The 57,671-nt window shown below is 42.4% G+C and carries 46 protein-coding genes (2 of these 46 cut by a window edge); 18 read left to right on the forward strand and 28 right to left on the reverse strand.

The features are described from left to right. From AC2SLM_RS00485 to AC2SLM_RS00500, 4 genes are all read right to left on the reverse strand, one after another. Positions 1-833 carry the beginning of an ExeM/NucH family extracellular endonuclease gene (locus tag AC2SLM_RS00485; RefSeq protein WP_486551301.1) on the reverse strand. The gene continues 2,788 nt to the left of window position 1, outside the view, so 833 of the gene's 3,621 nt are visible here — the first part of the coding sequence; its start codon is at positions 831-833; its stop codon lies off the left edge, out of view. Between the two features lie 929 nt (positions 834-1,762). Then, complete coding sequence (locus AC2SLM_RS00490; RefSeq protein ID WP_486551302.1) at positions 1,763-2,266, reverse strand: Lcl C-terminal domain-containing protein; 504 nt, start codon at positions 2,264-2,266, stop codon at positions 1,763-1,765. Between the two features lie 227 nt (positions 2,267-2,493). Further along, positions 2,494-5,853: a membrane protein insertion efficiency factor YidD gene (yidD, locus tag AC2SLM_RS00495; RefSeq protein WP_486551304.1), complete on the reverse strand. Its 3,360-nt coding sequence runs from the start codon at positions 5,851-5,853 to the stop codon at positions 2,494-2,496. 50 nt (positions 5,854-5,903) lie between these two features. Next, entirely contained in the window at positions 5,904-6,728 is an 825-nt protein-coding gene (locus AC2SLM_RS00500; protein WP_486551305.1) for a TonB-dependent receptor, read from the reverse strand. Between the two features lie 641 nt (positions 6,729-7,369). Between AC2SLM_RS00500 and AC2SLM_RS00505 the strand changes: the two genes are divergently transcribed. Further along, on the forward strand, positions 7,370-8,416 hold the full coding sequence (locus AC2SLM_RS00505; RefSeq protein WP_486551306.1) for an NAD(P)H-dependent flavin oxidoreductase: 1,047 nt from the start codon (positions 7,370-7,372) through the stop codon (positions 8,414-8,416). 158 nt (positions 8,417-8,574) lie between these two features. Here AC2SLM_RS00505 and AC2SLM_RS00510 read toward each other — a convergent pair whose 3' ends face one another. Beyond that, complete coding sequence (locus tag AC2SLM_RS00510) at positions 8,575-9,564, reverse strand: alpha/beta fold hydrolase (protein WP_486551307.1); 990 nt, start codon at positions 9,562-9,564, stop codon at positions 8,575-8,577. Between the two features lie 565 nt (positions 9,565-10,129). Between AC2SLM_RS00510 and AC2SLM_RS00515 the strand changes: the two genes are divergently transcribed. Beyond that, positions 10,130-10,420, forward strand: coding sequence for a DUF2798 domain-containing protein (locus AC2SLM_RS00515; protein WP_486551308.1), 291 nt, complete (start codon positions 10,130-10,132; stop codon positions 10,418-10,420). 9 nt (positions 10,421-10,429) lie between these two features. On the opposite strand, the gene AC2SLM_RS00520 is transcribed toward AC2SLM_RS00515, so the two are convergent. The 9 genes from AC2SLM_RS00520 to AC2SLM_RS00560 all read right to left on the reverse strand — a co-directional run bounded on the left by AC2SLM_RS00520 (position 10,430) and on the right by AC2SLM_RS00560 (position 23,181). Then, complete coding sequence (locus AC2SLM_RS00520; RefSeq protein ID WP_486551309.1) at positions 10,430-11,965, reverse strand: alkaline phosphatase D family protein; 1,536 nt, start codon at positions 11,963-11,965, stop codon at positions 10,430-10,432. 288 nt (positions 11,966-12,253) lie between these two features. Beyond that, the gene (locus tag AC2SLM_RS00525; RefSeq protein ID WP_486551311.1) at positions 12,254-13,012 is read right to left on the reverse strand and encodes a YidX family protein; all 759 of its coding nucleotides are present in this window, start codon (positions 13,010-13,012) and stop codon (positions 12,254-12,256) included. A 110-nt stretch (positions 13,013-13,122) separates the two neighbouring features. After that, positions 13,123-14,163, reverse strand: coding sequence for a murein tripeptide/oligopeptide ABC transporter ATP binding protein OppF (gene oppF, locus AC2SLM_RS00530; protein ID WP_486551313.1), 1,041 nt, complete (start codon positions 14,161-14,163; stop codon positions 13,123-13,125). Positions 14,164-14,168: 5 nt separating this feature from the next. Beyond that, a complete protein-coding gene (gene oppD / locus AC2SLM_RS00535; RefSeq protein ID WP_486551315.1) occupies positions 14,169-15,239 on the reverse strand; it encodes an oligopeptide ABC transporter ATP-binding protein OppD in 1,071 nt (356 codons plus the stop codon). A 102-nt stretch (positions 15,240-15,341) separates the two neighbouring features. Beyond that, positions 15,342-16,247, reverse strand: a complete 906-nt coding sequence (gene oppC / locus AC2SLM_RS00540; protein ID WP_486551316.1) for an oligopeptide ABC transporter permease OppC — start codon at positions 16,245-16,247, stop codon at positions 15,342-15,344. Positions 16,248-16,410: 163 nt separating this feature from the next. After that, the gene (gene oppB, locus AC2SLM_RS00545; protein ID WP_486539815.1) at positions 16,411-17,331 is read right to left on the reverse strand and encodes an oligopeptide ABC transporter permease OppB; all 921 of its coding nucleotides are present in this window, start codon (positions 17,329-17,331) and stop codon (positions 16,411-16,413) included. A gap of 519 nt (positions 17,332-17,850) precedes the next feature. Further along, on the reverse strand, positions 17,851-19,530 hold the full coding sequence (locus AC2SLM_RS00550; RefSeq protein ID WP_486551317.1) for an ABC transporter substrate-binding protein: 1,680 nt from the start codon (positions 19,528-19,530) through the stop codon (positions 17,851-17,853). 114 nt (positions 19,531-19,644) lie between these two features. After that, positions 19,645-21,309, reverse strand: coding sequence for an ABC transporter substrate-binding protein (locus tag AC2SLM_RS00555; RefSeq protein ID WP_486551319.1), 1,665 nt, complete (start codon positions 21,307-21,309; stop codon positions 19,645-19,647). Between the two features lie 210 nt (positions 21,310-21,519). After that, the gene (locus AC2SLM_RS00560; RefSeq protein WP_486551320.1) at positions 21,520-23,181 is read right to left on the reverse strand and encodes an ABC transporter substrate-binding protein; all 1,662 of its coding nucleotides are present in this window, start codon (positions 23,179-23,181) and stop codon (positions 21,520-21,522) included. 468 nt (positions 23,182-23,649) lie between these two features. Between AC2SLM_RS00560 and AC2SLM_RS00565 the strand changes: the two genes are divergently transcribed. The 5 genes from AC2SLM_RS00565 (at position 23,650) to AC2SLM_RS00585 (ending at position 28,980) form a co-directional block, all read left to right on the forward strand. Continuing rightward, the gene (locus AC2SLM_RS00565; RefSeq protein WP_486551321.1) at positions 23,650-24,627 is read left to right on the forward strand and encodes a zinc-binding dehydrogenase; all 978 of its coding nucleotides are present in this window, start codon (positions 23,650-23,652) and stop codon (positions 24,625-24,627) included. A gap of 594 nt (positions 24,628-25,221) precedes the next feature. Next, on the forward strand, positions 25,222-27,591 hold the full coding sequence (locus AC2SLM_RS00570; protein WP_486551322.1) for a DUF4401 domain-containing protein: 2,370 nt from the start codon (positions 25,222-25,224) through the stop codon (positions 27,589-27,591). Further along, positions 27,591-28,250: a GDYXXLXY domain-containing protein gene (locus AC2SLM_RS00575; RefSeq protein WP_486551324.1), complete on the forward strand. Its 660-nt coding sequence runs from the start codon at positions 27,591-27,593 to the stop codon at positions 28,248-28,250. Before AC2SLM_RS00570 ends, AC2SLM_RS00575 begins: the two co-directional genes overlap by 1 nt. Before the next feature lie 70 nt (positions 28,251-28,320). Then, complete coding sequence (locus tag AC2SLM_RS00580; protein ID WP_486551325.1) at positions 28,321-28,668, forward strand: hypothetical protein; 348 nt, start codon at positions 28,321-28,323, stop codon at positions 28,666-28,668. A 27-nt stretch (positions 28,669-28,695) separates the two neighbouring features. Next, positions 28,696-28,980, forward strand: a complete 285-nt coding sequence (locus tag AC2SLM_RS00585; protein ID WP_486551326.1) for a tetratricopeptide repeat protein — start codon at positions 28,696-28,698, stop codon at positions 28,978-28,980. A 181-nt stretch (positions 28,981-29,161) separates the two neighbouring features. Here AC2SLM_RS00585 and guaA read toward each other — a convergent pair whose 3' ends face one another. After that, entirely contained in the window at positions 29,162-30,754 is a 1,593-nt protein-coding gene (guaA, locus tag AC2SLM_RS00590; protein ID WP_486551328.1) for a glutamine-hydrolyzing GMP synthase, read from the reverse strand. Positions 30,755-31,511: 757 nt separating this feature from the next. Here guaA and AC2SLM_RS00595 point away from each other — a divergent pair. After that, positions 31,512-33,419: a BCCT family transporter gene (locus AC2SLM_RS00595; RefSeq protein ID WP_486551329.1), complete on the forward strand. Its 1,908-nt coding sequence runs from the start codon at positions 31,512-31,514 to the stop codon at positions 33,417-33,419. A gap of 302 nt (positions 33,420-33,721) precedes the next feature. On the opposite strand, the gene AC2SLM_RS00600 is transcribed toward AC2SLM_RS00595, so the two are convergent. The 3 genes from AC2SLM_RS00600 to AC2SLM_RS00610 all read right to left on the reverse strand — a co-directional run bounded on the left by AC2SLM_RS00600 (position 33,722) and on the right by AC2SLM_RS00610 (position 36,390). After that, positions 33,722-34,876, reverse strand: a complete 1,155-nt coding sequence (locus tag AC2SLM_RS00600) for a MalY/PatB family protein (RefSeq protein ID WP_486551331.1) — start codon at positions 34,874-34,876, stop codon at positions 33,722-33,724. Between the two features lie 93 nt (positions 34,877-34,969). After that, on the reverse strand, positions 34,970-35,422 hold the full coding sequence (locus AC2SLM_RS00605) for a GNAT family N-acetyltransferase (protein WP_486551333.1): 453 nt from the start codon (positions 35,420-35,422) through the stop codon (positions 34,970-34,972). A gap of 65 nt (positions 35,423-35,487) precedes the next feature. Beyond that, positions 35,488-36,390: a LysR family transcriptional regulator gene (locus AC2SLM_RS00610; RefSeq protein WP_486551335.1), complete on the reverse strand. Its 903-nt coding sequence runs from the start codon at positions 36,388-36,390 to the stop codon at positions 35,488-35,490. 115 nt (positions 36,391-36,505) lie between these two features. Here AC2SLM_RS00610 and AC2SLM_RS00615 point away from each other — a divergent pair, with 115 nt between their 5' ends. Beyond that, entirely contained in the window at positions 36,506-37,114 is a 609-nt protein-coding gene (locus tag AC2SLM_RS00615) for a LysE family translocator (protein WP_486551337.1), read from the forward strand. A 397-nt stretch (positions 37,115-37,511) separates the two neighbouring features. Here AC2SLM_RS00615 and AC2SLM_RS00620 read toward each other — a convergent pair whose 3' ends face one another. From AC2SLM_RS00620 to AC2SLM_RS00640, 5 genes are all read right to left on the reverse strand, one after another. Then, positions 37,512-38,054: a hypothetical protein gene (locus tag AC2SLM_RS00620; protein WP_486551339.1), complete on the reverse strand. Its 543-nt coding sequence runs from the start codon at positions 38,052-38,054 to the stop codon at positions 37,512-37,514. Positions 38,055-38,064: 10 nt separating this feature from the next. After that, a complete protein-coding gene (locus AC2SLM_RS00625; RefSeq protein ID WP_486551341.1) occupies positions 38,065-38,607 on the reverse strand; it encodes a hypothetical protein in 543 nt (180 codons plus the stop codon). A gap of 58 nt (positions 38,608-38,665) precedes the next feature. Continuing rightward, positions 38,666-38,806: a hypothetical protein gene (locus tag AC2SLM_RS00630; protein WP_486551343.1), complete on the reverse strand. Its 141-nt coding sequence runs from the start codon at positions 38,804-38,806 to the stop codon at positions 38,666-38,668. After that, on the reverse strand, positions 38,807-39,133 hold the full coding sequence (locus AC2SLM_RS00635) for a hypothetical protein (protein ID WP_486551345.1): 327 nt from the start codon (positions 39,131-39,133) through the stop codon (positions 38,807-38,809). 96 nt (positions 39,134-39,229) lie between these two features. Then, positions 39,230-40,036 (reverse strand): crotonase/enoyl-CoA hydratase family protein, encoded by an 807-nt coding sequence (locus tag AC2SLM_RS00640; protein ID WP_486551347.1) that lies wholly within the window; start codon positions 40,034-40,036, stop codon positions 39,230-39,232. 722 nt (positions 40,037-40,758) lie between these two features. On the opposite strand from AC2SLM_RS00640, the gene rlmF reads away from it, so the two are divergent. After that, positions 40,759-41,778 carry a 23S rRNA (adenine(1618)-N(6))-methyltransferase RlmF gene (rlmF, locus tag AC2SLM_RS00645; protein ID WP_486551349.1) on the forward strand — a complete coding sequence of 340 codons (1,020 nt, stop codon included), beginning with the start codon at positions 40,759-40,761 and terminating at the stop codon, positions 41,776-41,778. 144 nt (positions 41,779-41,922) lie between these two features. Here rlmF and AC2SLM_RS00650 read toward each other — a convergent pair whose 3' ends face one another. From AC2SLM_RS00650 to dnaA, 5 genes are all read right to left on the reverse strand, one after another. Next, a complete protein-coding gene (locus tag AC2SLM_RS00650) occupies positions 41,923-42,567 on the reverse strand; it encodes a manganese efflux pump MntP (RefSeq protein ID WP_486551351.1) in 645 nt (214 codons plus the stop codon). 156 nt (positions 42,568-42,723) lie between these two features. After that, complete coding sequence (gene gyrB, locus AC2SLM_RS00655) at positions 42,724-45,363, reverse strand: DNA topoisomerase (ATP-hydrolyzing) subunit B (RefSeq protein ID WP_486539772.1); 2,640 nt, start codon at positions 45,361-45,363, stop codon at positions 42,724-42,726. 321 nt (positions 45,364-45,684) lie between these two features. Continuing rightward, the gene (gene recF / locus AC2SLM_RS00660) at positions 45,685-46,974 is read right to left on the reverse strand and encodes a DNA replication/repair protein RecF (protein WP_486551353.1); all 1,290 of its coding nucleotides are present in this window, start codon (positions 46,972-46,974) and stop codon (positions 45,685-45,687) included. 473 nt (positions 46,975-47,447) lie between these two features. Further along, positions 47,448-48,623: a DNA polymerase III subunit beta gene (gene dnaN / locus AC2SLM_RS00665; protein WP_486551355.1), complete on the reverse strand. Its 1,176-nt coding sequence runs from the start codon at positions 48,621-48,623 to the stop codon at positions 47,448-47,450. Positions 48,624-48,893: 270 nt separating this feature from the next. After that, complete coding sequence (gene dnaA, locus AC2SLM_RS00670; protein ID WP_486551357.1) at positions 48,894-50,297, reverse strand: chromosomal replication initiator protein DnaA; 1,404 nt, start codon at positions 50,295-50,297, stop codon at positions 48,894-48,896. 669 nt (positions 50,298-50,966) lie between these two features. Between dnaA and rpmH the strand changes: the two genes are divergently transcribed. The 8 genes from rpmH to AC2SLM_RS00710 form a co-directional block, all read left to right on the forward strand. Further along, positions 50,967-51,101 carry a 50S ribosomal protein L34 gene (gene rpmH / locus AC2SLM_RS00675; RefSeq protein WP_007394757.1) on the forward strand — a complete coding sequence of 45 codons (135 nt, stop codon included), beginning with the start codon at positions 50,967-50,969 and terminating at the stop codon, positions 51,099-51,101. A 118-nt stretch (positions 51,102-51,219) separates the two neighbouring features. Beyond that, positions 51,220-51,597: a ribonuclease P protein component gene (gene rnpA, locus AC2SLM_RS00680; RefSeq protein WP_486551359.1), complete on the forward strand. Its 378-nt coding sequence runs from the start codon at positions 51,220-51,222 to the stop codon at positions 51,595-51,597. Between the two features lie 71 nt (positions 51,598-51,668). Further along, positions 51,669-52,097 carry a membrane protein insertion efficiency factor YidD gene (gene yidD / locus AC2SLM_RS00685; RefSeq protein ID WP_486551361.1) on the forward strand — a complete coding sequence of 143 codons (429 nt, stop codon included), beginning with the start codon at positions 51,669-51,671 and terminating at the stop codon, positions 52,095-52,097. A gap of 200 nt (positions 52,098-52,297) precedes the next feature. Continuing rightward, positions 52,298-54,019 carry a membrane protein insertase YidC gene (yidC, locus tag AC2SLM_RS00690; protein WP_486551362.1) on the forward strand — a complete coding sequence of 574 codons (1,722 nt, stop codon included), beginning with the start codon at positions 52,298-52,300 and terminating at the stop codon, positions 54,017-54,019. 224 nt (positions 54,020-54,243) lie between these two features. After that, positions 54,244-55,620, forward strand: coding sequence for a tRNA uridine-5-carboxymethylaminomethyl(34) synthesis GTPase MnmE (gene mnmE / locus AC2SLM_RS00695; RefSeq protein WP_486551364.1), 1,377 nt, complete (start codon positions 54,244-54,246; stop codon positions 55,618-55,620). A 65-nt stretch (positions 55,621-55,685) separates the two neighbouring features. Further along, positions 55,686-56,156, forward strand: a complete 471-nt coding sequence (gene nrdR, locus AC2SLM_RS00700) for a transcriptional regulator NrdR (RefSeq protein ID WP_486539756.1) — start codon at positions 55,686-55,688, stop codon at positions 56,154-56,156. Between the two features lie 132 nt (positions 56,157-56,288). Beyond that, positions 56,289-57,296 carry a bifunctional diaminohydroxyphosphoribosylaminopyrimidine deaminase/5-amino-6-(5-phosphoribosylamino)uracil reductase RibD gene (gene ribD, locus AC2SLM_RS00705; protein ID WP_486551403.1) on the forward strand — a complete coding sequence of 336 codons (1,008 nt, stop codon included), beginning with the start codon at positions 56,289-56,291 and terminating at the stop codon, positions 57,294-57,296. A gap of 335 nt (positions 57,297-57,631) precedes the next feature. Next, positions 57,632-57,671, forward strand: partial view of a riboflavin synthase gene (locus AC2SLM_RS00710; RefSeq protein WP_486551366.1) — the start only. Its footprint extends 566 nt past the window's final position; the window shows 40 of its 606 coding nt (coding positions 1-40); its start codon is at positions 57,632-57,634; its stop codon lies off the right edge, out of view.

The following is a 57,671-nucleotide window of genomic DNA, read 5'->3' on the forward strand; positions in this document are numbered from 1 at the left end:
ACCTCAAGCTCATTAGTCGGATCAATGGTTAGCGTATTACCAGCCACGCTAATGCGATCACTTAGAGCAACATCAAAGATTTCAACAATAGTGCCGTTTGCGTCTTTAAGTGTGATATTGCCACTCCCCGTCTGGATAACCTCATCAAATGTCAGTGTAATATCATTATTTGTATCAAACGTCGCAGCGTCATCTACTGGATTGGCTTCAATCAATGTAGGTGCTGTGGTATCCGGCTGAGCATTCCCTAATGTAAAGCTTTCTGTAGGTTGAGCAAATCCTGCACTGTTATCACCTTGCCAGTTATCTGGATTGGCTATGGCGGTTAATAGCGCCTCTTTTGAGCCATGGGTTGTCCCTTGATAGACCGCATTATCCACCTCTTGAATAGCCACTGCCGTCTTTCCAGCCTCTAAGCCAGTCGGCAAGGCTGACGTGTTTGAGTTGGTGGCATCGTCCTGCCAATCTGAGCCTTCTAAATTCACCGCATATATAAAAGTAGGCGCTGTATCCTCACCTTGATACGCAATGACTTGGTCGCCACTTGACGCCAACGCCAAATTACCCTGTTTTACTACCGTACCTATCGAAGCAGAAACATCGCCATCATTACTCAATTTGATAACACTACCTGCGGCGATATTTTGGTCTGCTGTCCATAACCATGCGCCCTCATTTGCTCTAAAAGCACCTGTGCTGGTCACACCATTATCAGTAAATTTAATTTCAGTATCTTTATCTAAATCGGTTAATGCCACAAAGCTAATTTGATCAGGATTGTCTGAGTTAATACCAATAATAGCGATATCGCCTGCATTTAAAGAGGGTGTCATAACGTGCTCCGAATTGAGAAGTTATCAAAAAATAAGACATTACTGAGTAAGCTTACTCATGATAGGAGCCATAAATGACAAACCGGTGAAGTTTAAATAACACTTTGATGATAAAACGCATCAAAGAAGTCAAATAGACTCAATTGGTTAACGATAAGTGGATTTGGATTTGATATTGGATGAGTTGACTGAGTAGCCAATCTCGCCATTCGCTTGTATCTACTGATAGACTGTTATGGGTTTGATGATTTTATGGAGTTAGATAGTGATAAACAAAAAGTGTATAAGTTACTAAACAAAGCTGTGACCAAGCTTGAAGATGAACCCAAACAAATAGTTGAAAGATGGCTACAGGCTATCCAAAAGGTAGAGTATGAGTGATGGCTTTACTGAACGAGAGCAATCTCATATTCGGTTGATGTTAATGCAATCGAGAGCATACAAAAGAAAAAATCATTGGTTTTAAAAGGGGATACGGCATTGATGCTCGACTTCATTGAGTGTTCTATAATCCGTATTCAGGTTTTTAAGCTGCCTATGTGGTAAGCAAGTGGTAAGGGTAAAGAAGGTGGTGAGATAAAGCCAAAAAATGGCTATGAAGGTATTAATGAGGCAAAACAGGCTGTAAGTGCTTATATTTGGGATTATTATCAAAGTGTCAGACCGCATAGCTTTAATGATTATTTGACGCCAACAGCCAAAGAAAGACTTTATTTCAATAAACACCTCTTATGAGTTGTCCAATTTTAGTTGACCACTACACTAAAAGCCTATACCAAATTATAAAAGAATCATTCCTCCCCCTCAGGGGGAGGTTAGGTGGGGGAAAACCCTCCCTCAGGGAGGGGTCGGGGGAGGGCTCACCTCCTCCCCCCCTTTATTGAAATAAGGGAAGCTAGGTGGAGGTCACAAAACCCAAAAAAATAAAACTACTGACTGGCACGCACGCCACGCACATGTTTGATATGGTTATTATTATTGGTACCGTCGTCGTAGTAGTGTTTCACGTATCCGCCATCGAAGTCCACGTACCACGCACGGTAACTTACCGAGGCCGACCAATAATCACCACGTGCTGTATTTGGAAATTTGCTAGTGTTAATAGCAGGATTATGACAGGCGGTCTCTACCAAGCTTTGCAACTCTTTGATATTCGGCAGTCGGTAGCCATTACCTATGTTAAATGCTTGCTTAAGGGCATCTTGCCACATATGTATTGTTGCGGTGCCTGTACACGTACTACCATTCCAATGTTGTCCCACGCTACAGCGTTGCCATATTAGCCCAGTCACCGTGTCTTTAACCTCTGTGCCACCCGTCATTATCTCATAACGGCTATCAGGACGGGTAATTTCAATATTGGGATTGCACGTTTGCGCTGTTGCCGTGATGGCTATAGTGCTTAATACAGAGCCGATGATAAGGTTTTTCATATTTTGCTCCTTTTATAAAAATAGATAGGTTTCACCTCCCTCAGGGAGGGGTTGAGGGATGGAACGCCCCCACTCCTTTTAGCCAGCCAAGCACAGCTTGACTCTTGCGTCACTAAAACGGTCTCCCAGACTGTTTCTTAACTACTCTCCAGGGCTAGGGGGGGGTGGTTCTTCCTCCTTCGGGGGGTGGTTCACTTCCCTATCTCAGGGGGAAGCTAGGTGGGGGGCTACTGACTGGCACGCACGCCACGCACATGACCATTATTATACTTATAGCTCTTATCGAAGTGACCGGTGTAACCAGACCTGAAATAAACGTACCACGCATCGCCAATATAGTCGGAATACGGCGATGCCGACCAATATGCTTTAGGTCTTGTATTTGAAAATATCGGATTTATCGCAAGATTATAAGGCCCATAGTCGACAATGCTTACCAGCTCATCAAGAGTAGGCATACGCCAGTCGTTATAGCCACAATAGTTAGCGTTGTTTAGTGCCTGTATATACGCCTGTGTATCACAGTCAGAGCCTATGCAGGTGCCACCGTTTTGCTTGCCTGCATCACCGCCATTATTGCTGCTATCAGGGTTATACCATGTATAGGTGTTGTCTGTATCACGCAGTCCACCATCGTTGGTCTTTTGCTCCCAAATCAGCCCTGTGACGTTATCACGCACACATTCTGCACCGTTTTGATTGAGTGTGGTATAGCTTAATGCTCCACCCGCCTGCACCTCGCCATCTTGTTGTAAGCCATACAAGTCTGCGCCTAAGGCTGCTAGGGTGCAGTCGAGCATTTTTTCGTCAGCAGTAGCACAGAATTTGATGCCTGTGGCGGTGAGTTTTGAGGTTGTGGGTGTTATTGTCGCATCCTTCACCACTATCTTATGTCGCTGACTCACTGATTTGCCTTTATCATCTGTCCATCTACCTAATATAACGTAAGTGCCTGCGCTAATATAAGAATGCCCTGCTGGAAGAAAACTTAAGCATTTGCCTGCGTCAGCTTGCATAACCGTAGGTTGGCTGCCATCGCCCCAGTTATAGTTTGCTTTCACAATACAGGTATCATCATTTTTCGACTGATTGACATCAAGCACAAACTGCTTATTCACCTCAATAGTGTCTGCCAACTCAAAGCCCAGCCCAAATTTATTCTCAACCTTAAAGGTTTTATTAAATAACTGGCGTGAGCTATCTTGACTAAAGCCAATGATGCTATAGCTCGTACCGCTAATGTCAGGTTTACAATAATATTTTTGATAGCTACTGGTAGATTCGTCTTGAATCTTATAACCATTACAGCCCAAAATATTTAAATCATAGCGAAGAGGTAGGTTGCTACCTCGAACCTCTAACGTAAACGGCTGGTTAATAGTTAAGATTTCTGGTGTAGCTGTTACCGAGGTGACTTTAGTAATGAAATCATCAACAATAATGTCTTTAGCAGCAGAACTTTTTACGATACCAAACTGTTTTGACTTGTTATATAACACCATTCGATAAGGCTCTACCATAAATGGTAAATAAACGATATGTTCATCCCTTTTAGCATCATATTCAACTTCATATTCTTGTTGTGACATGCCATTTCTATCATATTCATCCAATGTGACATACCATTTATTTGATAAATAAGTATAGGCGCTATTACTAAAGGCATCAGATTCAATAATAAACTCAAACTTATCATCATCTACATCTACTAAGGCATTTTTGTTAAATCTAGCGGTAAAATCAATTTCGCCTGATGCCACACATTCTTTGTTAGATGTTTCATAAACTGTCCAAAATCTATCTTCACCTTTATTTTCTATAGTAAAGTCTTTATTGACATCATAAATATATAAATCAGCTTGCACCTTTCCTTTAATTCTATATTGCCAAGCATATTCTGCGCCTATCCAAGGGTTCATATATATACAGCCAGCACCCGTTAGCTTTTTGGTTGGATTAACTTGATAAACAACATTGCCTTTAAGTTCTTGCTTGTATTCTCCTCCAATAAATACATTACCTGCAATAGGACGAATACCGCCAACTAGCATATCAGCACCAATATTAAGTCCTAATTTTTGTGTCGCTTTGATATCCGCCTCAGCATAAAACTCAGTTATACCAGCGCCTGATGGGTTGTTTATTTTTTTCATTTTCATACCATATGGAACACCCTCTAAGGCATATCCAGTTTCAAAACCGTAATCTTTGAAGCGATACCCTGTTTTACCTTCAAGTGTTATATTGCCATTTATATCAAGATATACCCAAAGAATGGCTGTTGGAGGGCCTGAAGCTAGCGTAATGGCTGAATCAGGAATATTTTTAAATGTTGTTATCGACGCTGTGGGTATTACAACGATGACACCCCCTAGCGGAATCCTACCAACTTTATCTTCATCTTTTAAACCATCTATGCTGAATGCATCACCTAAACTCCATTTAAGGTTTTTCCATACATCCGTTTGAGAGACAGCCTGACCAATATTTATATCGGCATTTTTTGATGATAAACTGAAGTCAGCACCTGCCTTACCCTTGATTACTGAAGACATCTCTGTCCAACCGTTTGCTCCTAAAGCAAGCTCTTTTATGTCAAACTCACCCTTGGACTTGAAAACTAAATCTTTGATGTTGACATCAGCATTTAATGACACTTTTTGGTGAATTTTATCATCACATTTTTTTACTAAAGCTACTTTTTTAGTATTTTTATCAAAACAAAAATCATGAGACATTTTAATAGTGCCTGTTATCGTTGTTCCTTTAACTTTTAAGCTATCACTTATGGTCAGACCGCTTTGATGTTCGACAGGCTTTTCTTGCGTAAACTCAGTTTCAACATCTTGTGGCGCTATAACACCTACAATTTTTGCATCTACTCTTGATGTATCAATATCCCAACTTAACTCCTCATAGGCATCTTCTGCATGAGCAGGAATTAATTTTTTGATAGTTTTACCATTTTCAGTTACCGTTTGGACTTTTCCAACAAATCCGTAGGGTACAAGAGAATCCTTTTCCGAACTTGGCTCAATATATACAACATCACCATCTTGTAATGAGCTGCCATATTCATTATTAGTTGGTATGGCAAGCTGGTTATTTTCAGACTGTACGAATAAATTTGTATTAGTTTGCTCTGAAGCTCTAATAACTTTTACATCTTCCTTCATTACAGATTTGTAACTATTTGAGTCGGAAGGATTGGACTCGTAATCATTTTTACCCCCATCACAATCATCTCCAGAGCAACAACCAGTGACAAAGGAAAGTGTCACTACCGCCAACCCCGTCTTAAGATACAATTTTTGATAACTAAAACCCTTGTCATATGCCATAGACTGACATTCTTGTCGCCTTTTAAGAATATGACTGACGGCATCAGTAAACTGCTCATTTTTTAAAACATATAAAGCATGAGATGAACAAGACAAGCTACCTTTATGTTTACGATGGGCACATTCATATTTTTTATGTGGTGAGATATGCTTTTGGTAGAATCGAATAAAAAATATGAATATCGGAACAAACAATAGTTGCAATATTAAATTAATCCAACCCTTTTTATCTGATTTATTTATCATGACGCTGTCCTTACAACTATTTAACTAAAATATCGTATTGATGAAATCTACTAAAACCTATACCCCAAACCCAACTGCCAAAGTGTCTGTTCACTCTCACTATCTGGATACTGGTAACCGTTTTCGCTATCGCTTTGCTCGTACTTAAATGTTTGTCGACTAACACCAGCATTCATACTTAACTGCTTAGATAATGGATATTGCCCCACTATCCCTAATTGAGTGACGCCAGCGTTGCCAATATCTTGATTTAAACCCAACTTAGGCACATCAATATTACTATCGACTATCTTTCCTGCCTTTGCTTGCACTTTTAGGATGAGAGGTACTTGAAGACTGGGTTGCCAATCAATGTTTGCCCCAGCCAATATTGCTGTATGGCGAAAATCCTCGGTGTACTGAGTCAGCTCACGCATCCAACGTTGATGGCTAATAGATACTAATGGTGTAAAACTTAAGGATTGACTCACTTGATAGCCTAGCCCTAGGTCAAAATCTGCTTGGGTGACTTTATTGTCCGTATTGGTTTTATAGGGGGTAAGCGTATATCCTGCTTGCAAGTAGCCGTCGTAGTCAGTATCGCCACTAGCATAAAGCAATTGTAATTTTCCGTAGGGTGTCCATTGCCTATCTAATAGCATAATAGGGTCAAGAGTGTTGATAATGCCCAGCTCAAACACTTGAATTGTGCCTGTTTCGCTATTTAATACGCCATTAGTAGTTAATCCACTACTATCGGTCTCTTTATAATCTTGGTCTAACTGACCAACAGATACTTGCCACTCCCATTCGTCTGCCATAGCCAATTGACTGACATTAAATAACAGTAGCGCAATAATAATTTTAAAACTATGACAAAGGTTAAGGCTTTTCATGCAAAACCAACTATTTAGAAATTTTTAAAAAATAATGTTTCAATAATCACTATTTATATCACAAAAATTAACCTTTGAATGTCCGAAATCTCGGACAATTTAAAATTTTATTGGACTCCTTAGAGGTATATTTGAGTTGTGTTACAGCTAACTCTTTGAATTGAATAGATGAGATGGAAATTATTCTTTAACTATAACTATTGATGGTTTTAAAATATTTTGAATATTTATGATATAACCTTAAGTCGTTACGATAGGAATGCTCGAATTAATAAATGGAGAGGGTTTTTGGGGTTATTTAAGATTTTAACTTTAATAAGATATAAGCTAGCCTAATGGCTTTAGAATCTGGACTCTGAATTAGATCTACAAGGTGAAGTGATATCAATTCAATAGTAACGCTTCCGGCTATTATAGTCCGCACGCGATTGGCTACAGAGATACAAGCAAATTCAGCTACAAAACTCAGGACATTTAACACCAAAACCGTAGTCAACTTTTTTAACGACAACTCTGTAGCCAACTGACCCATTCACCAACTAAATACCCCCTATTCCTTATTCCTTTATCACAACCCTGCTACAGTAAGTCATAACGAAACCTAATCATTGCAATAGGAAACTCTTAAGTAGGAGACAACCATGACGTTAATGACTGACTTAAATTTAACCTACCCCATCGTGCAAGCGCCAATGGCAGGCGGAGCCACCACACCTGAGCTTATTACAGCTGTCAGTAACTTTGGCGGACTCGGTAGCCTTGGCGCAGGGATGACTGCCCCCGACACACTACATGAGCAAATCAATCAGATTAAAGCCTTAACTGACAAGCCTTTTGCGGTTAACCTAATGGTATTAAGCGAGTCAGAATCAAGTACTTTTGATAGCTCAATACCTGACTGGCTACAAGCCTATTACGATGAGCAAGGGATAGAGTTTGTGTTACCCGACACGCCAGCGCAGTCCTTTAGCGCACAATTACAAGTATTGCTAGACAACCCTGTCCCTGTGGCAAGTTTTACCTTTGGCATTATCAATCAAGATCAGATAGACGCCTTGCATCAGGTCGGTACAAAGGTTGTCGGAACGGCGAATCATCCACTAGAGGCCAAAGCTTGGGCAGATATTGGTGCAGATGCAGTATGCGTACAAGGTTATGAGGCAGGCGGACATCGAGGCGGTTGGCTTGATGCGAGCGAGCAAGACCCACTCGGTTTGTTGACCTTGATTAGTCAAACCAAAGCCGTCACTAACATTCCTCTGATTGCCGCAGGTGGCATCATGACTGGTCAAGATATCAAAGCGGTGCAAACTGCTGGTGCGCAGATGGCACAGTTGGGTACAGCATTTTTAACCACCCATGAGAGTGGTATTAACCCAACCTATAAAGCAGAACTATTAAAAGTGGCGCAAGCTAAAAGAGAAGGCATCACCCGTTTAACCCGTCTGTTTTCAGGTAAACCAGCACGAGGTTTAGTAAATGAGTATTTAACTCGTTATGCTGAATATGATAACGATAATGCTTTGCCACCCTATCCACAGTTAAATGCCATGACAAAGCCTATGCGAGCGGCAATGGCCAAAGCCAATAATCCAGAATATATGTCGCTATGGGCAGGACAAGGTGTGACTCAAGTACAGGCAGAATCAGTAAGTGAATTAATGCACCGATTAACTTCAGAGCTATAATCAGTAACGTGCTAAACAGTTAAGGTGTTAATGTTAGCTCTAACCTCACAAACCTATCATCAAAAAGAAACAGGCTAAGAGAAGCTCTCTTAGCCTGTTTCTTTTTAGCCGTTTTTTATTTTTAGAGCGCTATCCACACAGTATTTAAATAAATCTACCTATTGACTTGCTTTATTTGGCTGTTGATTTGGTTTTTGCTCTAACTGTTGTCGGAATGCTTTGTAATCATCAGCAGTTTGTTTAACCTTCTCAAGCATTGGCACATGACCGACTTTAGGCATCATAATAACTTTGGCTTGCGGAATAATAGTAGCGATATACTCGGCGGTTTCTGGCTTGATAATCTTGTCTTCCTCGCCCCAAACGACCAAGGTCGGAATGTTATTATCCGCGATAACCTTTGCTTTTTCCTCGACACTGTCACCGACGATTTGTACTAAGATTTTGGACTCTAACGATCTGTTGTTGATTCTATCCTGAGCCAATACCGCTTTTACCGACGTTGGGATATACGGCGGATCATACATCACCAAATCGCTTAGTTTTTCAAAGTCTTCATAGCTGCTAATCAGTAACGGATTGTTCTCAAGCGTTGCGCCCTCTAATGACTCTGGCACACCCACTGACCAGAATCCAGCACTGTCTAATAACCACAAGCTGCCTATCTCTTTGGGGTACAGCGCAGCATAGGCCACACTAATAGACCCACCCATTGAGTTGCCCGCAATATGCAGATTGGAGGTCATGCCCTTAGCCTGCATTAGCTCGTGCAAGCGTTTGGCCTGCGCATCAGCGCGATAGTTTTCATCCATGGGCTTATCAGAGTCACCAAATCCTAATAAATCCGGAATGATGACATGATAGTCCTTAAACTCTTCTGCAATGCGCATAAAGTTAATGATACTACCGCCAAAGCCATGAATCAATAACAAAGGCTTGCCCGATGTATTGTTGTTATCGGCATATATCAAGGTATGACCTGAAGATAATTTGAACGACTTTATCTCTAGGCCGGCTTTGTTACGCTCATGCTGCAACAGCTTTTGAGTGGTGGCAACCGTTACGGCATTGGGGGTTGTACAGCCGATGACAGATACGGCAAGCAACATGGCAAGCACTTTTGAAAAGTGTTTTTTGAACAGGGTCATTTAAGCCTCTCTTTTATAGAGTATGGTTATAGAGTACGGGTATCATGTATGAGCGATAGTGAAATGGGGTGTCCTAATTATGTGGGACATTTAGATAAGGTAAATCAGTTCAATCAATAATACACTTAAATTAACTATTCAACCAACCTAATTGAATGCAGTCAATAATGGCTAAAGTAATTATAGGGCGTGTTGAGCCATTTTAGCTATCAGCAGTGCTAATTTTCGAATACTCCAATACGCCCTAATTAGAGTGACCATAAAGAGGATGTCATATTCTGATATTTTTATGCAAAAATTTTACAGAGCTCATAAATAGCATTTGTTATGATAATCTAAATCAAGAAGTTAATTTTAAATAAACACAGATAGAATGATTACTTGTTGATAAACGCGCAAAGCGTGTAAAAAGCAAAAGCCTCTCCTAAATAAGAGAGGCTTTTTGAATGAAGGGTAAGAATTAATCTTTCCAAAAAACGAGCCAAAAACCGAGTTTGACCCAGGTGGGTTAATTCTTAGAAATGATAGTATATGATTAATACGCCTTATGGAGGCACATAAACCCATGACCGAATCTTCTCAAAACCAAAAGCCCTCACCTAAAATACGTATTCATCAAAAATATCATCGCCTGATATTTACAGGACTGATGGCCTCGTTGATGTCGGTAATTATTTCTGGCGCATTGATACTGATTAAAGAGGGCTATAGTGATGCTTATTTTGAGCATCTTATCAGTTCGTGGCTCTTAGCTTTTGCGTTTGCGTGGCCAAGCGCTTATGTGTGTGCGTATGTGATACAAACCCATATTTTAAGTCGTATCGATTTTTACACTGACCAAGACCAAAAAAGATAAATACTAAGCTTACACCAGTGGCTCAAGATTTTGAGTGTATAACGTACGACCATAAAGGTCTTTTAGCATCACCGTCATATTCTCCGTTTTACCATCAATAGCCACTTCCCCAAAGAACTGCATCCCCGCACTCGGTGGTAAGTTTGACTCACCCTCTTTCGGCGCTTTGACATACTTAAGCTCAGGGCCAAAGGTATTATCCAGCTCATTAGGGCCAAAAGTACCGGCATTCAGAGGTCCTGATACAAACTCCCAAAATCCGTTGAAGTCCTGAAACTGTGCTTTATCAGGGTTGTAATAATGAGCGGCGGTATAATGCACATCTGCGGTTAACCAGACGGTGTTATTGATACTATTGTGCTTAATAAATCGCAATAGATCGGCAATTTCATGTTCACGCCCTAATACTGGCCCATCCCCGTTTGACGAGTTTTCAAAGTTAGCACCGTCTTTGACCATCAGCCCGATAGGCATGTCTGAGGCAATCACTTTCCAAGTGGCTTTCGAGTCTTTCAATCCTTGCTTTAACCATGCGATTTGCTCGCGTCCCATATAAGCGGTGGCCTCACTAGGCTGAGCTTGGCGATTAGCAGAGTTATCGCCGCGGTAAGTGCGCATATCGATGACGAACACATCAAGTGATGGGCCATACGGGATTTTACGATAGATACGCTCTTTTTCATCCGCCGATAGTCGCATCGGCATATATTCCATAAAAGCTTTTTTTGAACGGGCTGATAACAGTGCCACACTCTTTTCGGTGTAGCGATCATCGTCCAAGATTTCATTCGGATACCAGTTGTTGACGGTTTCGTGGTCATCCCACTGCGAAATAATAGGCACTTCAGAGTTAAAGCGACGCACGTTTTTATCCATTAAGTTATAGACATAGTTACCACGATACTCATCTAACGTCTCAGCCACTTTACTCTTCACTTCGGTCACCACGTTGCGCCAAATACTGCCGTCAGCCAATTCTACTTGCGACTTAACTGGACCGTCGGCATAGATATTATCGCCACTATGAATAAAGAAATCTGGACGACTCTCGGCCATCGTATGATAAATTTTCATACCCCCAAAGTCTTCATTAATACCCCAGCCCTGACCAACGGTATCACCCGACCACTGAAAGCGGATGTCTCTCTTTTGATTGGGCGCAGTTTTAAAGTGCCCTAAAACGGGATGGCTTTGTGTTTTAGCCCGACCTAAATCGGCGTAACTGACCCGATAAAAGATATGTTGACCCGCAGGCAAGCCTTGCAAATCTACCGTGGTGGTAAAGTCATTTTCAGGGAGTGCTGCTGGTCCCATGACTCTGGTTACATTGTCAAACTTAGGCGTTGTCGCCCATTCAACAATCATACGCGCTGGGCGATTGGTACGACTCCATACCACACCGCGACCATTCATGATATCTCCAGATTGCACGCCGTAGGGGATAAGCGGACGGTCTGTACCAATAGCAAATACTGGTGTTGAACTCACTGCGGCGGCACTAGCGACAGTGGATAACTTCAAAAAATCTCGACGATTAACAGCCATGGGTACTCCTCAGTTATAGAATTATTTATCGGTTGATTAGAGTGCTTGCGCTTAGCGTTATATCTTTTGATTGTTGTCTATGCTCATTACCTATTCGACGAGCTTCCATGATGTTAGAGCACCCATATTAAAGTTTGATGTATTGTCAGCTTGTCACAAAATATTCATTATTTGGGTCAGCTTGAACCCTGCTATTTACCCGACCACAAACACAAAAAACCACTGCCATAAATGACAGTGGTTTTTATTAATAACGATTGATAGAGCTATTGAGCTAAACCTAATTAACTATTGGCTTGCCGCATCGAGTAGCTGAAATGGGAAGGTCACCACATCAAAGGCTAAGGCAAAAGGCAACAACACTAACTTACCTGCCGTGTTTGCGCCTCTGTGCTGAGTAGTAGTCGATTCGGTTTTGGTATAAATGGTCACCGGATAAGCCTTGCTAAGCGTGCTGTATTTTGACTGAATTAAGCTCAAATTACTGACCGCTGGATAGACACCACCCTGAATCGGCACTGTAAAGCAAAAACGCTGTGCTTGCATGCGCTCATCGCTAGAGCTACTGCACTCCTTACCGCCATTTTGTAAGAAGAAGTTGTAATCGCTACGCTGAAAATCGTCTTTTAATTTAGCGTATGACAGCTTCATTTGACCTTGGAAGTAGCCGTCATTTTTTGGCGAATAAAAGCGCATTTCGTTTTCAACGCGGATATTCTTAGGATGAAGGTTGGTTAACAAGTTAACCATTTCAGGCCCGCCTTGGCTCAACACATAGCTGTTTTTCTCACCGACAATAACCACGCTACTGGCTGGCATATTGGGCAGACGCGTGGCAGGACGACCAAAAGCGACCAATTCATCTTGTACCAATACTTGCTCAGTACTGGTGGTACTAGAGTAGCTGCCTGAGTCTAGTAGCTCAGAGGTGGCACAGCCTGATAGCCCGAAAGTAGTAACCGCCAAACTACCTAATAGCAGTATCTTGGCGTTAGATTTAACAAACCGTGATGATTTATGTTGTGACTGTTGTTGATTTAATTGCATTTCAATTCCCTATGATTATTAATGATTAAATATTACTGCATAGTCTATGTAGTAGCAATCTATTTTTATCAAACACGTTTTACTAGGCAGCCCTTTGGTCAGTAGCGCTATCAAGCCACCTCATTCAGACCAGCGACTTTGTTTTTGAGACAAGCGACTTGGTGCTCAGCCGTGCCCTCTAATACTGGCTTGGTTTGGGCACAGCCATCATCAGCAATGGGGCAACGCGTGCGAAACACGCACCCGGATGGGGGATTGATCGGGCTTGGTAAATCCCCTTCTAGCAGCTCAATGGTCTTATTACGTTCAATCTCTGGATCAGGAATCGGTACCGCTGACATCAGCGCCTTGGTATAAGGATGAGTCGGATTACTATAGACCGCTTTATCGACACCTAGCTCCACCGCATTGCCCAAATACATCACCAGCACTCGGTCAGATATGTGCTTGACCACAGACAAGTCATGCGCAATAAATATCAGCGCCAAGCCCATCTCTTTTTGCACGTCTTGCAATAGGTTAATCACCTGTGCCTGAATGGAGACGTCCAGTGCTGATACTGGCTCATCACAAATAATCAGCTTCGGCTTTAGAATAAGCGCACGTGCAATACCGATACGTTGACACTGACCGCCAGAGAACTCATGCGGATAACGGTTCACTTGGTTGGCGAGCAGACCCACCTTCTTCATCATGGCACGTACTTGCTCTTCAACTTCTGCCTTAGGCATTTTAGGATAATAAGTACGCAGCGGCTCAGCGATAATATCGCCCACGGTCATACGTGGATTTAATGAGGCGAGCGGATCTTGGAAAATCATCTGGATGTCTTTACGGGTTAAGCGCATCTGCTTTTTAGAAGCGCCCATAATTTCTTGACCATTAAATTTGATACTGCCTGAACGGGCTTTGACCAGTCCAATAATGGTGCGTGCCAAGGTGGATTTACCACAGCCCGATTCACCGACCACCCCCAAGGTCTCGCCAGCATATAGGTCAAACGACACGCCATTGACCGCCTTTAGGGTTGCAGGCTTCTGCCAAAAATAGTTGCCTTTTTGTTTGATATCAAAGCTTGTAACCACATCCCTTACTTGCAATAAAGGCGCATCATTGACCACATCGATTCGATTGTTTTTAGTCTTTGTCATGGCGATTATCCCTCCATCCCTGTGGCAATTTGTGCCTGCGCATCTTGTGGTTCGGTATTGGCGACATCCTCTGGTTTCCAGTAGCAAGCGCGTTGACGCTCATTGGGCAAAAACTCAAGCGGCGGCGGCACATCACGGCAGATATCCATTGCATAAGTGCAGCGGTCGTAGAATGGACAACCGGCTGGCAGATTAAGCAGGTTTGGCGGACTGCCCGGAATGGTTTCAAGCTTACCGCTGTTATTGTCTAGACGCGGAATCGCACGCAGTAGCCCTTTGGTATACGGATGGGTCGGGTTATAAAATATCTCTTCGGTTTCGCCATAGGCCATGGTACGTCCGGCATACATCACCAATACGCGATCACAGATACCAGCGACCACCCCCAAATCATGGGTAATCATAATAATCGTCGTACCAAAATCACGTTTAAGCTCATTCATCAGCGTCATAATCTGCGCTTGTACCGTCACATCGAGGGCAGTGGTCGGCTCATCAGCAATCAATAGCTTAGGGCGGCACAACAGCGCCATCGCAATCATCACCCGTTGACGCATACCACCAGAGAACTCATGCGGATACATACCGATACGCTTGCGTGCTTCAGGAATCTTGACCGCATCGAGCATCTTGATGGCCTCTTCCCAGGCGTCTTTTTTGCTCATACCTTTATGCAATATCAGCACTTCAGCAAGTTGATCGCCAATTTTCATATAGGGATTTAAAGAGGTCATCGGATCTTGGAAGATCATAGACACTTGTTCAGCACGCAGCTTATTCAGCTCTTTTTCTGACAATCCTAGTAGCTCACTTCCTTCAAATAATACCGATCCTTTGGCATGACCATTTTTAGCCAATAGCCCCATTATAGCGAATGCGGTCTGCGATTTACCCGAGCCTGACTCACCGACGATACCCAGAGTTTCACCCTGATGCAAATTAAAATTGAGGCCATTTACAGCGGTCACCAACCCGTCTTCGGTACTAAATTGCACCGATAGATCCTTTACTTGCAGTAGGTCTGCTGCATTACTGACCTCAATTTCTGGTTTTAGGTTGTCTTTTAATACTGTCATAACGGTGTTACCTGTATTGGCTATCAGATAATTTGTTTATACGGTTAAATATTGTCTAAGCAAGGGGCTATAGTGCATTCGTCTTACTATACTAGAGCCTAGTTAACGGTCTTTAGGGTCAAACGCATCACGTAAGCCATCACCGATAAAGTTAAAGCAGAACAAGGTTACTACCAAAAATACCGAGGGAATTAATATCTGCCACGGTGCAACCTGCATGGTCTGTGAGCCTTCTTGCAATAAGGCACCCCAACTGGTCATGGGCTCTTGCACCCCTAAGCCTAAGAAGCTTAAGAATGACTCAAATAAGATCATACTTGGTACCAACAGTGAGGCATAAACCACTACCACACCCAGTACGTTTGGCACAATATGACGCATAATAATATTAAAGCCAGAGACACCGCCGACATGCGCCGCTTCAATAAATTCTTTACTCTTCAAACTTAAGGTTTGACCACGCACGATACGTGCCACATCAAGCCATGACACCAAGCCAATGGCCACGAAAATTAGCATCAAGTTACGACCAAAAATGGTCACCAATAAAATCACGAAGAACATAAAGGGAAAGGCGTTTAAAATCTCCAAAAAGCGCATCATAACGGCATCAATTTTACCGCCCAAATAGCCAGAAGTCGCGCCGTAAACGGTACCGAAGATAACCGCCACCGTTGCACCGGCAATACCAACAAGCAGCGAGATACGCCCACCAATGGCAGTACGTACTAGCAAATCACGCCCGAGCGAATCAGTACCGAAGTAATGCTTATTATCAAAGGACGGTGCCCCCTGCATATAGCCCCAATCGGTTTCGGCATACCCAAAAGGCGCGAACATTGGTAAGAAAATTACAAATAACGTCACCAAAAATAAGATGACCAAACTGGCGATGGCGGCTTTGTTTTTATAAAAACGGCGCCACGCATCTTGCCATAAGCTACGTCCCTTTACAGTCGGGGCGGTAGGCGCTACTGAATCAATGGGCTTATCAGTGATTACACTCATAGTCATCCTTGTTACTTGTCTTTGAATAGCGTCAACGTTATTTAAACAGTAAGATTATCTGACTTATACCTGTTAAATCACGTCGACTATCGCTGGCTATAATGAATTATTAGGTATGTATTCATATGATTTTTGAGTCATAAACGCTCTAAATAACCACTACCTAATATTTAATTTGTGGGTCAATAACGGCATATAAAATATCGACAATGGCGTTAAAGGCAATGGTTAATACGCCCACCAAAATGGTTAAGCTAAGCACCATGCCATAGTCGCGGTTAAGCGCACCATTGACGAATAACTGACCGATACCGGGCAGACCAAAAATGGTCTCAATGACGATAGAGCCGGTAATAATACCCACAAACGCAGGGCCTAAATAAGAAATAACAGGCAGTAGCGCCGGACGCAGTGCGTGCTTGAGCACGATGCGCTTCATCGGCAAGCCTTTGGCGCGCGCAGTACGGATATATTGACTGTTCATCACCTCAATCATCGAGCCACGCATAATACGAGCGATACTGGCAACATAAGCCAAGGCCAGCGCAGTCACTGGAAGGATTAAATTCTGTACTGCCCCATCGTTCCAACCACCCCCTGGTAGCCACTTTAAGGTAATGGCAAAGATTAGCACCAATAACGGGGCTTTCACAAAGCTTGGAATCACCACACCAATGTTGGCAAATGCCATCACGATATAGTCAATCCAAGAGTTCTGCTTGAGCGCCGCCACAATACCAAATATCAGCCCAAGTACCACGGCTAAGATAAAGGCGTATAAACCCAGCTCAACCGAAACAGGCACGGCTTGCGCCAGCAGCTCATTAACGGTGTAATCTTTGTATTTAAAAGACGGACCGAAGTCGCCGACCGCAATTTGCTTTAGATAATTGACGTACTGTAGCCACATCGGATCGTTCAAATGGTATTTGGCTTCAATATTTGCCATGACCGCAGGTGAAAAACTGCGCTCACCACTAAACGGGCTGCCTGGGGCCAGCCGCATCATAAAAAACGACACGGTAATGAGGATAAACATGGTTGGGATGGCTTCTAATAGCCGCCGAAATATAAGCTTTAGCATAAACCCTCTGTTATCAGTAACGCTATGATCAAAGTGGCCTAATACAGTTACTCTCTATGGATAAAGCAACATGCCTGCCTTGATCATATCTAATGAGATTCGGTCAATAAGTAAAATCGATATTTAGGGCGTGTGGAACATTCGCAAATTAGCATTGCTGATAGCTAAAATTGTTTCAGACTAGGCGTAAACCGTAGTTAATGTCTAGACCTTGACTAGGTTTGCAACAACGTCTGGGGCGATTTTAGCATCAGCCTCACTCGAGCACAGCTCTCGCCTTGCGAACGGGCAAAGCAGTGCTTTGCTTAATCCGTTCTCAGGGGCGGGACTCTTTTTTACCAATATATTGCGAAATTGTCTAACTTAGAATGACTAAGCGTCAAAAATTTCACTGCATATTGACTAAAAAATAGTCGCCGCCAGTGCCATGGTCGAATGTTCCACACGCCCTAATAAAGTCGATTCAATAAAGCCAATAAGTACTGCCTGTTCTATATAAATGCTGCCGTTCAAATGTCTTTAATGCTTAGCAATCGCCAAGTCTTTGGCCTGCCACACATCTAATGGATCATTTTCTGGGAACCCAACCACATACGGCTTAACCAAACGTACGCCCACATAATGGAACATGTTTAGGTTTGGCATATCGGCATCGAGCTGAGCCTCTGCTTGCTGATATAAATTCGCACGCTCTTTAGCACTAACGCCATCAACCAAGGTTTGATTCATAATCTTATCAAACGCTGGGCTTGAGTATTTGCCGTGGTTGTTGGTGTTGTCTGTTTTGAGCGTATTTAGGAAAGAAGACGGCTCATTATAATCACCGCACCAGCTTGAACGGGCAATATCATAATTACCATTACGTCGGGTATCTAGATAAGTTTTCCACTCTTGATTGACCAAGGTGACATTCACTGTGTCCTCGCCTAGCGCTTGTTTCATTAATGAGCTAAACGCCACTGCAATCTTTTTGTGATTGTCACTGGTGTTATATAACAGCTCAAATTTGAGCGGATGAGTGGGATTGTAACCAGCCTCATCAAGTAGCTTTTTGGCCTCCTCGATACGCTGCTCTTTACTCCACTGTTGCCACTTCGGTGCAAAATTCTTCATGCCATTGGTGGTTAGCGGCGTCAATTGATATGCCGGCTGTTGCCCCTGCCCCATGATTTTGGTGGCGATAATATCACGGTCTAATGCCAAAGCTAGCGCACGGCGTACGCTGGCATCATCAAAGGGCGGTTTGACCGTATTGTATTTGTAATAATAAGTGCACAGTCTTGGCGCCACACGCAGCTCATCACCGAGCTCGTCTTTGAGCATATCAAATTGCTCAGGCGGCACCTCAGCGCTGACATCTACCTCGCCTGCACGATAACGTGCGACATCCGTGGTTGGAGACGACAACGGCAGCAGTGTTACTTTTTCGATATGGGTATTGATATCATCAAAATAACTTGAGTTGCGCGCGAGCACAATTTTGTCATTCACCAGCCACTCCCTTAAGGTGTACGGGCCATTGACCACGATGTGTTCAGGCGTGGTCCATTTATCACCAAATTCGTCGATGGCTTTTTGTGGTACTGGCTTGGTCGAGGTGTGAATCAGCATATCTGGGAAATAAGGCACCGCTTCGGTCAAGGTTATTTGCAGCGTCTTATCATCAAGCGCTTTAATACCCAATGTCTCCACAGCCGCATCACCAGCCATAATCGCTTCGGCACCGGCTACTTTAGCATCAACCAAATAACTGGCATAAGGCGCTGCTGTCTCAGGATTAATCAGACGTTGCCAGCTATACACAAAGTCTTCTGCGGTTACTGGATCGCCATTTGACCACTTGGCATCACGTAGCTTAAAGGTCCAAACCTTATTGTCATCACTCTCCCAACTCTCCGCCATGCCCGGCACGGTTTTGCCATCACGGTCGGTATCTACCAGACCAGTGAACAGTTGACGAATGATATTACCTTCGGGCACAGCGGAGACTTTGTGCGGATCGATAGATTCCGGTTCGGCGGTATTATTAATCACGATATCTTGCGCATCTGCCAATAGTGCCTTATCGATAGACTCGGTATTATCATTGGCTTGTTCAGTATTGGCATTGTTATCACAGCCCACAAGGCCAATGCACAACGCAGTCGCTACCGCTAATGGCAATCGGCCCATCCAGAGTGTACGCGCAAATTTACTCATAATGTCATCGCTTATATTAATACCCAATAAAGCGGTGACATTCACCGCTCTGTCCTTTTATGTAAACCAATCTAGCCACTTATGGCTAACCAAACCACCTATTTAGATGAAGACCTAGTGCTTGGCGATAGAAACATCTTTAATCTGCCAATTGCTTAACGGGTCTTGAATAGGGAAGTCAATCACGTAAGGCTTAACCATACTTAGCTTCACAATATGGAACACGTTAAGCTGCGGCATATCCTCATCGAGCTGAGCTTCGGCTTGACGATATAATTCCCCACGCTGCTGAGGGGTTACGCCTTCTTTAAGCGTTTGCTCCATGATGCTATCGAACTTGGGACTCGAATAACCGCCCCAATTATTACTATTGCCGGTCTTAGCAATGTTCAAGAAAGTCGATGGCTCATTATAATCGCCACACCAAGTGTAACGTGCCAGCTGATAATTACCATTGCGGAAAGTGTCCAAAAAGGTTTTCCACTCTTTGTTAATCAGATTGACATCCACAAAGCCGACCGCCTCTTTGAGTAGTGAGCTGGTCGCCACAGCCAGTTTTTTATTGCCCTCGTTGGTGTTGTATAGCAGCTCAAACTCAAGTGGTTTTGATTCACTATACCCTGCATCATTCAGCAGCTTCTTGGCCTCGGCAATGCGCTTCTCTTTACTCCAACCTTGCCACTCTGGTGTAAAAGGCGTCATGCCTTGAATAGAGGTCGGCGTGTATTGATATGCTGGCATTTGGCCCTGTCCCATCACCTTTTCAGTAATGGTGTCACGATCTAGCGCAAGCGCGAGTGCACGGCGCACACGCACGTCATCAAACGGCGGCTTATTGTTATTATATTGATAATAAAAACTACATAGGCTAGGAGACACTTGGATTTGATCACCTAGCTCCGCCTTTAGAGAGTCAAATTGCTCGGTCGGCATACCACCACCGATATCAATCTCACCGGCTTTATAACGGGCAACATTGGTAGTCTCTGACTCGATAGGCAATATAGTAACGGTATTGATGGTGGTGTTGGCATCATCGTAATACGACGGATTACGCTGCAATACGATTTTGTCATTCACTTGCCATTCGCTGATTTTATAAGGTCCATTAACCACGATATTGGCAGGGTCTGTCCATTTTGAGCCGAACTTCTCAACCGTCGCCGGATGTACTGGCGAGGTTGAGGTATGAATCAGCATATCGACAAAATAAGGGACTGGCTCGGTTAAGCGGACCTCAAGGGTTTTGTCGTCAATTGCGCTTACCCCAAGCATCTCAGGAGACTGCTCACCATTGATAATCGCCTCTGCCCCAACTACCTTGGCATCCGCTAAGTAACTGCCATAAGGTGAGGCTGTATTGGGATCAACCACACGGCGCAGACTATAGACAAAGTCTTCGGCAGTGACAGGGTCGCCATTGGACCATTTGGCATCACGTATTTTAAAAGTCCAAACCTTATTATCCGGACTATCCCAACTCTCCGCCATCGCCGGAATGGTTTTACCCTCGGCATCGGTTGTCACTAGCCCAACCAGCTGTTGGCGAATGATATTGGCCTCAGGAAGCCCTGAGATTTTATGTGGATCAAGTGATTCAGGCTCAGTGCCATTATTAATCACAATCTCTTGTTTTTCAGCCAACACACTGGGGTCAATATTGGCCGAATCATTGGCATTACCAGCAGACTTATCACCACATCCTGCCAGCATAAGCGCTGCAGTCAGTGCTGCTGCTAACGGCAATTTATTAAACGTCGTCGTTAAGGGTTTTAGCATGCCCATATCCTTATAAGCGATAAAATTGGACGTTCTTTGCAATGAGCCAAACGAGACTCTTTATGTCTCTACTTTTTAATTAACAAAAGGCCAGTCAAATAGAAATAGGTCAAGTATAAAGCAGGACGGATCAGATTGATTAGCATTGTACGATTCATCTGACCCTGCCTTGCTTTACACGCCTATCACGCCCCTCTTGCCAAGCACTATCTAATGTTTGGCAATTTTTAGATCTTTACCTTGCCAGTTATCTAAAGCGTCCTTAGTTGGGAAGCCGATAACGTATGGCTTGATAAGACGTGGGCTTACATAATGGTAAATATTGAGCAATGGCATATCTGCATCAAGCTGTTCTTCAGCTTGCTTGTACAGTTGAGCACGCTGCTCAGGACTGACGCCTGCTTTTAAGGTTTGGGTCATGATGCTATCAAACCTAGGGCTTGAGTATTTACCATGGTTATTACTGTTGCCAGATTTGACAATATTTAGGAAAGTGGAAGGCTCATTATAGTCGCCACACCAGCCCGCGCGCGATATATCATAGTTGCCATTGCGGCGAGTGTCCAAATAGGTTTTCCATTCTTTATTAACCAAGTTGACATCGACAAAGTCTAGCGACTGCTTCCACAGCGAGCTGGCAGCAACGGCAATCTTTTTATGGTTGTCATTGGTGTTATACAGTAGCTCAAACTTTAGAGGATTGTTTTGGTTATAGCCGGCTTCATTAAGCAGTTTTTTGGCTTCCTCAACCCGCTTTTCCTGACTCCAGCTTTGCCATTCTGGTTTATTATTTTCCATCGCATTAGTCGATACTGGCGTAAACTGATAGGCGGGTGTTTGACCTTGACCAATAACTTTATCGGTAATGGTGTCACGGTCTAGCGCCAAGGCTAGCGCACGACGGACACGAACATCATCAAACGGTGGTTTGACGGTATTAAACTCATAATAGTACGTACATAGCATGGGTGACACTTGTAGCTGATCGCCCAACTGCTCTTTTAATGAGGCGAACTGCTCAGGCGGGATTTCGTTATAAGTGACATCGATCTCACCTGACTGATAGCGTGCCACATCCGTGGTACTTGACGGAATGGCTAATAAGGTAATTTTATCTAGGGTCGTATTGGCATTGTCATAGTAGCTGTCGTTGCGCGTTAATACGATTTTGTCATTTACCTGCCATTCACTGATTTTATAAGGCCCATTGACCACAATATTGGCAGGGTCAGTCCACTTATCACCAAATTGTTGCACTGCTTTAGGATTGACGGGCTTAACAGAGGTGTGAATAAGGGTATCTGGGAAATAAGGCACAGGCTCTGATAACGTGATCTGTAGCGTTTTATCATCTATCGCTTTCACACCCAAAGTATCTGGCTTGGCGTTACCATCAATAATATCTTGTGCCCCCACTACCTTGGCATCTGCTAAGTAGCTGGCATAAGGTGAGGCGGTATTGGGATCTAGCACTCGGCGCATACTGTAAACAAAGTCTTCGGCCGTTACTGGATCGCCATTTGACCACTTAGCATCACGAATTTTAAAGGTCCAAACTTTATTATCAGGGCTATCCCATCTCTCCGCCATACCCGGAATGGTTTTACCCTCAGCATCTGTCGTGGTCAACCCTACCAACATCTGACGCAGAATATTGGCTTCGGGCACCCCTGATACTTTGTGCGGATCCAACGACTCTGGTTCAGCGCCGTTATTAATGACCATCTCTTGTTTGTCAGCCATCACATTGGGGTCAATATTAGCTGAGCCACTGGTACTAGCTGACTTATCACCACAACCAACCAGTGCCAATGCTAGCGCTAGAGTGGTGGGAACAAAAACGGCGTTAAATAGTGAGGTTGGTTTGTGCATGATGACATCCTTTTGGCTATGGCTAGAAAATAGTTCTCAGGAACTATCGTAATCAATTAACGATTTCAGCGTTACAGCAAATCCAATCAAGTAAACACAAGTAAACGAACACAGTCGTTACATTGAGTATTAAATTTGATATCGAGTTTACTATTTATTACAGGTGGTTAAAATAATAGTGACTATCTATTGTAGGCATATTAATAAAAAAAATATATAACGTTGTCAATAAATTTTAATAGTTTTATGTTATAGACAAAGCTTTTAACCTTCAGTACAGGCATTATAGTCATGGTCAGATAAATAAAAATTAGCTAAAGTTATACTGATAACGAGAATGATGCTCTGTTAGGATTAGTAGTGTGGTTTAAAAACCAAACAAACGCTTTGGTATAAATAGCCATAGCCACCTATTTGTGATAAACCCGTTCATGCTAAATCCCATTCATGCGAAATAAGGAACGTATCATGCGTAGTGCGTCTTATCATACTTTTGGCAAACCCTCCAAGGTTTTAACAGTCATCGATACACCGATGCCAGAACCTGGCCCAGATGAGATACGCGTCAAAACCATATTGGCTACTATTCATAATCATGATTTAGCCACTATCAAAGGTCAATATGGCGATAAGCCTACCTTACCGGCCATTGCAGGTAGTGAAGCATTAGGTGTGGTTGATGCGGTTGGTGAAAATGTAGAAGGATTTGCCGTCGGAGACCGAGTTGCTGCCGCCAGTGTTCATGGAACATGGGCTGAGTACTTTACCGCCCCAGCTAAGATGGTGTTTGCTATTCCGGAGAAGCTTGAAGATGAAATAGCCGCTCAGCTGATCGCTATGCCACTAAGTGCCTTGATGCTACTTGAGTTTATGCAGTTACAACCGGGTCAGTGGGCTATTTTAAATGCGGCCAACGGTGCTGTGGGTAAATCCTTTGCGATGCTGGCGGCGGCCCGTGGTATCCATACCATTAGCTTGGTGCGCCGTGCTGAAGCTGCGCGAGAGCTTAATGAACTAGGGATTAAGCATGCGATTGATACCTCAAATCCTAACTGGAAGGATCAAGTACGCAACATCGTAGGCGAGTCACAAATTAGTGCTGCAGCCGACTCTTTAGGGGGTAGTGCCAGTAATGAATTGTTATCCGTATTGGGTCATGGCGGCACGTTAGTCTCATTTGGGGTTATGGCAGGTGAGCCCATGATGATAGACCCAGGTCCATTTATCTTTAAACAAGCGGTTATTAAAGGGTTTTGGGGCAGTAAAACCAGTCGTGAAATGAATCTTGAAAATAAACGACGTTTAATAAACGAGCTGGTTGAGCGTGCCGAGAGCAACCAGCTCATTCTTCCTGTCGAAGCTATTTATGACTTAGAGGATGTTAAAGAAGCGGTGTCGGATGAGCTGCAAAATGGTAAAAACGGCAAAGTATTATTAAAACTCTAAACAGGTGCCGTCTGACAAAGCAGGCAAAGTACTGAGTAACGGGTTCAAGAGACTAATAAGGACGTTTACAACATGGATTTATTGGATAGAATTCGAGCCGATTACAGACAGAGTAAAGCGATATTTTGGTTAAAGTTTATCATCATCATAGTGATACTCTATTGTAGTTTTCAGCTGCTATTTATTATGATAGCGGACTTTAGTGGTAGTGAGTTCACTTCTACCGTCACTTTATATCCTTTCTTTATCGTCCTACTTACAGGCTTTATATATCTGATTCGGTTGTATCAAATATCGTTTGATACACAGAACCCAAGATTTAAACCCTTGCGAACAAGTGCCCTCGCTAACTTTGCTTTATCGGCACTACTGTTTTTAACTTACTTCATTTCCAACTCTTTTTAACCCCCTCGGCATAAGAATTAAAAAAGCACCCACTTGGGTGCTTTTTGGGTTTCAATGCAAGACAAGAAACTGCTCACACTCATATCGCTAGGCGTTGCATAGTCACCATGACTCATCCTAATAAATGCTATTATGCAACTTAAATTAAATTAGAAATAATAACAACTAATACGATAGGATGTGCCTACTATGCCCTCGAGAGTAACTTCTACTCACCCTTCTACCTCCTCTGCCGGCTCCCAGTCTACTCCGCAGCCTAGCCGTCAAACTTGGTTAGCATTTTTTGATAAATCACTGCTCATTATTGGCGCTATCGCCGTGATATTGGCCTTGGTGTTTTTTATTGCCTACAACTGGTCTGATATGGGCAAAATGGGTAAGTTTGCTTTGGTTGAAGTGGCATTAATTGCCAGTATCGTAGGCTATAGTTTCCTTGCTTACAAGCGCCGTTACAAGTTTGCGCAACAACTGTTGCTATTTATAGCCAGTGTTGCTACTGGCAGTTTATTGGCTTTATTTGGACAGGTTTATCAAACAGGGGCTGACACTTGGCAACTATTTTTTAATTGGGCACTGTTTATCACCCCTTGGGTACTTATTGCCCGTATGCCCTCGCTTTGGCTACTTTGGCTCGGTCTTCTCAACTTGGTTTTAATGTTATCAGCTAATACCGCTGGATTTTGGTTTGCCACGCATGGTTTTGTAGGTCTTGATATAGAGACGGTTTGGCTCATAATGTCTGCATTTTTAAACATGGCAGCGCTTGCTTTATGGCTCGCATTTATGCCCAATCGAGCTCAAGCTGACTCAATAAATGCTGAACACAGTGCATCGCACAATGCCGATCATAAAGCCGAGCAACCAGCGCTCAATCAATCTGTTCCTGAACATAAAGATATTGAGCAAGACATGCGACTTCATAATCGTCTACTCAATACAGAGTATCATTGGAGCACGTATGTTGTTGGCGCCGTTGCTACTTTTTATGCCACTCGTTTGGGCATGTTTATTGTCTTAGACTACGGTGATATTGTCTCAAACATCGTGACCCTATTACTTTGGGCAGGCTTTGTCAGATATATGTATTGGCGCTTTAGGGTTAAGCACATTGACATCTTAATGCTCACCTACTTATGTGGTTCAATCGTTAGTGTGGTCATGGTGTGGGCGTCAGACCTACTTTTGAGAGACTTCGATGCTTTTGGAATTATGTTATTAGCCATATTATTGACTGGTATTAGCGCCACAGCGGTAACTTGGCTTCGGTCAGTAATTAAAATAAAAAATAAATCATTAGAAAATTACCATTCACAACCGCCTTCTGATGCAGTGGCTACTGCTCCCACGACTTATACAGAGATAGACAACGATGATGCGACTCCCTGGTATCTGCATCTATTTTTAGGGCTTAGCGGTCTGATATCAGGCGGTTTAATCATTGGAGTAATCGTTTTATTATTTAATGATCTTCTAGATAGCCCTATCGCCCAAGCCATTATTGGCTTTGTGTTGTTGGCTATTGCTATCATTACATTCAAACAAAACCCTCAGTATCACAATCAACTAGAACGCCACACTCCAAACCAAGACCCTACTCAGCCCCACCATCAGTCAAGCAATCAGTCAAGCAAAACGTTTGTACAAAGCATCGCTTACTCTTTTAGCATAGCGGGTCAATTGTTTTTGGGCTACGCCATTTTTAATGCCTTGGACACCGAGCCTTTAAGAGCGGTTACGTTTTTAAGCTTACAGCTCCTGCTGTATGTCATCGTTCGCGACTTTTTACACCGTCTCTATAACTCGGTAAACGCACTGGGGTGTGTCATATGGCTACTTGCCTACTATAATGCCCCAGAAACTTCCGCAGCCCTTTTAGCACTCGTTTTGTGTGTCTTTAGCTTACAATCTACTGAATTTTTGCAGTTTGTTTCTCCCGCCAAACGTAGCCGAGCATTGGCATTATTAAAGCCTTTGGGTTACGCCAGTATGCTGTTATTGCTCGTCATTTCAGTGCTGTTTATTTCTGCTGAATACAGCCCTGATATTGTCAACACAGCCAATGGGTTTTATTACCACTACCCTCTAGCCCAAGGGCTGCTTATAGCTGTCAGCCTGTATGCCACCCATATTTTGTTGCGCCGTTATCACAGTGGTTTAAATTCTAGAACGGGCATCATTATTGCCAGTGCAGTCGTTGTATTAGGCATATTGTCGGTCTATGTTTCAGGACTACTGTCAACGTGCCTGGTGATTGTGATTGCTATGGCAAATCAGCAAAAACGAATCATGGCATTGGCACTAGTTGCCTTAGTGGGCTACGTCTTTTGGTATTACTACCAGCTGGATACCACACTGCTGGTCAAGTCTTTATCAATGCTAAGCGTTGGTATCGCGGTGCTGCTGATACGTTGGCTATTGGTTAGTAAATATTTTGCTAAACATACGGGTTTAACGCCTTCAATCATTCAAGATGCCAGTCAAGAAAGCAGTCAACAATCTAGCCAAGCAAATGACCAACTAACCACTCACACTCCGAGCAACGATAAGGAGCAGGGATAATGAATACGAGCTTATTAAACACCGTCTATCGCCTAGCTAAACAACAACTGTCTCCAATAATTAAAGTTGGTATCGCTCTGCTAACCTTGATAGCCATTTTAGTAATCATGAACGTTACGATTAAAAAATACGAAACGCATCTAACAACAGGCACTCCTATATTGCTAGAGATGGCTCCGGTTGACCCTAGAGGGCTGATGCAAGGCGATTATATGGCACTTCATTTTGCGCTTGCCGATGACATTACTGAGGCGTTAAAAGAAATACGAAAGAATCGTGATGATAATGAAAAGAGAGTCCGAACCTATTGGCGCAACAGTGATGGTGTTGCCATTGTCAAAATGGATGACAGTAACGTCGCCCATTTTGAACGCTTGGTACCCTTTGAATCAGTGAGCACCTTTGATAAGTCTCGCCTTGCATCTGATGAGATGGCTATCCACTTTCGAGTTCGCAGTGGCAACGTAAAACTTGCGACCAATGCTTTTTTCTTCCAAGAAGGTCATGCAAAAGACTACGAGTCTGCTGAATATGGTCTGTTTCGGATGAACGAGCAAGGTGAGCCGTTGTTAGCCGATATGGTCGATAGCGAGTTTGAAGTGATTGAGGGTGGTAAGTTCGAAAGTGATGAGGATAAAAGTAGTGACGGCAACTTGTAATATTAAATCTTGATTATGTATAAGAAAATAGTGCATAGTTAAAACTACTTCAAATAACAAGGAATAAGTTATGGGTGTTTCTATTTATTACACAGCAGAACGTGATACTAAGTTAACAGAAGATGAACAGTCTAAAATAGATGCCATCATCAATCAGTATAATAACGAATTTGAATATGCTGACGATACTGAAACCTTCGAGCCGTATGAATACGATATGGAAGAGCCTCACGAGATTTTATCCGGTTCAGTAAAAATATCTTTGCTTGATGATATTCACGCAATATTGTATTCCATTGACCACTGGCTTGCCTGCTTATCTGAAATACGTCATGTGATTAAGGATGCCACATGGCATGTCCACCTTGATGATAGTGACGCTATATGGGATGGTGAACGATGGCTGATGTCGGAATAATTTTGACACTGAGTAAGCTTTAAAAGTGTGCGTTTATTTCGCTACGATAGGTATTGTTATGTTAACCTTGGCCAAATGTATAGAAAAGGCCTAGGGTTCAGACAAGATTATACCAAGGCCGTTGCGTGGTATAGCAAAGCCGCTAACCAAGGTAATGCGGCTGCTCAAAATAATCTAGGTGTGATGTATGAAAATGGTCTAGGCCTACGACAAAGTTATAGTATGGCTAAAGAATGGTTTGGCAAGGCATGTGATAACAGCAGTCAAAAGGGTTGCGATAACTATAAACGCTTAAATACTAGCGGGTTTTAGACTATATATAGTGATTTTGAAAAAGTCTATTAAAATCAAAAAAGCACCCAAGTGGGTGCTTTGATATAAACTGTATAGGAAATCAAATAGGCGTCTAGTACAAGGAATACAAGCGCAGATTGCACATCAAGTGCATTAAGCGAGTCTGACGCAGTAATAGGCGTATATTTGGTTTACTAACCTACTCCCACTCAATCGTCGCCGGCGGCTTACTCGACACATCATAGGTCACACGCGATACTTCCGCAATTTCATTCATAATACGGTTACTTACGGTCTCAATCAGTTCATACGGCAGATGCGCAAAACGAGCTGTCATAAAGTCGATGGTTTCAACTGCTCTAAGCGCAATGACCCACGCATAGCGGCGACCATCACCGACCACGCCAACAGATTTCACTGGAGTGAATACCGCAAATGCTTGAGCGGTCTTCTCATACCAACCAGAGCGCTCAAGCTCTTGCATAAAGATGGCATCGGCTTGACGCAGGATATCGGCGTATTCCTTTTTGACTTCGCCCAAGATGCGCACGCCTAAACCTGGACCTGGGAACGGATGACGATAAATCATCTTGTGCGGTAAGCCCAAGGCATTACCCAACTTGCGTACTTCATCTTTGAACAAGTCACGTAATGGCTCAACCAATTCAAACTGTAAATCTTCTGGCAGACCGCCCACGTTATGGTGGCTCTTAATCACGTGTGCTTTGCCTTGGTGCGACTTGGCAGATTCGATGACATCTGGGTAAATCGTACCTTGTGCTAAGAATTCAACGGGCTTACCGTCGCTGCCCTGACTGATGTCACGCGCGGCATCAGAGAAGACATCGATGAAAGTTTTACCAATAATTTTACGTTTGACTTCAGGGTCTGCCTCGCCTGCTAGTGCGTCCAAGAAACGGTCTTCGGCATCAACACGTACCACTTTAACGCCCATGTTTTCAGCAAATACTTGCATCACTTGGTCGCCTTCGTGCAGACGTAATAGACCGTTATCGACGAACACACAGGTAAGCTGTTTGCCAATGGCTTTGTGTAATAATGCTGCAACCACTGAGCTGTCCACACCGCCTGATAAGCCTAATAAAACTTGCTTGTCTCCAATCTGTTCTTTGATCTGCTCAACACGCATATCGATGATGTTGTCTGGTGTCCAGTCGCCAGCGCAGCCGCACACTTGATGCACAAAGCGTGATAGCAACACATCTCCTTGCAAGGTATGGGTCACTTCGGGGTGGAACTGTAGACCGTAGTATTTTTTGTCCTCATTAACCATTACTGCGATTGGGCAGCTTGGCGTGCTGGCAATCACATCGAACCCTTTTGGGGCTTCAACCACTTTGTCGCCATGACTCATCCAAACGTCAAGGCGGCGCTCTTTTTCATCGGCAATGCCTTCAAGTAGCGCACTGGTGCCAGTCACATCAATGGTCGCTGCGCCAAATTCATGTACGTCACTGGCTTGAACTTTGCCACCAAAGTGATCGGCCATGGCCTGCATACCGTAGCAAATACCTAACATAGGCACTTCTAAATCAAATAGAGCCTGATTGATTCTTGGACTATTGGCATCGTGCACGCTTTCTGGGCCGCCCGATAAGATAACGCCTTTAGCACCAAATTCTTTGATACGGTCGGCATCGATGTCATAAGGATACATCTCACAAAACACCCCAGACTCACGCACACGACGGGCGATAAGCTGGCTGTACTGCGAGCCAAAATCGATAATTAAAATACGGTCTTGTTTGATAGCGGGTGTGGCTGTGGTCATAATGTCATCCGATTTTTGGGTGGGTGATGTCTTGAGTCGCTAGGGCATCATACGCCCTAATTATCTCTTGTTATCAGCAAAAATAATTTGGTGTCTATTTTAACAAGATTCTAGGTTATTATGGTGATTGTCTCAGCAACTTCACTAGCAAAATGCTAATTTATAGAGATTAATGTCTATTTTAGGACATATTGCACAGCGCTTATGCCCTGCTGCAGCCAATAATAAATAACACCTACATGCTTATAGGACCGTGGTTATGAAAATAAAAGCTATTTTAATATTCTTTGTTGTCGTCTTTATTATTAATTATTTATTAAATATGATTTTGTCATTGGGCCAAGATTTGCCTTATATTTTTATATTGAGTATTGTCACTACGATTTTATTCTCATTTTTGATGATTATGCGCGGCAGATGGTCAAAATAAAGCAGCAGCCATACTGATTTATTAGATTAAAACCAAAACGAGTAACATACTCTTATCCCCCTCTGGCCTTCTTTGCCAGTTATCGAAACAGTCATACTGTCTTATTAGTCTCATTGACCCATCTCTGGATAATAACTGGCAATATGGCTGGTTATTCGCCAGAGCACATAGCGCATCATATTATTAAATCAATTGCTAAATCCACATTGACTGTTAAACTGAGTTTAACTTTATTCTCTAAAAACAAGCAGACAAGCGGTTATCCACTGACTTGCTGCGATTAGCTATCGCTGGAAAATATTATTTGTTCAATTATAGGAGATATTAGTGACTACCCCTGATGATAAAAAGAAGGGTCAACGACCCGTGCAGAATTCGGTTAGGTATACCAAGGAAACGAAGGAATACCTGCCAGACTTTATCAAAACCACCAATGCGCATCGCAAACCGCCTCGTCTCGGCACTTTTAAGGCTGATATGGAGATATCACAGCGCAGACCCGGTCACGTCCCCGATACCCGTATCGATAAATTCACCTTCGGTATGGTACTGGCGATTCTGTTTGCCATCTGTATCCCGCTTATTTTTTATCCAGAACAGGGTAAAGAATGGGTTGGCATAGCACGTAACTTTGTGACCATCAACTTCGGTTTTGCCTATCTTGCCTTTGGCGTATTGGCGATGATGTTTGTGATTTACATCATTTTCTCTGATATCGGAAAAATCAAACTGGGCCGTCCAGAGGACTCGCCAGAGTTCGGTGATGCCTCTTGGGCTGCCATGCTGTTTTGTGGTGGTATTGGCGCCAGTATCTTGTATTGGGGCTTGATTGAGTGGGCCTATTATTACCAAGGCCCTCCGTTTAATCTTGATGCGGGTACACCTGATGCTATCCGTTGGGCGACCACTTACGGTATCTTCCACTGGGGTCCGGTAGCTTGGGCGATTTATCTCGTACCTGCGGTACCAATTGCCTACTTCTACTATGTGCGTCAAACGCCAGTGCTTAAAGTTAGCCAGACTTTAATGCCGTTATTGGGCGAAAAATTAGCCAACAGTAACTGGGCAAAAATGCTCGACGTTCTGTTTGTATTCGGTATGGTCGGCGGCGGTGCAACCACTTTAGGTCTGGCCTCGCCACTGATTAACGAAGGTTTGTACAACCTATTTGGCTTACCGCGTAATATCACCATGCAGTTGGCTGTGTTATTTATCACCACCCTGATTTTCGCTTATAGTGCTTATCAAGGCTTAAAAGGGGGTATTCAAAAGTTATCGAATATCAACTTCTACCTTGCTATCGCCCTATTATTGTTTATTCTAATTGCCGGCCCAACGGTCTTTATCTTAAACACAGGTCTTGAAGCAATCGGCCGCTCGATTACCGAAATGCCGCGCATGATGACCTATATCGAACCGTTTAAAGACTTTGGTAGCCTTGGCTTTGAGCACACCACTTTCCCGCAAGATTGGACCGTGTTTTACTGGGCATGGTGGTTAGTATTTGCACCAACCATTGGTCTGTTTATTGCTAAGATTTCGCGTGGTCGTACCATCCAAAATATGGTCGTCGGCTCAATGTTCTACGGCTCTATGGGCTGTGCCATGTTTATGATTATCCTAGGTAACTATGGTCTGTATTTACAGATGTCAGGTATCGTTGATGTGATTGGTATCTTAAACAATGAATCAGCGACAGCAGCCATTTTTGCTATCTTAAACAGCTTACCGCTGTCTTATCTCGTTGTTGCCGTCTTTACCTTCTTAGCGGTTATCTTTACGGCCACGACCTTTGACTCTATCTCGTATATCTTAGCGTCAGTGGTACAAAAAGAAGTCGATGACGAACCACACCGCTGGAACCGTTTGTTCTGGGCATTTACCTTGTGTCTATTGCCTGCAATTTTAATGTTCTTAGGCGACCTACAAACGCTACAAACGGCGTCCATTGTCGCCGGTGCACCGCTGATTATTATCTTGTCGATGATGATGCTGTCACTGATTAAAGCCGCACGTTATGATCTTCATTATCAGCCAGATTACAACCTCAAGACCATTCATATTGAAGAGCTTGCTGACAGCGCACCTTGGGAAGAGGGCGTTACTTCTGAAGCGCCTGAAGGCTCAGTTCTGGCTCAGCAAGAAGAGTGGGGAAATATGATTGAAGATGAAGATGCCAAGATTGCTGAAGAAGAAAGGCTTGACACCCTTAATAAGCAAAATTTGGATAAATAATCTAGGGCGTGTCCTCTTTTTTGAAAATGATAATAAAAATAAGATAAATCGCAGTCAGACAAGGAAAATAATGCTGTAAATATCGAGATATTTACCCATTATTTGAGGCAGTATGGCAAGATTTAGCTATTTTTAGCCCATTTAAGTGTAATCGTACGAATTGAGGACACGCCCTAATTAAGCGCTTTTAATAAATACCTATCGTTTGAATGCAAAAGGGCTGAATTAATCATTTAATCCAGCCCTTTTGCGTTTTCAATTAAGTCGCAGTCGATTAAGTAGCTATTTAATTGCTATCTAAATTAATGACCCACTAGCGCTTGCTTCATTCGAGCCAGCCCTTCCTGTAATATCGACTGTGGACACGCCGCATTGATACGTAGTTTTAAATGCCCTTCTTGTCCATATTGAATGCCTGAGTTGAGCTCTACTTTGGACTCTCTTAACTGGTCATACAAGGCTTTATCATCATCGCCATACGCTGAGCAATCAAGCCAAATCAGATATGACGCTTCTGGACGCATTACTTTAATATCAGGCAAATGAGTGGCGAGATAATCAATGGTGAAATCGATATTTTTCTCGATATACGCCAGCGCTTGCTCAAGCCATTCACCGCCCTGCTCATAGGCACTTTGCATGGCTGCATAAGCAAATAAATTAAGCTCATATTCATCATTGAGCTTTTGTTGCTTCTGAATTTGAATATGTAGCGCCTTGTCTTTGACAAAGATCATCGAGCCTTTGATACCGGCCACATTAAAGGTCTTGGTCATCGAGGTTAGGCTCACCACCATATGCTGATAGTCATCCGCTAAGCTCAAAAGTGGCGTAAACTGATGTCCGCTTAACGTCAAATCTTGGTGAATCTCATCACTGACAATCGCCACTTGATACTTTTTACACAGCTCAAGAATCGATTTTAACTCATCTTTGGTCCACACGCGCCCGCCTGGATTGTGCGGATTACACAGCAAAAACACCTTTACTTTGTGCTTTTTAATTTTGGCTTCGATATCCGCTAAATCAAACTCGTAACGCCCATTCACTTCTTTTAATGCCGAGTTGATGACCTTACAGCCATTGAGTTTGGTCTTAATGACAAACGGCGCATATATAGGATCATTGATTAATACCGCATCACCTACTTCGGTGAACAAGTTCAGCATCAGTGACATACTGGGTATCACGCCCGGTGAAAACAGGATATCTTCTTTGCTTAGCGTCAGACCATAACGACTCTTGTGCCAATTAATAATGGCGTCATACAGCGCGTCAGTCTGCTTGGTATAACCCAACACGCCATGCTTAACAACCTGGCTAATGCTATCCAAAATAGGCTGCGCTGCCTTAAAATCCATATCCGCTACCCACAATGGAATGGTGTCATCTTCATAATGCCATTTAATTGAGCCGGTATTGCGTCTATCGATAATGTCATCAAAGTTGTATTGCATGGTGTGGTTCTCGTCTAAGGTGATTTAGGTTCTTTTATTTGAATATCAAAATTTCAAAGTGGTTGTTTTAAGTGCCTGATTTAATTGGCTGTCTTATGTATCAATTCGTTCAAGCTCAATGACTGCCTTATTACGATAGTATAAGTCATCACGCACACCAAAGCCCAATCGCTCCCAAAATGCGTTGCCAATCTCATTACGCTGAAAAATAAACAACCCAACTTTGCTAATGGACAATGCTTTCATTGCATTCATCACATGATTGACTAATGCCTCACCGATACCTTGATTGCGATAATCGACATTCACCGCAGTATGATAAATATAGCCGCGTCGCCCATCTTCTCCTGCGATAATCACACCGACGATTTGTTTACCCTTTTCATGCTCAACTTCTGCCACAAAGCTTAAGGTCGGATTGCGCTTAAGCATCCTTGCTATACCTTCTTTTGAATCATCAACATCATTTAAACCCATATTGGGCGTGTTTATCCATAACTGGTATACAGCCTCATAATCGTCGACGGTCATATGGCGGATGCTCATGGGATTGGCCTTGTTTGAAGATTATTATTAGATTTTAGAGTGATAGCCTATCCGTTAAGATAGGTTTAGATTGAGCTGGGCGCCTTTGTCATAAACTGCTGTTCGCTTTTACGCATCTCTTGTTTTAACCAGTTCATAAACAGCACTTTTCTTTTATCTTCATAAAAAGGTGAGTCTGATAATAGATAATAAGCAGAGCCGTCCGCAACAGGGGGTTGCACCCATTCTAAGAACTGATTAGACAGCTCTTTTTCTATCATATAAATAGATACAATAGCCGTACCCAAGCCTGCCAAACTGCCCTCAATACACAGATAAAAGTGCTCAAGTAGCAGATGTTTGTAAGCCAATAGTCTCTTGTCTAACAATTGAGCCTTTGTCATATGTTGCCATAGATTTGGCCTCGATGCAGACAGCAAAATGGTTTGGTTATCCTCAAGTCTAGAGTTACGCACCGCCACGATATATTCATCAATTACCTTTTCTTGATAAATATCATCACCCCATTCAAAGTCGTTTCGGCGTATCGCCAAATCAATCGACTTTTCTTTAAAATCAACCGCACCGCCACCCGTCAGTAATACAATCTCAAAGCCTAAATCTAATTGACCAAATTTGCTCAATCGAGGAATTAGCCACTTCATAGATAAGGTAGGTTCACACGACAGTACCAACTGTTTTTTCTGATTATTGTCAGGGTTTTGATGGCTTATTTCCATCAAACACGCATCCAAACGAGGGAAAATCTGCTGGCAACATGAAAACAGCTGTTGCCCCTCCTTAGTTAATCGAAATGATTTGTTCACTCTGTCAAATAGTGCGACGCCCAAGCTCTCTTCGAGGTTCTTCACCTGTTTGCTAACGGCGCCTTGAGTCACAAACAGCTTTTGAGAAGCGACCGTAACGCTCTCATAAGTGGCGACGAAATAGAAGAACTTTAAACCATTTAGTGAACACTTCTCTATCATTCCATAATCTCATAAATAATCATGCCAATTAATCCATTTTAGTTTATAGACAGCCGTGCCAAGATACAACGAATTAATCCATCATCTATTCTAAAAAGTAAAACAGGTGATCCTTATGACCGAATTTTATGCTGTCATTATTATTACAATTTTGGCGGTCATCAGCCCAGGCGCTGACTTTGCTATCGTCACCAAAAACAGCTACCTATACGGTCGCTCCGTTGGCGTATTAACGTCTATCGGTATTGCTCTTGGTGTATTGGTACACGTCACCTATACCTTGGTCGCAGTGACTGTGATCATGAAGGTTGCGCCCAATTTTTTGCTCATTATTAAATATCTAGGCGCGTTATATTTAATCTATATCGGCTATAAGACCTTTGTTCAGTTACCGGTTGTTGAGACAGCCAACTCACTACCTATCAAGCCGTGGCAAGCTTTACGCAATGGGTTCTTTACCAATGCACTTAATCCTAAGACGACCTTGTTTGTGATTAGCACTTATACTCAAATTGTGAGCGTCACCACACCCACCCTTGTATTAATTGGTTATGGTGCCTTTATGTCATTGATGCATTTTATTTGGTTTGCTTTGGTTGCACTGCTGTTTTCACAACAGCATTTAAGAGCCAAGATGCTAAGCCGTCAGGTGACCATCAATCGTGTGATTGGGATTATATTGGCATTATTGGGCGGGATATTGTTGTTTTCGAATATTGGGTAGGATATTAAAGTTAAGGTAGAAAATTCAAGGTTTTTAAGACTTCATATTAGATTTAGGTATCTAAATTCAGTGATTAGTCTAACAAGGTACTCTAATTAACTACTAAAATACTAGCTACATATCATATATAAACTTAATTTTAACTAACTACACCCATAGTTAATTTATAATTACCATCTATAAGTCCATAGCTTATAAATTCTGTAAATCCTAAGCCATACAAGTCCTTGAATAATACAGAGCGTAGGCTTACGTTAAGGCAACGACATCCAGAAAATTTTCGAGTTTTGTATAAAATGCAGGTTCAAGTCAATGCAGCGACACGTAGACTGGCGTTAGTGAATATAAAGGGCTTGCAGAACGTTTTGAGTAAAATTAACGCTCTTGACTACCTGAATTAATAAATCTTAGGTGTAGGCTTCAGATGATTCGCTGTTTCTAATAAACCAATTAATTCTTCTCTATAGCCTTCAGCATAAGGAATGACGTATATAGTATCGTTATGTTTTACACCTATATAATCATAATCGTATTTTTTACGAGGTTTAAAGCCAGGGATTTGTGAGACATACTTTAACTTCCGTTTATTCAATATAAGCGTGAATTTTTCAATTTCTACAATAGGTCCCCACTTTAATTTGATATTTAAACCATCGTCAAAGTTTAAACCTACCACTACTCTTTTCTTATCTACATAAAAAAATCGGTAGAATAGAGGTATTAATCCTAACAGTGCCATTAACCAATAAACTAAATAGTAACCAGAAATATCGATACCTAATACTGTTATTAAACCTTTACTTGATTTGAATAACATATATGTAAAGGTGAAAAGACCTGCTAAAAAAAATAGCATAGCCCAAATATTAATATAAAATCTAAAAACAACTTCATAGTTAATCAGATAACTATACTTTTCAAACTCATCATTTTTTGACAAATAAATCCCCCTAATAAATCTTAGGTGTTGGCTTCAATTGATTCGCTGTTTCTAATAAACCAATTAATTCTTCTCTATAGCCTTCAGCATAAGGAATGACGTATATAGTATCGTTATGTTTTACGCCTATATAATCATAATCGTATTTTTTATATGGCTTTAGACCTGGGATTTGTGAAACATACTTCAATTTTCTTTTGTTCAATATAAGCATGAATCTGTCAATTTCTATAATAGGTCCCCACTTTAATTTGACTGTTAAACCATCGTCAAAATTCAAGCCTACGATCACTCTCTTTTTATCTACATAGAAAAATCTATATATGACATATATAAAGCCTGCCATACCTATTAACCAATATATAAGATAGTAAGCCGATAAATTCATACCGAAAAATGAGAAAGACCATATATTAGATAAAAAAACTGCTCGAATGACTACAATTGAACAAATAAACATAAAAATCATAGTCAAGATATGTATATAAAATCTAAACTCAACTTCATAGTTAATCAAATAACTATACTTTTCAAACTCATCATTCTTTGACAAATAAATCTCCAAAATAGCGCATTAATTTATATTTAATGCGCTAACAAATCTTTCGAACCTAAAACCCATTCGTCATCTCCCAATACATCAACACCGCACTCATACTAAAAAACGAGCCGACAGTCGAGATAATCACAATCGCCGACACCCGATCGACCAAGCCATAATACTGACCAATAATGGCATACTCATGCCGCATTTATTGCCTATAGTCACGTCTTTCACCTTGAGCATAACGCACAAAGAACGTCATTAGCATCAAGACATACGTCATGCCGCCCCAAATCTTTAGACTCAATCCTAAGTCTGATAGCGCCATCATAGACAGGTTATGATCTAAAAAAAGATGCTTGATGGTAAGGCCAATATAAACCACCAACGCCACCATAAATCCGCGGTAATAGCAGGTAAGATAAGGATGCCCCTTAATACGCCAAGTTATGAGGTTAAATACGCCTTCAAGGACGACTGGACCGACTATTTCGAATACCACTCGTGCTAAAAATCGTACTGCATCATCTAACATTATTGCTACCTATCACTTTTGTCTATCTTGACCATAACCCTTGACCTAAACGCAGTGTTGCTATAATCTTTATCAGTTATGCCGATTAATCACACTCTAGCGGCCCTTAAAATTAGCCTCACGCCTTTCAATCATCGACATAACGCCTTCTTTGGCATCTTCAGAATTAAACAAAGGCGGTAGGAAAGATGCGATGCCGCCAAGCGCACTGTCTGCCCCATTTCTAGCACCATCGAGTGCAGAGGATAGAAGGGCTTGCACCCCAAGTGGTGCGGCTTTGCTAATCTCAGTTGCCCATTCAAAAGCTCGGTTATACTGCTCACCTTTGGGCACCACTTCACTCACCAAACCAAGTTTATCTGCAGTTGCGGCATCAAATGACTTGCCGGTTAGCAGATAGGGCATGGCTTTTTGCCAGCCTGCTGCCGCCACAAAACGGACGGTTGCCCCGCCAAATGGCATGATGCCGCGCTGCACCTCCATCTGCGCAAAGTTACAATCATCACTAGCAATAACCACATCGCTATTAAGCATCAGCTCAATACCCGCCGTAAAACAGGTGCCTTGCACAGCCACAACCACGGGCTTAGTACGCAGCTTACCGCTAATACCCCACGGGTCTATTTGTGTAGAATCAAAGGCAAACACCCCTTTATCGAGTTTGTCCTGTAGCTCCATCAAATCAAGCCCTGCGGTAAAGTGCTCGCCATGGGCAAAAATTAGCGCACAACGTAATTCGCTATCGGCTTCATAGCGCGTTAGGGCGTCAGATAACTGTTCAATCATATGACTGTCAAAAGCATTACGCTTGTCGGCCCGATTAAGACCAATCAAACAAATATATCCCTCAATGTCATAAGTTATTCGCTTGTTTGGCTCATTATTCCTGATTTGATTACTCATTATTATTATCCTTCTTTATTAATTATTATGCTGATTGGTAAGACTTTAATATCAGTATCTTTAAGCTCAGAATTATGTCTAAAGCGTCAAAGGGTACAACTCACAGACTAGTGGTTAGATACGATAACACCAATCGTCACTATAGCTGCCTTAATGAGGCTAAACAATCGCTCTAAATTAACGCTCAAGCACGCACTTTTGTTATCATTATTTATGATTAAGCAGCTATCAAGTCTTTATAGCACTTATGAAAAAGACAACTACTGATAATAATATATCTTATATAAACTCACCGCTTCGCTTTATTCTGTACTGACATTTAATAAACTATAGCGCTATCAGCCAGAAGTTTGTTGTGTAAACCTGTTAAACTAAAGCCTAATCAGTATATTTTTATAAAAACTTTTGAAAAGCAGTTCTCAACAGCCTTTTAGTTCAAACTCATAAACTACTGATTTTATTAATTATTTTATTTTTGATAATGTTGTATTCCTACCGCTTTATAAGGTTATCCATAGGGTAAAAACACCCTAAAATCCTTGATAAATAATGGGCTCGGGCAGGTTGCATACATTACCGAAAGTATGGTTTTTATAATCTGTGCTCTCTATGAGTATTTATCCACCTTTTTGTGGTTTATACTGTATCCAATAGCCCATCTATTAAACGCGCTACGCTAATCACTGTTATTCACCCCACTCTATAAATAAGTTTTCATCCCTATGACACAGCACGCACCCCGTAATACCTCTAGCAATCCTGCGGCCAAAAATACCACGCCCTCTGCTACCGCTAAGCCTAAAGCCAATACTCTGCATCCGCGTAACCCACATAATGGGCGCTATGACTTTAATAAATTAACCAAGGCTTTGCCTGAGCTCGCCAAGCACACCATCACCAATCCAAGCGGTGAACCGACCATTAACTTCTCAGATGCTGATGCAGTATTGACCTTGAATAAGGCGTTATTGGCGCTACATTACAACATCAAATACTGGGATTTGCCTAAAGGCTATTTGTGCCCGCCTATTCCAGGTCGTGCCGATTATATACACCAAGTTGCTGATTTATTAGCAGATAACAACAGCAAAAGTGTCAAAGAGCAAGAAAATAAAAAGCCGCACGTATTAGACATTGGCACCGGTGCCAGCTTGATTTATCCGATTGTCGGCAGTCAAAGCTACGGTTGGCATTTCACTGCAACCGATATTGATCCGGTATCGATTAATACCGCCAAAGCAATTTGTGAGATTAACCCCAATCTTAAAAAGATGGTGACCGTTAAGCAGCAAACCAATCCAAAAAAAATCTTTAAAGGTATTATCGGTGAGCATGATTACTTCGATATCACCGTATGTAATCCACCGTTTCATGCGTCTATGGAAGATGTGTTAACGGCCAATAGCCGTAAGCAAACCAAGCTACAAAAGAACCGTGCACGTCGTAATCCAAACAGTCAAAACGCAAACCGTTTCGCTGATGCCAAAAACAATCTAAACTTTGGCGGACAAAACGCAGAGCTATGGACGGAAGGCGGTGAATTTGCCTTTATCACCCGTATGATTAACGAGAGTGTGGATTATGCTCAGCAAGTGAACTGGTTTACGACGCTTGTGTCTCGTTCAGAGAATTTAAAGCCACTTGATGCCTTGCTGCGCCGTATTGGTGCTAGACAGATTAAGACCATTAACATGCAGCATGGTCAAAAAGCGACGCGTATTTTGGCATGGCGTTTTAAATAAAATAAAACGAGATTCATTAGACCAATTAATTATAAAAAAAGAGCCTTTGTTATTAGCAGAGGCTCTTTTTTTTATATTGTAACAAAATCAAATATCATCTAATCGGATCCCTATCTTTGCCTGTGTCAGTCTGAAATATTTTTGCTATAAAACCATTTTTATACCCATAATAATCAATACGACGCCGCCTAAAATCTCAGCTTTATCTTCAAGCCAAGTGCCTGACTTGTATCCTAAATAGGCTCCCAAAAAGCCAAATATAGCGGTTATGATGGCAATAATAAAACAAGCAAGCCATGCATTCATATCTAGTAAATTTAAAGTAAAACCGGCAGCGAGCGCATCAATACTGGTAGCGATTGCCAGTGACAGCATTAACTTATGATCTGTTGTTATCGTGCGTATATTGTTTTCGGAACCCTTGCTGAGCTCTCTGCTTAGTAGCTCATCAGGTAGTAATTTATCAGGACCGCCACTAAACGCTTCATAAAGCATTTTCAGACCCAAAGTGACTAAAATAATACCTCCTATCCACGGTGCGGCAGAGGCTAACCATCCAATTATTGCTGACCCTAACAAGTAGCCCATTAAGGGCATGACGCCCTGAGCTATCCCAAAATATAGCCCTGCAGCTAAAGCTAGCTTTAATAACATAGCTGAAGGAACTGGGTGGCTAGCTTGAGTAATATTAGCTGCTGTATTTGCAGTGGCATGCTTAGCGCCCAACCCGATAGACACCGCAAAAGCATCCATCGCTAAAGCAATGGCTAAAAAGATAAGTTCAGTCATTTATTAGGCCTCTAAAATATGAGAGTAAACCGTCGTCATTATTTGAAGTCACGCTATTTACGAGTATAAAGCATCCTGTTTCACGTGAAACAAAAAAGCCACCTTACAAGTAAGATGGCTTTTTAATTATTAGACTAATATAGTAACCGCTTAGCTTTAGATGTCTAAGTTAGTCACAGTTAATGCGTTCTCTTCAATGAACTGACGACGTGGCTCCACATCATCACCCATTAAGCACATAAATAGATGGTCAGCGGCAATCGCATCTTCAATCGTTACCTTTAACATACGGCGATTTTCAGGATCCATCGTGGTATCCCAAAGCTGATCGGCGTTCATCTCACCCAGACCTTTATAGCGCTGTACAGACAGACCACGGCGCGCATCTAGCATGACTTGCTGCCATAAGTGATCGAAGTCACGTAATAGGGTGTCTTTCTCACCGCGGCGTATATAAGCGGTATCGGTCAGTAGGGTGTTCCACTCTTTTGATAGACGCATCAAACGTCCATACTCACCTGAATTAAAGAAACCGGCATCAAGTAGATAATGCTGCGCTAAGTTATGTACGTAGATTGTGATACGTGGCAGCCACTGCGGCTTGGTCGATAGCATATCGCTGTCTTTACCTTCCACCACTTCGGCATCTTCGATATCATCATTTGGGCTATCAACTTTAGCACCAATCTTGAACTTAAACTGGTTATTGGCATCTTTATCCGCCTCAGACAGCTCATCTGTTTGCGGCGCATGAATGTTATCTAGCTCAATAACTGGGTTCAAATCACTACCAAAACGCTCTAGTTGCTCTTGTAGAGCCACTTTCCACTTACTCATGGCATCATAGTCATAAGTCATGTCAGTGTTCAGCTTAGTCACGTGCGTCAATGCATCCAGCAGTATCGCAGGATAGCGGATTTGCAAACGTGATTTAACCAATTGAGTTTGGTTATAATCGTTTAACAATTTCTCTAACGCCTGACCGGTAATTGATGGTGCATCTTCGCTGATATGCAGATTCATCTCATCAATGGTCGATGACAACAGATACGCTTTTAACGCTTCGTCGTCTTTTAGATACAGCTCTTGGCGACCTTTTTTTACTTTATAAAGTGGGGGCTGAGCGATATAGACATAACCACGTTCAATTAGCTCTGGCGTTTGACGGAAGAAGAAGGTCAACAGTAGCGTACGAATATGCGAACCATCGACGTCAGCATCGGTCATGATAATGATTTTGTGATAGCGTACTTTATCTGGATTATACTCATCTGGACCAATACCACAGCCTAATGCTGTGATTAATGTACCGACTTCGGCAGACGATAACATCTTGTCAAACCGGGCACGCTCAACGTTTAGAATCTTACCTTTTAGTGGCAAAATTGCTTGCGTCTTACGGCTACGGCCCTGTTTTGCAGAACCACCCGCAGAGTCACCCTCCACAATGTACAGTTCAGATAACGCAGGATCTTTTTCCTGACAATCCGCCAACTTACCTGGTAATCCCGCGATATCTAATGTGGTTTTACGGCGTGTGAGCTCTCGAGCTTTACGTGCTGCATCACGGGCACGCGCAGCATCGATAATCTTATTAGCAATCGATTTTGCGGCACCTGGGTGCTCAAGCAAATAGTCGTTAAACTTATCGTGCATTGCCGATTCAACCGCTGATTTTACTTCACTAGAGACCAATTTATCTTTGGTTTGGCTAGAGAATTTAGGATCAGGTACTTTTACTGAAACAATCGCCGTTAAGCCTTCACGCGCATCGTCACCCGTGGTGTTAACTTTATCTTTTTTGATCAACTTCTCGTTGTCCATATACGTATTTAGACAACGGGTCAGTGCCGAGCGGAAACCAGATAAATGAGTACCCCCATCTTTTTGCGGGATGTTATTGGTGAAGCACAGTACCTTCTCATTATAGGTGTCCGTCCACTGCAGCGCCGCTTCAACCACGATACCGTCATCTTGCTCGCTAACAAAGTGGAATACTTCGTTAAGGCCTTCTTTACCGGCATTAATATACGCCACAAACTCAGATAAACCGCCTTTGTGTTCAAAGACATGCTGTTTGTCAGTACGCTCATCAGTTAATACGATACGTACACCTGAGTTTAAGAACGACAGCTCACGTAAGCGTTTGGCCAAGATATCAAAATCAAAGACAGTGCCTGTGAATACGTCTGAGCTTGGATAAAAGCGAATCTGCGTACCGGTTTTGTCGGTTTCTTCTAACTCTTGGATGTCACTGTCTGGCACACCATCACTATAAGTTTGCTGATAATGATGACCTTCACGCCAAATATTCATCTCAAGCTTTTTAGATAAGGCATTAACCACAGATACACCCACACCATGTAAACCGCCTGATACCTTGTAGCTGTTGTCATCGAACTTACCACCGGCGTGTAGCACAGTCATAATCACCTGAGCGGCAGACACGCCTTCTTCAGGATGCACATCGATAGGAATACCACGACCATTATCCATAACGCTGACAGATTCATCTTCATGAATAATGATATCAATTTGATCACAGTGCCCTGCTAAGGCTTCATCAATTGAGTTATCGACTACCTCAAAGACCATGTGGTGTAGACCAGTACCATCATCGGTATCACCAATGTACATACCAGGACGCACACGCACTGCTTCAAGCCCGCGTAATACGCGAATGTTTTTTGAGCTATATTCTTCTGGTAGCGCATCTGCAGGTAAATCTGCAACATCGACGCCCTCAGGTAAGCCCTCTATTAGCTCTTGTTCGGTAATGGGGTTTGATTCACTCATGAGTTATCCTTTACTAATACGGCAGTGCTGATATGTTCAGCAAATCAAATGGCATATGATGTGATTGTCTCGTGCGCAATTTTGTCAATAAATTTAAAGTAATTAAATTCAAAGAAATCGGACAGTTAATCAGTGGGTTTTTATAAAATAGCCCTTCAGCTTTGACATTCCGTTTTTGCCAAATACCCGTGTCATTATGCCAATAATATGGGGGTAAAACTTAGTCATTATTATAGCATTTTTTGGCAATAAAAGCATGGTCTATATTGGTCGCAATTACTGCTATTTAAGGGCCTTAAGCTGCTTTGTTATGGCGTTAAATTATTCTGCCAAAGTTACTGCACCTTGTTTCACGTGGAACATCTTTGCATTTGGCCAAAATCCGGTTATTTGCTGCATAACGGACGCATCTAGACTAGTGATAAATACCTGACAAGATAATTGCGATAGCGTCTTTAAAAGAATAGTCAGTGCCCGTCCGTCAAGCTCTGCAGTGATATCATCTAACAGCACGATAGGTAAGCTACTGCTATCGAAATCGACCTCATAAGCCTGCTGCGGATTGGCCAGCGTTAATAGAGGCAACTGAGACAGCCTGAGTGCGGTTATCAGTAGCTTTTTTTCTCCACGCGACAATACATTAGCCGCTTGTTCACGCACGCTACCTTGTATATCTACCGTCTCTATCTCGTTTGGATAACTGTCTCCTAGGCTTTCTACTAAATCATCTTCTAAATCATTTTGCGGCACTAAGTTATGATTGGTAACTTCATTCTCATACTGGCTCTGCGTACGCGCATCTTGACGCGTCTCAGCATTATCAACCCAAAGCACCTGAATATCAGCACGATGGCAGCCTACTCGGGTATAGCCTGTTTGACAATCTTGCGCCAACCGTTGTTGTAGCAACTCATCAAGCGGTATCTCCGTGTTATAACCTGGTGAGAACCTTAGCTGAATAAACGGCGCATACTCAGGTAAGAGCTCAGCAATCAGTTGCTCAAACCAAGGCTTCCACTCCTCAAAAGCTTGCAGGCGGTAATGGGTGATTAAAGCCGCATGAGTTGCCAGCCCTTTATCCCAGGCGGCGAGCTCTTGTTTTTGGGCTATGGATAACTGGTTTGACTGTCTTAATATGGTATTACGCTGCTTTAATAAGCGCTGATAAGCTAGCCACTGAGAATGAAAGCCAAGTTTCACGTGAAACGTTATCCAGTCCAAAAGCTGTCTTCGACTGCTACTACCGACTTCCAAAATATCCATTGATGATGGGTCAATCAGTAACGTCGGTAACTGCTTAGCAAGCGCACTTTGTACGTAGACGGTCTGCTGCCCAAGTCGCATCGTTGTACTGGCATCCTGAGCCTTTTGAATCGCCATACTGTTCCCGTCTGCAAACTTCGCATGCACCGTCGCGGTAGGCGCATGATGTGAGATATAGCGCTTTGGCTGATGATGACGAAAGCTTTTGCCACGAGATAATAAGTAAAGTGATTCTAATAAAGAGGTTTTCCCACTGCCATTGCCGCCCACGAATACATTGCACTGCCCGACATGGATGCTCACGGCATGCAAATTACGTAAATCATAGACGCTCAGTTGGGTCAGCATAAATAACTACCTTATAAAAACAGCTTACAGACTCAGTTCATGATCTGCTTATTTTAATTATGAAATGGAAGGATTTATCGGTAACGAATAGTGACGCTTATAAATCATTTAAGCTTTATTTATAATAATTGTTAAAATTAATCATGACTGTATTTTAAATTAGTACTTCGAGAGTTCAAATTAGTGCCTCAAGAGTTATAGTTACTTTAATAAATCTACTGACTTATTTCAGTTTAAATTTTGATAAGACAACCCTCACCTTTGTCAGTCAAATTTAAACTGGATAGCAAAATTAATAGCCGATCAAACCAGTGTAATCTATTTAACATAATGTATTCAGTTATACACAGCTAGATTATGTTAAATGATTATCAAAAAAACCACGCTCAATTTGGCATAAAAAAAAGCAAAGTCCGAAGACTTCGCTTTTTAGTAGTCATTTTAAGCAACCGTTATCTTGTCGCTTATTCAAATTATATACGCATTGGCATAATAACGTATTGATGCTGCGTATCATTGAGCTGATTAACCAATACTGAGCTATTGGCTTGACTCATATGCAGCTGCACATCACCGCCCAATACATCCAACACATCTTGCAGATAAGCGGCGTTAAAAGACAGCTCTAAAGGCTCGCCCTGATACTGTACTTGGATGCCCTCAACTGCTTCGTCTTGCTCTGCGTTATTGGCACGTACTTCTACACTACCATCCACAGAGAAGTTAAAAATAACGCCTCGTGACTTCTCATTACTTAAGATAGCCACTCGTCGCAATACTTCTGTCATACGCTCTTTGTTAACTAAAGCTATCTTATCAGTATTGTTTGGCATAACGCGGCGGTAATCAGGGAATTTGCCATCAATTAAGCGTGCAGTAAAGGTCACTTTTACCGAATCATCAATTTGGCCGGTACTGTCTACATTACCAAACGGCAAAGTCACTTGTAAGAATTCGCGACCAAAGCTTAGTGTCAGATTGCCATCTTTATCTCCAACCAGTTTGCCCAACTCATTGGCTAAACGATCAAGTTCAATAACGGCTTTGCGTGGCAAAATAGCCTGCATCTGAAAGTCATCTGCCACCTCAATCACACTGCGTGCAAGCGCCAAACGGTGACCATCGGTAGCCACGGTGGTTAACTGACGCTGACCTACCTCAAATAACATGCCGGTTAAGTAATAACGCACGTCTTGGATGGCCATCGCAAACTGTGTTTTAGACATCAAATCAAGAAGCACTGTGCGGCTTAAAGTCAGCGGTGTGATATTTGCAGGGCTGCCTAATAACGGGAAATCCTCTGCCGGTAATGTACCCAGTATAAAGCGGCTCTTACCACTGGTAATAACGCAGCGCTCATTGGCTTCTGCACTGATATTAATCATGGTATCTTTCGGCAATAGCTTACAGATATCATGTAGCTTAGAGGCAGGCAACGTTGTTGCGCCAACACTACCAGTTGCGCCATTACCTAAGTGTACTTCTGCGGTAAGCTCTACCTCTAAGTCAGATGCCGTCAGACGCAGTAGCGACTCCGTAACCTCAAGCTTAATATTACCCAAAACCACCATGTTATGGCGTTTATCTGCTGCTTTAGCAATCAAATTAATGGCTTTTAGCAGTAACTCACGATTAATAGACAGTTGCATAATAATAGGACTCTTTGATTAGGTCTTTATAATTTAATATCGGGTGTCATTGCTCATACTAAGGACCAGCGGATATCTTAAATATCGATTTTAAGCTTCAAATTTCAGTACTAAGATAGTAGCCTAAATTAGCTTGACAGTTAGGCTCCATACTGTCCTTAAATACATCATGGCTCGTGCTAGTATAACTAAATATTCAGTACTGTGCACCGCTTGTCTTATTTGTCCTCAAGCATCTTAAAATTCAACAATCCTCCTAGCGAATACGCTCTACCCTGCTTGTAGTGTCATAGCCAATGCTTTGTATTCTTTATCAAGCATAGGGTCTTCACTGCGTAGCTGGGCCACTTTATCACAAGCATGCATCACCGTCGTATGATCACGGCCACCAAAGGATTGGCCAATATCAGGGAAGCTGTCTTTGGTTAACTCACGCGCAAGTGCCATGGCAATCTGACGAGGACGCGCAATACTCCGTGTTCGCTTTTTACCCATCAAATCTTTTATTGAGACATCATAATATTCGGCAACAACTTTACGGATATTATCCATGCTCACCGCTTGTGAGCGAATGGCAATCACATCTTTTAGCGCATACTGCACCATGTCCAAATCAATCGGATTACCTGTCAAATTGGCATTGGCAACAACTTGATTAAGCGCCCCTTCTAAACGGCGCACATTAGAGACCACGTTTTGAGCAATAAATAACGCGCACTCTTTTGGCAGATCTATATTAGACAATGATGCTTTTTTCTGTAGAATCTGCATTCGCGTTTCCATCTCTGGTGGCTCAATGGCCACTGCAAGACCCGACGAAAAACGTGACCGGAAACGCTCATCGAACTCCGTCATTTGCGACGGATGCCTGTCTGAGGCCAAGATAACCTGCTTACCCTCAACCATAAAATCGGCAAACAAAGATAAAAACTCGTTACTTGATTTGGTCTTTCCAGCTAAAACGTGAACATCATCGATAATTAATAAATCCACACGTTTAATTTTCTTTTTGAATTCTTCTATTTTTTGATTACGCAGCGCATGCACCAGCTGATTAATAAATTTCTCTGAAGAAAAGTAATAAAACGTTTTACCTAATTTTAAATAGCGATGTGCTACCGAGTGCATCAAATGCGTTTTACCCAAACCAGAGGCGCTATACAAAAACAGCGGATTGTGCTGATTCTGTGATTGTTTTTTACCCAGCTCTAAGCAAGCCTTATACGCCAACATATTAGATTTACCACTGACAAAAGTCTCAAAGGTAAAGTATGGGTTGATATAGCTCAGCGCTTTGTCCGATGACAATAAGTGTTCAGACGGTCCTGCTGTATTATGCGATAGAGGAGAGCTGTTCAAACCACCGGATGGCGTCTGACTCGTCTGAGTGTTATTACTTGAAATTCCATTACTGCCCGATTGTGAACTACTCTCGACTTGAATGACCACCCGCTCAATATCACCACCACTGTGCTGCTTGACTAACGTCTCAATATCAGTGAAATGATGCTGCTGGATGTGCGATACAAAATACTGGTTAGGGGCCAAGACCTCTAATGTGGTTCCGACTACCTTCGCGGATAACGGACGCAGCCACATCGTAAATTCATTTTCCTTGAGTTGATATTTTAAATCATTAAGACATTTATCCCACAACGACAAACTATCCGACATGACGATTAGGCCCTAAATAAAAAATAAATGGAGAGGGTAGGGCCTATAATGACCACAGCCCAACATAATTGAGAAGCGTACTTTAGCACATAAGACAGCAGTTATCATGCATTTTATTCTGTGGATAACTTTGTTGTTAACTCTGTGGATAACTTTTTATGGCAAGTTATACAGGTTTTAACCACAGGTTTTACACAGCAATAACCACAAGATAAATACATGTTATTATTGTATTTTTTATAGTTATACACAGCTAAATAGGGTACTAATAATAACAAAAGAACTATTATATATATAATTATGGGGTAATCATGTTTCTGTGGATAAGTATCTAAAATAAGATTTTTATCTTCTAGTAAGAAGTAAGGGAGGCAGGGATTAAACTCATTAAATGCAGTGCTCATAGTTATCAATTAAACAAAGAATGTGAATGTGTTTTTCAGTAGTTTTAAGATTAATATTCGAAGCAGTTCAAGCATACTAAATTCTAAAAACAGGATATTTCTACCAGTGTTATTAGTAATAAGCCAATGTATTATTTAGCACCTACAGGGTATTTATTATTGACATAAACCTAAGACACTGGCATAATCATTCGTTACTACAAATTCTTAGTGAACTCTATCTGTCTTTACTTTTAATTCTTTTCTTTGCTGTCAAAGGTGATTTATGAAACGTACATTCCAGCCAAGCGTTATCAAACGCAAGCGCACTCATGGTTTCCGTGCTCGCATGGCAACTAAAAAAGGCCGTCAAGTTTTAGCACGCCGCCGCGCCAAAGGTCGTCATCGTTTAACGGTGTAATTCATTCTTTAATGAGTGAATTAAGATCTAACAAATTGATATCGTATTATTAAAAGCACCTAACTCAGGTGCTTTTTTTCTTATGTATCTGCAAATTTTAATCGACTGTTGACATCACATGACTGATTATTGCTATCCCAAATCAAAGCGTTTACTAAAACCGGATCAATTCAAAGCGGTATTTAATAAACCATTATTTAAAATTCACCAAACCCATTTTATGGCGTTTGCGTATGATTCGGAGCAGCAACAAGCACGATTGGGAATGGCCATTACTAAAAAGAAAATTCCAACAGCAGTGGCAAGAAACAAAATCAAACGGATTATCCGCGAGCAGTTTCGTCACCAGCATAGCGCACTCCCCGCTGTGGATATCGTCTTCATATTAAAGAAATCCTCTAAGGCGCTCAGTAATGATGAGCTTCGTACTGAGATAGATGCTATTCTGACAAAGGTAATTAAAAACAGTCAAAGACAGGGTAATGTCGCTAAGTAACTCAATACTTGTACATAATCTAAGTGACAGCCTCAAAGACTTTTAGCCATCGAGCAGACTATGGAGGATGTATGTTATCAGCGATAGTATCGAGGTTTTTCATCGCCGTTATTAGAATATATCAACGTATCATCAGCCCTTTATTGCCTGCTCGTTGCCGATATTATCCGACCTGCTCTGAGTATGGGGTAACAGCTATTAAGTGGCATGGCCCTAGGATTGGCGGCTTATTGACAGCTAAGCGGATTGCGCGTTGTCACCCACTTGGCGGTCATGGTATCGACTTTGTTCCACTGCCTCTTTATAAAGATATTTTTTATCCTGTATTAGGAGCCACTGCTAAAGTTCCGAATTCGTCATCTCTTTCTTCACCCCCTCGACACTCTGTGTTAGATTTAACTCATTCACTAACTATTGTTTCACGTGAAACAATACTTTTAGAGCGCGGTATCTATAAAGATAACAGCAGTTATGTCGCAAGATTAAACCGATTACTCTAACGCACCCTGACTTGATTAAAACAATTCAACATCATGTTAATGCTTATTTATAGCAGAGCATCACCTTCTATATCATTTACTAGGGTTTTTTAGTAAAATAGTCACCATTTTGTAAACGCTCTGGGTGTCTTGCGCCTTTTGATCCCTCACGTTTCGCTTTAAATTTAGAACATTCATTTTGAGTTGTTTAGGACAATCTTATGCAAAAGATACTACGGGTGCTCATCATCATTGCGATGCTGATTACCGCTTATTTGTTGGTGCTTGCTTGGCAGAAGGACTATGCTGATGCACCGGCAGTAGACACAGCAACCCCTTCTGTATCCACGTCGTCGTCTGGAGCAGATGTTCCTATGAGTTCTGGTGCAGGTGATATACCTGCGACGTCTGACACGGATGTGCCAGTAACCACCAATAATGATGTGCCTGTTGCCAATAATGGGGTAGCATCAGCTGCACAGCAACAAGAGCGTGCGCTTATTGATGTCAAAACAGATGTCTACAATATTAAGATCGACCCTGTTGGTGGCGATGTGGTGTATGCCGCTTTACTGAATTATGACGCGACTTTAGACAGTGAAAATCCATTTGTACTGCTGGAAGAAGATGCGAATCGAATCTATGTTGCTCAATCTGGGTTAGCAGGTGTCAATGGTATTGATACTCAAAATGGGCGTGCGGAATACAGCTATCAGTCAGACAGCTATACGCTTCAGCCAGACCAAGACACCTTGAATGTTCCTTTAACTTATAAGCAAGATGGTGTAACGGTTACCAAAACCTTTACATTCACTAAGGGTAAATACCCAATCACGGTGAATTACAATATCAACAATGCCACGGCTCAGCCTTGGAATGGTGAGTTGTTTGCTCAGCTTAAACGTGATGACAGTAAAGATCCTGGTATGGCAGATAAAGGCGCGCTAAGCATGGCCACTTATCTAGGCGGTGCTTGGGGTACACCTGATGATGATTATAATAAGTTGAAGTTTAAAAACTTTGGCGAAGATGAGCTAACCGCTAAGAGCTCAGAAGGCTGGGTTGGTATTGTTCAACATTACTTCGTTTCTGCTTGGACCCCTGAAAATTTCACAGGTACCTTCTATAGCAATGAGAGTAATGGCGATTTCTTTATTGGTATGAAGAGTGAGCCACTAGTGGTACCTGCTAACAAGCAGATGAATATCGCTGCCACTTTGTACGCCGGTCCTAAAGTACAAGACAAGCTAATTGGATTTGCACCAGGCTTTGAGAAAACTGTAGATTATGGCTGGGCATGGCCAATCTCTAAGTTCTTATTTATGATTATCTCAGCGATTCATAGTGTTGTGGGTAACTGGGGTTGGGCTATTATTGGTCTAACACTGGCAGTGAAAATAGCATTAATGTGGATATCTCATAAAAGCTATTATTCGATGGCAAAAATGCGTGCACTTGCCCCTCGCCTAGCAGCTCTGAAAGAAGAGCATGGCGATGACCGCATGAAAATGTCACAAGAGATGATGGCTATTTATAAGGAAGAGAAAGTCAATCCGATGGCAGGATGTTTACCCATCTTGCTACAGATGCCGATTTTCTTAGGCTTGTATTACATGCTTATCGAAAGTGTTGAGCTGCGTCATGCACCGTGGATTCTATGGATTCAAGATTTGTCATCGATGGATCCTTGGTTTATCCTACCAATCCTGATGGGTGCAAGTATGTTTGCTCAGCAGATGTTTAGTCCGCAGCCGACTGATCCGATGCAAGCGAAAGTGATGAAGTTCTTACCCATTATCTTCACCTTATTCATGTTATTCTTCCCTGCAGGTCTGGTGTTGTACTGGACAGTAAACAACTTATTTACCATGGGTCAGCAGTATTTTGTGAATAAGAAAGTAGAGAAAGAACAGCGTGAAAAAGCTGCGAGAATGGCAGGTTAATTTGCCTAAATAATACGGCTTGATTTAATCTAAAAAACGCTAACGGAGCACCTATATGTAACATATAGGTGCTTTTGTTTTATATAACTAACATTGAATATGTGGCACTTAGTACCTACTATAGTTAAATAACTTATGATAAGTGTTCTTAAGTTGCCTGATTTATAACTAGACAGATACCTTGGCTGATATTGTGGCCATGACTTGATTTTGAGCCTATATTTATGACAAACGTTAAAACCATTGCTGCCATTGCAACGCCCGTTGGTAGAGGCGGCGTTGGTATCATTCGCTTATCGGGCCCAAAAGCCTATGCCATTGCCTGTGCACTCACCGGCAAAGACAGCTTTACGCCAAGATTGGCCAGCTTTTGCCGCTTTTATGATTCCGATAAAAAGGAGCTAGATGAAGGCCTGGTGCTTTATTTTAAGGCACCGCATTCTTTTACTGGCGAGGATGTGATTGAGCTACAAGGTCATGGCGGTGTGATTTTACAAAATCAGCTCTTAGGCCGTGTATTTGAATTGGGCGCGCATCAAGCACAAGCGGGTGAGTTCTCTTATCGGGCGTTTGAGAATGATAAGCTGGATTTGCTACAAGCTGAGGCCATTGCTGATGCGATTGACGCTACTAGCGTGGCAGCGGCAAATAGTGCAATTCGTTCCTTAACGGGTGAGTTTTCTAACCGTATCAATGCCGTATTAGAGTCGTTGATTGAGCTGCGCCTGTATGTTGAAGCGTCTATTGATTTCCCTGACGAAGAAGATGTGGACTTCTTATCTGATGGTGTTATCGAAGGTAAATTAACCGTTATACAAGATAAAGTGGCCACGATACTTGCCACTGCTCAGCAAGGTCAGCTGTTACGCGATGGCGTACATGTGGTCTTAGCAGGGCGTCCTAATGCCGGCAAATCAAGCCTGTTAAACAGTCTAGCAGGCCAAGAACGTGCCATTGTAACCGACGTGGCAGGCACTACAAGAGACACGCTACAAGAGACCATTGTGCTCAACGGTCTGACCATTCATTTAACAGATACCGCAGGTCTTCGTGATACGACCGATGCGGTGGAGCGTATTGGTATTGAGCGCGCACGCACGGCGATTAATCAAGCAGACTTACTGCTTTTGGTATACGACTTATCACAGGATACCAACCCGCTAACACTCGCTACCGAGCTGTTTGGAGAAGGTAGGTCAGGCGGTGATTTTGATACCTCAAGACTATTATTAATCGGTAATAAACGCGATCTGGTGGACGAGACTTTGGCAGATACTCAAACTGTTTCAGGCTATGACCAAGTCAATGTGTCTTGTGAAACGGCCGAAGGTATCGATAGTTTAGTGACACTTCTGTGCGATAAAGTTGGCTTTCATCCGCCTGAAAACAGTATGATTGCACGTACGCGTCATCTAGATGCCCTTCGCCGAACTCAGCAGCATTTAGAGGATGCATTTGAGCAGCTTGTCCATCATCAAGCAGGAGAGCTGGTAGCTGAAAGTCTACGTCAAGGGCAGTTTAGCTTGGGTGAGATTACCGGTGAATTTAGTGCTGATGATTTGCTTGGCCGTATTTTTGGTAGCTTCTGTATTGGTAAATAATCAATATTCAAGTAACAGTCACCCTTATTATCCCTGTCTATATTAAGTTTTATTGAGAGTAAATTATGCAGTGCCCTTATTGTAATGCTGATGATACAAAGGTAATCGACTCACGCTTGGCGGCTGAGGGCGCGCAAGTACGTCGCCGCCGTCAGTGTAATCAGTGCCAAGAGCGCTTTACTACCTTTGAGGTGGTTGAAGTTGTCATGCCGCGTATTATCAAATCTAACGGCCGTATTGAGCCGTATGATTCACAGAAATTAAGACGTTCTATTCAGCTGCCTCTGCAAAAAAGACCGGTCACTATTGATGAGCAAGAGGCCATGATTAGCCGCATTGAGAAGCGTATTCGTCAGCTTGGTGAGCGTGAAATTAGCAGTAAGGACTTGGGTGAAGTGGTGATGAGTGAGCTTAAAACCCTTGATGATGTGGCCTATGTACGCTTTGCCAGTGTCTATCGTGATTTTCAGGATATTGAGGCGTTTCAGCAAGAGCTGCAAAACATTCGCCCGATTGATACCAAGCCTACCGAATAACAGATGCTATAACCCTTTAATCAATACAATGGGTAAATACTTATGCAAACGTCTATCCCTTTAGAGAGCAGCGCTTCCTCATTTAGCCCTAATGGCCTAACCAGTGGCATACAGCCGCAAGATAGCTACTATATGAGCTTGGCGATAGAAGAGGCTAAAAAAGGACTCTATACCACCCGTCCAAATCCAGCGGTCGGCTGCGTTATTATTAAAGAGGGGACCCTTGTGGGTAGCGGCTTTCATCCAAAAGCCGGAGAGCCTCATGCTGAAGTGTTTGCGTTAAGGCAGGCGCAGCAAAAGGCCGAGGGCGCGACTGCTTATGTGACACTCGAGCCCTGTAGTCATACAGGCCGCACACCACCTTGTGCTAAAGCTTTGATTAATTCAGGTGTGGCACGGGTGGTCATTGCAGGACTTGATCCCAATCCTAAAGTCGCAGGCCGCGGTGTCGCGATGCTAAAAGACGCCGGTATTGATGTTACCGTTGGCGTTGCTACCAAACAGGCAGAACAGCTTAATCTAGGCTTTTTAAAGGCCATGCGTACCCAAATGCCATATGTGCGTTTAAAGATTGCCAGTAGCTTAGATGGCCGTACAGCGATGGCATCTGGTGAGTCTAAGTGGATAACCGGACCGGCTGCTCGTGAGGATGTACAAAAGCTGCGAGCCCTGAGCGGCGCTATTATTACCGGCAGTCAGACCATCATTGATGACAATCCGAGTCTGAATGTACGTTCCACGCAGCTGGGTGTGCCTATAGATAATATTCCGCAGCCAAAAGTGGTGGTATTAGACAGACGTAGCCGATTACAAGACTCTCAGTCTTATACAGTGCTACAGAATACGGATACGTTGCTATATACGCAAAGCGATTTACAGCAGTTGTTGCGCAGCTTGGTGGCCGATTATCAAGTACAGGATGTATTGGTCGAAGCAGGGGCTCAGGTAGCAGGCAGCTTTGTACAAGCAAGACTTGTGGATGAATTAATTGTTTATCAAGCGCCTTGTATCTTAGGAAGCTCTGCTAAACCGATGCTTTCACTAGATATAGATGACCTGTCTTTACAGCAACGTTTCTTTTTAGAGTCCTCATCAGCTATTGGCGAAGACCTTAAGCTTGTTTTTAGGCCGTTGGTATAGAGGCTAAGACTCTAGTACAGCATTCTTTATAAAAGTTATCCACAAAATAGATTTAGAAAACATATTTTTAATTGGCGACTAGAGGTGTTTCACATGAAACTGTGGATTATTTTTGTTTCATGTGAAACATAGATACGTTATAAAAATCGGAAAGTATTGATATTACTAGGTTTCACGTGAAACTCGAGGTAAGTTAAAAACAAAACCCATAATTAAATTGAGCTGTGGATAACTTTGAGAGTTAATGGCAATAAGCGTTTATAAATAGTTTTCAGAAAAAGTTATCCACAGAGTATCAGTAAGATCTTATAGCCGTATATTATTAAGGAGTTGTTATGTTCACAGGTATTATTGAGAGCACCGGTAAGCTGCGCA

The sequence above is a fragment of the Psychrobacter sp. CX16 genome (assembly GCF_057396245.1).

Coding starts and splice junctions, on each gene's coding strand:
- AC2SLM_RS00515 (WP_486551308.1), top strand. CDS start 10,130: ATGACCGAATCTTCTCAAAACCAAAAGCCCTCACCTAAAATACGTATT.
- AC2SLM_RS00580 (WP_486551325.1), top strand. CDS start 28,321: ATGGGTGTTTCTATTTATTACACAGCAGAACGTGATACTAAGTTAACA.
- guaA (WP_486551328.1), bottom strand. CDS start 30,754: ATGACCACAGCCACACCCGCTATCAAACAAGACCGTATTTTAATTATC.
- oppF (WP_486551313.1), bottom strand. CDS start 14,163: ATGACAAAGACTAAAAACAATCGAATCGATGTGGTCAATGATGCGCCT.
- AC2SLM_RS00630 (WP_486551343.1), bottom strand. CDS start 38,806: ATGCGGCATGAGTATGCCATTATTGGTCAGTATTATGGCTTGGTCGAT.
- AC2SLM_RS00510 (WP_486551307.1), bottom strand. CDS start 9,564: ATGACCCTGTTCAAAAAACACTTTTCAAAAGTGCTTGCCATGTTGCTT.
- mnmE (WP_486551364.1), top strand. CDS start 54,244: ATGACAAACGTTAAAACCATTGCTGCCATTGCAACGCCCGTTGGTAGA.
- gyrB (WP_486539772.1), bottom strand. CDS start 45,363: ATGAGTGAATCAAACCCCATTACCGAACAAGAGCTAATAGAGGGCTTA.
- rnpA (WP_486551359.1), top strand. CDS start 51,220: ATGACTGATTATTGCTATCCCAAATCAAAGCGTTTACTAAAACCGGAT.
- ribD (WP_486551403.1), top strand. CDS start 56,289: ATGAGCTTGGCGATAGAAGAGGCTAAAAAAGGACTCTATACCACCCGT.
- AC2SLM_RS00635 (WP_486551345.1), bottom strand. CDS start 39,133: ATGTTAGATGATGCAGTACGATTTTTAGCACGAGTGGTATTCGAAATA.
- nrdR (WP_486539756.1), top strand. CDS start 55,686: ATGCAGTGCCCTTATTGTAATGCTGATGATACAAAGGTAATCGACTCA.
- rpmH (WP_007394757.1), top strand. CDS start 50,967: ATGAAACGTACATTCCAGCCAAGCGTTATCAAACGCAAGCGCACTCAT.
- AC2SLM_RS00520 (WP_486551309.1), bottom strand. CDS start 11,965: ATGGCTGTTAATCGTCGAGATTTTTTGAAGTTATCCACTGTCGCTAGT.
- AC2SLM_RS00615 (WP_486551337.1), top strand. CDS start 36,506: ATGACCGAATTTTATGCTGTCATTATTATTACAATTTTGGCGGTCATC.
- recF (WP_486551353.1), bottom strand. CDS start 46,974: ATGCTGACCCAACTGAGCGTCTATGATTTACGTAATTTGCATGCCGTG.
- AC2SLM_RS00565 (WP_486551321.1), top strand. CDS start 23,650: ATGCGTAGTGCGTCTTATCATACTTTTGGCAAACCCTCCAAGGTTTTA.
- AC2SLM_RS00575 (WP_486551324.1), top strand. CDS start 27,591: ATGAATACGAGCTTATTAAACACCGTCTATCGCCTAGCTAAACAACAA.
- oppB (WP_486539815.1), bottom strand. CDS start 17,331: ATGCTAAAGCTTATATTTCGGCGGCTATTAGAAGCCATCCCAACCATG.
- AC2SLM_RS00605 (WP_486551333.1), bottom strand. CDS start 35,422: ATGAGCATCCGCCATATGACCGTCGACGATTATGAGGCTGTATACCAG.
- AC2SLM_RS00555 (WP_486551319.1), bottom strand. CDS start 21,309: ATGCTAAAACCCTTAACGACGACGTTTAATAAATTGCCGTTAGCAGCA.
- AC2SLM_RS00600 (WP_486551331.1), bottom strand. CDS start 34,876: ATGCAATACAACTTTGATGACATTATCGATAGACGCAATACCGGCTCA.
- oppD (WP_486551315.1), bottom strand. CDS start 15,239: ATGACAGTATTAAAAGACAACCTAAAACCAGAAATTGAGGTCAGTAAT.
- AC2SLM_RS00500 (WP_486551305.1), bottom strand. CDS start 6,728: ATGAAAAGCCTTAACCTTTGTCATAGTTTTAAAATTATTATTGCGCTA.
- AC2SLM_RS00570 (WP_486551322.1), top strand. CDS start 25,222: ATGCCCTCGAGAGTAACTTCTACTCACCCTTCTACCTCCTCTGCCGGC.
- AC2SLM_RS00650 (WP_486551351.1), bottom strand. CDS start 42,567: ATGACTGAACTTATCTTTTTAGCCATTGCTTTAGCGATGGATGCTTTT.
- AC2SLM_RS00550 (WP_486551317.1), bottom strand. CDS start 19,530: ATGAGTAAATTTGCGCGTACACTCTGGATGGGCCGATTGCCATTAGCG.
- dnaN (WP_486551355.1), bottom strand. CDS start 48,623: ATGCAACTGTCTATTAATCGTGAGTTACTGCTAAAAGCCATTAATTTG.
- oppC (WP_486551316.1), bottom strand. CDS start 16,247: ATGAGTGTAATCACTGATAAGCCCATTGATTCAGTAGCGCCTACCGCC.
- yidC (WP_486551362.1), top strand. CDS start 52,298: ATGCAAAAGATACTACGGGTGCTCATCATCATTGCGATGCTGATTACC.
- rlmF (WP_486551349.1), top strand. CDS start 40,759: ATGACACAGCACGCACCCCGTAATACCTCTAGCAATCCTGCGGCCAAA.
- AC2SLM_RS00640 (WP_486551347.1), bottom strand. CDS start 40,036: ATGAGTAATCAAATCAGGAATAATGAGCCAAACAAGCGAATAACTTAT.
- AC2SLM_RS00490 (WP_486551302.1), bottom strand. CDS start 2,266: ATGAAAAACCTTATCATCGGCTCTGTATTAAGCACTATAGCCATCACG.
- AC2SLM_RS00610 (WP_486551335.1), bottom strand. CDS start 36,390: ATGATAGAGAAGTGTTCACTAAATGGTTTAAAGTTCTTCTATTTCGTC.
- yidD (WP_486551361.1), top strand. CDS start 51,669: ATGTTATCAGCGATAGTATCGAGGTTTTTCATCGCCGTTATTAGAATA.
- AC2SLM_RS00525 (WP_486551311.1), bottom strand. CDS start 13,012: ATGCAATTAAATCAACAACAGTCACAACATAAATCATCACGGTTTGTT.
- AC2SLM_RS00505 (WP_486551306.1), top strand. CDS start 7,370: ATGACGTTAATGACTGACTTAAATTTAACCTACCCCATCGTGCAAGCG.
- yidD (WP_486551304.1), bottom strand. CDS start 5,853: ATGATAAATAAATCAGATAAAAAGGGTTGGATTAATTTAATATTGCAA.
- AC2SLM_RS00560 (WP_486551320.1), bottom strand. CDS start 23,181: ATGCACAAACCAACCTCACTATTTAACGCCGTTTTTGTTCCCACCACT.
- dnaA (WP_486551357.1), bottom strand. CDS start 50,297: ATGTCGGATAGTTTGTCGTTGTGGGATAAATGTCTTAATGATTTAAAA.